Below are 49,188 nucleotides of genomic sequence, written 5' to 3' on the forward strand. Positions count from 1 at the left end.
CATCCATGGATGTGGACTAAGGAGGGCATGACATGACAGCCGCACTGTGGGGAATTGCCGGCGGAGTGGCCTGGATGTTCGCGTTCGCGTTGTATCGGCGCAGTCTTCGGGAACCCCCGCGGTCTCACCCCGACCGGACGCCATGAACGCGTACGCAGCGTACGCAGACATATTCACGAGTCGAGAGACCGCTCTCGCCCTTTTCTCGAACACCCGGTCGCGATCGGCGGGAGGCGTTGGGGCGAGTTGCCCAGGCGGGGACCGATATCACGCTGCAGACGGGCCCGATGACCGGATGGCAATACGCCGGTGGTGGACAGCCAGCGCTGCCTCGCCGCCGCTCGTGGCGTGAAAGAGTCCAAGCTGCTCGAACTCCTCTTCCTGCAGCGGCGTGATGGCGATATCCGTGTAGGCGTAACGTTCCGGTGCCTTCATGACTCCCCTGAGGATAGCCTCCGTCCTGAGGTAGAAGCGCAGATATTTTGTCGCCTTGACAACGGTCTCACTCCAGTAGCGCGGATAGAAGCGAAGCGGCGATTCAACCGGTAGCCCCCAACGGCGGTCACGGCGGTGTTTCATCCGCAGGGCTCCCCCTTCGAGCGGATGCACACCCTCGTGTTCGATCATCAGTCTGAACCAGGCGATTGTGCGCATGATCGTCTTCGGTCGGCCGTTCGGGATCTGCGCTGCCCGCTTGACGATCGTGCGGATGTGCTCGTACGAGTAGAACGCGCTCCAGGCGCTCCGATACGCTTCTTCCCATTCGGCGTCCGACATTTTCGGGTGGTGCGTGACCCGGTGGTTGGTGTCGTATTTGTTGATGTCCGGGTCCATCCATTCAGCGTTCCTTACCATCGTCTGATGATCCTCGGAGCCCGGAAGCGGGGTGAGCATGAAGAATTCGAGGATGTCTATTGGCAATTCACGCTTGATGATCTCGATGTCGCGCAGGATCGATTCTTTCGTGTCCGCCGGGAAACCGATGATATAGCCAGCGTAGGTAATCGCGCCGTGGGTGCGCCACTTCTGCAGCATGGCGCGGTATTCGGTGATCTTGTTCTGCCGCTTCTTGGCCGCGATCAGATTCTCGGGATTGATATTCTCGAGCCCGATGAACACGCGACGCACACCCGCGCGCGTTGCCTTCTCGATGAAGTGTGGAATCTTGTGACAGAGCGTGTCGACCTGGATCGTGAAGCCGCAGTGAATGCCTTCCTTTTCCCGAAGTTCGATGATGCGATCGAGAAGAACCTCCCAGTCGTGATTGCGCGCGAAATTATCATCCGTGACGAAGAACCGGTCGATGCCCTGCTTTGCGTTCTCGCGAATGATTTTCTCGAGATCGTCGGGAGTGCGAAAGCGACTCTTGTGTCCCTGCACGTTGATGATGGTACAAAACGAGCACTGATACGGGCAACCTCGACCGAGGTCAACCGAGGTATAGGTGCCTGCCGTGCGTTCGATATGCTTGCGCGGCAAGAAGGGCTGGGGAGCACCTTCGAGCGAGGGTAACGTGTCCATGAAGTTATACAAGGGCTTCATTGCACCATTCCACGCGTCGAGAAGGACTTCATCAAGACGCCGTTCCTCGGCCTCCCCAGCGAAGAGCGCCACACCCATCGCTTGCGCTTCCTTAAGCTCAGCGGGCATCTCGGGCAGCATGGAGATGCAGCCGGAAACGTGGAAGCCACCGATCGCAACCGGCAAGCCAGCGGCACGGAACTGGCGGGCGAGGTCGAGTGCGCGCGGGTACTGGTTCGACTGGACACCGATTAGACCAATCATCGATCTCCCGCCCTTTGCCTTCAGGTCACGAATGATGCGCTCTGGCCATACCCGCTGGTTGGTTTCGTCGCATGTTTCGATATCGAAATGGACGCCATGGCCCAGCAGCTTTCGCTCTCGCGCGTCATCAGCGAGCGCATACATACAGGCGAGTGTATTGGAAGGCATGACCGAGCGGAGCCACTGGATCGGGTAGCCGTCGTCGTCGTAATGGGTCGGCTTGATGAGGACGAGAGAGAATCGGGAACTGTCAGGAATCGAGTGCATTGTGTCCTTGGTCTGCTCTGTAGCGCTGTCTGGAAGGCACACAGCCGTGAGGGTCGTCCGTCTTCAGAATATGGGAGATGGATCGTGAACTGGCAAGCACTACAGCAACCCGCATCGTACCCGCCTGGACCCCTGCTGTGTTTACAATTCCGCGGGCGTCAAGTTTCGATGATTGGGATCCTGTTGGGCTCAACGCGGTTGAGTTGCCGATTCAAGGTACACCCGCGGCGGGATTGCCTGCGCCATCGTCTTGATGCCTAAGACGTCATGGCGTTGGCCTCACAGGCGGCAAATGCGGCCGACATCTTCGTCCCGTTTCGCAACGCTTCCACAGGCTATGCGGATGTTAGCAGTGGTTGGGCGTCATGCCCGGCCTCGCTTGTTGAGGACCGCCCCGCCAATCCTTCCGATCTTTGGGGTGCCTCCGGCCCCGGCCCCTGCACGTGGTTTACGTTCCGACCAATCGTGCCGCGGCGGCCGCGCTGCAAATCAACAGAACGACGCGTCACCAGAGCGCTCGTCATAAACTGAGCCGTCGGCTCCTCTGCGCGGCGATTAACGAATGAATTGCATATTGGGCGAGTCGGTCCAGATGTCTGCAATCAATGCAACGTAAGCCTATCGCAAACATTTGCTTTCATGCTGAATTCCAGGCGGTGGAGGGCGATGTCACTTCTGAACAATTAGTAGTGCGACGCTATCTATGGAAAAAAATTCGACCGCTCGGGTCAGATACACCTGACTGGCAAGCGATCGCTGTTGCGGCGGAACAACTCATGTTGAAAGTAAATTGGTTTGTCACCCGTTTTGCCACGGGTTGCAAAGCCAAATCGCAGCTTAATTGCTACGAATTTATGAAACGTGTCGTTTGTTTGTAGCAGCAATTTTTTTAGGGCGATCTGGCTTCTGCTCAGGACGCGACTATAGACTGACACCGCTTGTTCCTTTCATGCCAACGGGTGCTATCTCATGAAGAAGATCACCATTGCCGTCGCCGTTTGCGCCGCGTCTGCAGCGCCCGCTGCCAACGCACAGAGCTCGGTCACCCTCTACGGTCTGATCGACGCCGGCATCGCCTACACGAACAACGTTCAGAATGGCGCCCCCGGCCACGGTAGCGCGCGCGTCGCCCTCACAAGCGGGAATATCAGCGGCAGCCGCTTCGGCCTGCGCGGCAGCGAGGACCTGGGCGGCGGTTTGCATGCTGTCTTCGTGCTCGAAAACGGTTTCAACGTCAACAACGGCACGCTCGGTCAGGGTGGCCGCATGTTCGGCCGTCAAGCGTATGTCGGCGTGAGCGGCGATCAATACGGCACCTTGACGATGGGCCGCCAGTATGACGCGATGGTCGACTTCGTCTCGCCGCTGTCAGGTACGGCGGGCACGTTCGGCGACTCGGGATTCGCCCACGTGTATGACAACGACAACCTGCAACACACCGTCCGATTCAGCAACTCGGTGAAGTTCGCGAGTGTCGACTACTCGGGCTTCAAGTTCGGCGGCATGTACGCGTTCAGTAACAGCACCAGTTTCGCCGTCGATCGTGCGTATAGCGCTGGTGCGAGCTACAACAACGGCCCGCTGCAATTCGCGGCAGCCTACCTTCAGATCAACGGTTCGGCGGCGGCGAGCAGCCCTGCAGGAACCGCCAATCAGAACGTTGCGGCGGACCCGAGCGAGTTCAAGGCGACCGCGGGCGGCGGCAACCTGACGGCGGACGTGCAGCGCACGGTCGGTGCGGGCCTCGGTTATACGTTCGGCCCGGCGGTGATCAACTTCGTCTACACGCATAGCCAGTACCAGAACACGTCCGCATTCGGCCTGAACCCGGTGAGCGGCTCAACTCACTTCGACAACTATGAACTCAACGTCAAGTACTCGCTCACGCCTGCGCTGATTCTCGGCCTCATGGATACGTTCACGGACGGTCATCTGAACGGCGTGAGCAAGTCGAACATCAGCTCTGATCCGAAGTGGAACCAGGTCAACGCGATCGCGCGCTACTCGCTGTCGAAGCGCACGGAAGTGTACGGTGAAGCGATGTACCAGCGCGCGATCGGCCACAACAACGTCGCGACGATGTACAACGCCGGCGGCTTCTCGGCGACGAGCAATCAGGTGATGGGCGCCGTCGGCATGTTGACGCGCTTCTAGGCGGCCATCAGAGCCCGCATCCCGCGGTCATCGGAGTGGATTTGTACAACTTGCGAGACGAGGGATATCGCAGTCGGCACCGGCGTTGTCATTGGCGCGCCATCGAGGACCGCTCCGGGCTAGTACTGTCGTATCGTTGATTGATTCGCAAGCTTGGCGCAGCTTTTGCGAAACTCCGTTCATGAGCCTGTTTTTTCGAGTTTTATTATTCTAACGTTGTCGGTATGGTACGCCTGCATCGTAACTGATCCCAAAAGCATGTTCGCGCGAGGTTTTGCGGTGCCCCCCTCTGAGTTCACGATCAGATGCCTACAGCCAGACGAATGGCGTTTGTTGAAGGCTCTTCGTCTGAGGGCGCTTGGTTGCGACCCTCAGTCGTACTGGGAGACTGTGGAAGAAGCCAGCGCACGCGACGACGTGTACTGGAATACCTTCGCCAGCAAAGTCACGTCGCCGGAGGGGGCCAGAATGTTCATCGTTGAGCATTCTGAGAGCGTTGCCGCTTTCGTTTTCGGCGTTAAAAAGGACGCTGGCGAATATAGCGTCGGGGGCCTTTGGGTCGATCCGGTTCACCGACGAAAGGGAGTTGGTAGCTTGCTGGTGCAGCAGGTCGTCACATGGGCGAGAGCAGATTCGCATGCTGCGGTAATCCGCCTCTGGTGCCATACTGGATCGGCACTATCGTTCTATCAGCGCAACGGCTTTCAATCTTTGGATCGATTTCGGACCAACGACCTTGATGGCCGCCGGATAGTTGAGATGGAGTGGCGCAGCACTTGATGGTCGTGCGCGCTATCGCGCGAGTGAGACGGGACTTCCGTGGTACCCGTAGTTCTACGCTGGAACCGCCGAGATACTCGGCCCCGACTCTACGGCTCAATGCGGAGTGCGCAAGTGAGCGATAACGCGCCTTCCTGGGCGCCGCCTGACTATCCCTGGCGTTCTGTTTCCCGCTCCTCGATCCCGTGCTTGCGTGTGAATATCCCGGCCGCAATGAGTCCGACCTCGTAAAGAATGATCAGAGGGAACGCGAGAATCAGCTGAGAGAACACGTCCGGTGGCGTCACCACGGCGGAAATCGCAAACGCACCGACAATCACATAAGGCCGGATCTGGCGCAACTTCCCTACAGTCACGATCCCCATTCCTGCGAGAATCACCACGATGATTGGCACCTCAAATGTCGCGCCAAACGCGAGAAACATGGTGAGGGCGAAACTCACATACTTGTCGATATCCGTCGTCATTTCCACCCCGAGTGGGGCGTTGTAATGCGCCATTACGCGGAAAATGGTCGGAAACACAACGAAATAAGCGAATGCCATGCCGCACAGAAACAGGGTGTAGCTGCTGGCGACCAGCGGCACGACGAGCTTCCTTTCCTGCCGGTAAAGCCCCGGAGCAATAAACGCCCAGATCTGGTATAGCACGACCGGTAGTGCGATGACGAGCGCAACCACCATAGTGACCTTCACTGGGACGAAGAAAGAGCCGGTGACGTCGGTGACAATCAGCTTGCCGTTCGTCGGCAAGTTCTGGATCAGCGGATGGGCTAGCACCCGGAAGATATCGGGCGCCCAGTAAACCAGTCCCATGAACACGAAGAGCACTGAGGCGCCCGCGCGGATGATCCGGTTACGGAGTTCGACCAGGTGTGAAATGAACGTCTCTTCAACTGGTTCGTCTCTAATGTGTTGCAGTTCGCTCATGCCAGGCCTCCGCCAGGAATCGTCGATGGAAGAAAGGTAGTCAATGCCAAATGAACGCGAGGAAGGCTATGAAAAGAACCACGCGCGGCGGCGCATCGTCTCGGGACTGCGCCATGCAGTCCGTGACGCGCGCGATTGCTGGCGCGTTTTGCGCACCGTTGCCTGCTTGTACCAGCTCGGGATAGCAGCTTGCCTGGCGCGCCAGTTTCTGCGCTTCGCTTGCGACGCGTTTCTGATGTCCATTAGGACGCCTGAGGTATCACCGTAGACGGGCGTCATATCTCGACCTTCGGCGCCCGTTACAGGGTCCGACATCGACGTGCCCAGTTTCCACGCGTTGTCGAGTTCGCTTTCTTGCGAGCGCAGTACGTCGTGAACCTTGTTCTCGATATCCGACGCTGCTGATTCAAACCCGCCGCGCATCTTCTTCAAACTGTCGAGATCAAGCTCGCGAGCGACTTCCGCCTTGACGTCGTCGACATACCGTTGCGCGCGGCCGAACAGCGCGCCCGCCGTTCGCGCTACGCCAGGCAAGCGCTTCGGGCCGAGCACGACAAGTGCGACGACACCGATCATCGCCATTTTGGTTAATCCGAGGTCGAACATGGAATCAAGGCTCCTTGAACTATGAGGGGTACAGCCGAGGCCATACTTATTGAAGCGGAAACTACCGGTATTCGCCCCGACGCGTCGTGTCCTTCGTTTCCATCTCAACGACACCGTCATGAGGCAGTGCAGGCTGCTGCTCCGAAATTTGATTCTCGGCCATGCCGTCCTTAAACCCCTTAACCGCGCTACCAAGATCGCCCCCGATGTTTCGCAGCTTCTTCGTACCGAAAACAAGTGCCACGATCAGCAAAACGATCATCCAATGCCAAATGCTCAGCGAACCCATGATTGAAAACCCTCTCTAGTTGCGCGGCGCGTGTCGCCCGCGACGAAGAATGTGGACCTTGCGGCCCGATTTGGAGCATCGACGCTCCGCTGATTAAACCGATGTTTTGCACCCAATGAAGGGCGTCGTTGGCTGCATCGCCTGAAGACGAAACAAGCTCTCCTGAAAGACCGGGCTTTCTCCGCCTCGAGAGCGCACTCAGCGTCAGGTCTCTGGATGTTGCTAAGGGGCGTTGCCCCCGCAACTGCCAGAATGAAACCGCGTTAGCGCAGCGATCTGAATGCTGCCCGGACCTCGCTGCTGAAGAGTTCGGGTTGCTCCCATGCAGCGAAGTGACCGCCGTTGTTGACCTCGTTGAAGTAGATGAGGTTGTGATAGCTGCGCTCCGTCCAGCTTCGCGGCGCGCGATAGATCTCGCCCGGGAAGACCGACACGGCAGCCGGCAGGGAAATGTCCACCGCGTCGAAGTTGTTGGAATGGTCTTCCCAATAGATTTGGGCGGCTGACGTAGCGCTATTCGTTAGCCAGTAGAGCGATATATCGTCGAGCATCTCATCGCGCGTGAGGACGCGTTCCGGTACTCCGCCGCTATAGGTCCATTGTGAGATCTTGTCGTACATCCACGCGGCCTGCCCAACGGGTGAATCCGCGAGCGCGTAGCCAACGGTCTGCGGCCGGGTCACCATCATGGCGGAATAGCCGCAATTGTCGCGATAGAACACCCTGAGAGACTCGTATGCGGCCCTCTCTTGCGGCGACAGGTTGCCCGGTGCAGGCGCTCCGAGGGTGAGCAATGTGGCGATGTCGGGAGGTACCGTTGCTGGCATGTTGACGTGAATGCCGATTAAGCCCTTTACCTTTTGCATGGCCATCCGATGAGAAATCACCGATCCACAGTCACCGCCTTGCGATACGAAGCGGGTATAGCCTAACCGCGCCATCAATTCGCCCCACGCGCGCGCGATGTGGTCCGAACCCCAGCCGGTCTTCTTCGGCTGCTCCGAGAAGCCGAAGCCGGGTATCGATGGCACGACGATGTGGAACGCGTCGTCGGCGCTGCCTCCGTATGCGGTGGGATCGGTAAGCGGAGGAATGACCTTCAGTAGTTCAAAAATCGAACCTGGCCAACCGTGGGTCATGATGACCGGCATCGCATTCTTGTGGCGAGACTTCACGTGAATAAACTGGATATCGAGACCGTCGATTTCGGTCATGAACATCGGTAATGCGTTCAGTTTTGCCTCGCCTTTGCGCCAGTCGTAGTCGGTTCCCCAGTACTGGACCAGTGCCTGCATTCGCGCACGTTGTACACCCTGGGAGTCGTCGTTGACAGTCTCCTTGCCGGGCCAACGCGTGGCGGCGAGCCGTCGGCGCAGATCGACGAGGCTGGCTTCGGGCACACTGGCCCTGAAGGGACGGATCCTGTCGTCACCGGTCGCGGCGAACACGGATCCGGGAATCAGGCCTGCGGCGGCTACCGCGGCCGTAGCCGCGAGAATATGACGTCGACGGTGTGAAAACGGTGTTGAAGACATGGCTGACATCCTGGCGCTAGAAAGTAACCGGCGCGCCCATCACGATGCGCCGGAGTGTTCAAGAGAAGAACGCTTCATTGCCGGACTTCCTGACGGCTCAGCCGGCGCGGAGCGTGGATCACACAATGGATAAGGCAGGTTGCGACTGGCAATTCATGACTAGTGGGGCGAATACGGCGAAATCGACCTTCAACTGCCCCAATTGAGCTTGCTCAGGGCGCTTTCATCGGATTCCGTCGTTAGGTGCATTGAAACCGGACGAGGTATCTGGCTTGTGTCGAGAGACTGGCCAGTTGCATGGCTGTGTATCTGCGCGAGCGGCATACACATTGAGAAACAATTCTGAGAGGTGGGTTGCGGTGGATCGTCGATTGAATCGGTCACCCAAACCGATACCCGACGCGCAGAGCGTGGCATACCGGACACAAACAGGCTGCACGAGCAGATTGCGGCGCCATCGACATAGGCGTGCTCGGAGGTGCGGCCCTTGAAGTCGCCTCAGTGCTCGAGCGGCTCGCGCGAGCGCACACAGATGAAATGAATGTCGACGCCGCCGATCCGGCGAGAACGAGGGCGTGAGCAATCGGCCGCGGCCGCGTTAGTACGGAAAGAATTTTCGACTTTCCATCACACGAAAACGTGTACGCTTAAAAGTGTTGTTCGGAGTGCTTGCTGATTGCTCATAGCCAGGGTGTGATGTTGGCGAGCGCGCGGGCTACATAAGCGTCCTTTTCTCCCACTGGTGCAACGTAGCGAATCGCGCCGCATGCCGCCTCGATCCCATCGAGACGCGCAATCACCCATGCCGCCAGATACTGGGACGACAGGCAGCCGCCTGCCGTCGCCACGTTGCGCAGGGCCACGAATGGCTGTTCGAGCACCGCGACGCCTGCCGCTGCGACCCACGGCTTCGTGGTCGTATCCGTGCACGCCGGAGCCCCGTCGAGCAAGCCCAACCGCGCTAGCACGAGCGCGCCCGAGCATTGCGCGCCAAGCAGTTGGCGCACGGGATCGAACCGGAGTTGTGCCATCAAGCCTTGATCGGCAACGATCTCGCGCGTCCGTATTCCGCTGCCGACGAGAACGGCGTCCGCGCGGCAAGCGTCTTGAAGCGACGCCTGCGCCTCGACCTCCACGCCGTTCATCGAACGCACTCGCGGCGTGGGACTTGCTATGGCCACGCGCCATCCGGGCGTTCTGATCCGGTTCAGAATATTGAACGCGACTAGCGAATCGATTTCGTTGAAGCCGTCGAAGGTCAGGATGGCTATGTTCATGGCGTCCTCATACGATGCTGAGCTTGTGTTGCGCCATGGTAGGACCGAGAATCACTACAATCAAATAATTGTCATGGATACATTGCCATGCCCGAGCTTCGCTACAAGGCACTGGTCGATCGAATCGCCGGCGATATCCGGGCCGGGCGTCTGCGTCCGGGAACGCGTTTGCCGACGCATCGAGAACTGGCTGCGCGCGAAGGTCTCGCGCTGGTCACAGCGACGCGCGTCTACGCGGAGTTGCAGGCCATGGGACTCGTGAGTGGCGAGACGGGGCGCGGCACCTTCGTCAAGGAACCGTTGCCGCCGGCCGAAGGCATCGACCTGCTCGCATCAGGCGCGGACACCGTCGACATGACGTTCAACTATCCATCCGCGCCGGACCAGGCCGACCTGTTTCGTGTGGCACTGCGTCAGCTCGCGGCGTCGGGCGACCTCGAATCGATGCTCCGTTATCAGCCGCATGGAGGACGTGAGCACGAGCGTGCCACAGTCGCGCGACACCTCGCAGTACGCGGCCTGCAAGCCGCTGCGCAGACCGTGCTGCTCGTAAGTGGCGCGCAGCACGGATTGACGACGACTGCCATGACATTGCTGGAGCCCGGCGACGTGGTGGCCGTGGACGCGTTGACCTATCCGGGTTTCAAGCTGACCGCCGAAGCCTGCCGGCTCGAGATCGTGCCGGTTGCGGCCGCGGGTAACGGCCCCGATCTGGACGCGCTGGCCGCGCTCTGCAAGCGGCGCAAGGTGCGCGCGGTGTACACGATGCCGACGCTGCACAATCCGCTTGGCTGGGTAATGGGCGTGGCGCGCCGTCGCGAACTCGTTGCCATCGCGCGTCGCCATGGGCTCCTGATCATCGAGGACGGTGCTTACGCGTTTCTCGCGGAGGGCGCTCCACCTCCGCTTGCCGCGCTTGCGCCCGAGTTGACGGTGTACGTATCGAGCTTTTCGAAGAGCGTGGCGACGGGGCTGCGTGTTGGCTTCATCCACGCGCCGCGCGAATGGATTCCGAAGATCGAGCGCAATATCCGCGCGACTACATGGAATACGCCGGCGACGCTGACGTCGATTGCGTGCAGATGGCTCGAGGACGGCACGGTCGCAAGGCTCGAGGCGCAAAAGCGTCGCGATGCCACACGGCGCCAGGCGATTGCCGCGCGTGTGCTGGCCCAGTTCAAACGTGTTGGGCATCCTGCGTCGTACTTCCTCTGGCTTCCATTGCCGCAAGAGGTTCGTGCCGACGCGATCGCGATGGCGCTCAGGAACGAACGGATTGCAGTATCGACTGCGCACGCGTTCTGCGCGTCGACACAAGTGCCACACGCCATTCGGCTCGCACTCGGTTCGGTCAGCCTGGCGGCGATCGAACACGCCTTGGAGCGAGTAGCGAAGACGATCGCCGATCAGAGCTACTAACTGCGGGTGGCGTTACACGCAACCAGTGCTTACCGCTCAACTTCCGTCAAGCTTTACCTCGAAGCTTCTGGATATCTCCGTTTGCAATACGCACTGGTCCGCCTATAGCTAGGTCTCGCGTGGCACACGGGACCTTCGTCGACTCCGCATGCGTCTCGCCGAGCCCAGGCGCGCACATCTCGGGCATCTTCTCGTAGTGGGTGAAGTTACCGCTCCAGAATTCGCTGGATATGTGATGCAGCAGATGACGGATCGCGGAAGCTTCTTCTTCGGACCCTGTCGCGACACACCCCATTGTCAGACGGGAGCAAGCGACATGAACTTCGTCACGACGAAAGGTTTGAAGACAGGCGGCGCGACGTATGCCCCCATTCGGAAATGGGCCGTTCGTCGCGAGCGATGAGATAAAAAGCCACCGAACCTTGCGGCATGACCGGAAAAGCCTCTCGCGCCGGCTTTCAGGTTCGCCCGGGTCGACGCAGGCTCGCCTGCGCTGCGCGGTCCCGCGCGTGGCCCCCGAGCGTGCGTCGCGCTCGAAAAGGAAGGGGCGCACGGACTGCGTCGACCCTAGACTCGGCCGCGTACGTCTGGATTCGACGTCAACGGAAACGGCCTCACAACGCGGCGCCGATTCAGTGCGCCGCGCAATCAACACGCGCAGTCAGCAGTCGTAGCTCAAGCGCTCCGGACGCCGCCATCACGCGCCAACTGGCGCCCATGATATGCAACAGCGCAAGCCATCAGCGTTTTCCGTTCCTCGCGAATCTGGCGCCATCACCAGGATCCGAAAACGAGGAACGCACCATGGAATATCAGTATTTGCTGCTCGATGTCGCTGACAAGGTCGCGACAGTGACCATCAATCGCCCAGACAAGGGCAATGCGCTGGCGCCCGGCGTGCTCGAGGAGATCATCGACGTTTTCGCGGGACTCGGTGAACGCGAAGATGTCAGCGTAGTCGTTCTCACCGGCGGCGAGCGCTACTTCTCGGCGGGCTTCGACCTCAACGAAATCCGCAAGCTCGAGAAAGTCTCCAACGAAGCGTACACGGCGCTTTTTCACCGTGCGTACCGGGCGATCCTCTTCTGCCCGCAGCCGGTTATCGCAGCAGTCGGCGGGGCCGCCATTGCCGGTGGCTTCGACCTCACCATGATGTGCGACGTCCGCTATGCGTCGAGCCGCGCAAAGTTCGGTCAGCGCGAAGTGGTGCTGGCGTTGACACCCATACTCGACCCGCTGTGGCGCATTATCGGGCTCGGCCGCGCAAAGGAAGTCGCGCTCACGGGCCGGATTTACGATGCGCAGGAAGCCGAACGAATGGGCTACGTGAGCCGCGTCTATCCGGAAGGCGAGCTCCTCGCATCGGTGAAGACCATCGCGACGGAAATGGCCGGTTACGACCGCATGTGCCTGATCGAAACGAAACGCCTCTCGAATCAACTGCTGAACCTCGACCTCGACGGTGCGATGCGCACCCAGGAGTGGCTGTTCCGCACGTATCTCGGCTCGCAAGAGAATCATCAGCGTATCGATGCGCTGCAAGCGCGCCTCGCCGCAGACCGGCGCAAGTAAGCGCAGCGCTTCTCCCCAACACCGACAACACAGGAAATACGACGCGATGAACGTACTGATCGTGTACGCGCATAACGAGTCCCAATCGTTCAATGCATCCATGAAGACCCTCGCGGTTGAAGAGCTGAACGCGCAAGGTCACGAGGTGGTGGTCTCGGATCTCTATGCCATGCGATGGAAAGCCGTCGCGGACAGCGACGATTTCGGCAGCCGCGCCAACGCCGACTATCTCGTCTATGCGCTCGAACAGCGGCATGGCTACGAGAAGAAGACACTGGCGCCCGACATTCAGGCCGAACTGGACAAGCTCGAATGGGCCGATCTCGTGATCTTCAATTTCCCGGTCTACTGGTTCTCGATGCCCGCGATCCTGAAGGGCTGGGTGGACCGGGTGCTCATTTCGGGCCGTTGCTACGGCGGCGTGCGTTTTTATGACCGCGGTGGTCTGAAGGGCAAGAAGGCGATGCTTGCGATGACCATCGGCGGTCAGCGGCACATGTTGTCCGAAGGCGGCATTCACGGCGAACTCGAAGCCATGCTTCGGCCGATCCTGCGCGGTACGCTGGCCTACACAGGCATGAGCGTCTTGCCGCCCTTCGTCGCGTGGCACGTTCCCTATATCAAGCCCGCGGAGCGCGCGGACATGCTCGATCAATATCGCCAACGGTTGCGTCAAATCGACGAACTCGAGCCGCTCCCGTTCCCGTCGCTGGACGATTTCGACGACATGCTGCGCCCCAAGGCGGCACACACCGAAACACATTAAAGGGATGCGACCATGTCACTGATACTTTCGCGTCGCGATCTGGATTTTCTGCTGTACGAATGGCTGCAAGTCGAGAAGCTGACCACGACAGAGCGTTACGCGGATCATTCGCGCGAGACGTTCGACGCCGCGCTCGATACCTGCGAAAAGATAGCCACGGACCTTTTCGCCACGCACAACAAGAAGAACGACGAGCATGAGCCCCACTTCGACGGCGAGACGGTACACGTCATTGCCGAGGTCAAGCGCGCGCTTTCAGCGTTTGGTGAAGCCGGGCTCGTGGCCGCCGGGCAGGACTATGCGCTAGGCGGCATGCAGTTGCCGCTGGTGGTCGAGAAAGCAGGCTTCGCCTGGTTCAACGCGGCGAATATCGGCACGGCGACCTTTCCTTTTCTCACCATCGGCAATGCGAATCTGCTGCTCGCCCACGGCACGCCCGCACAGATCGACACGTTCGTGCGTCCGGAACTGGAAGGCCGCTATTTCGGCACGATGTGTCTGTCCGAGCCGCAGGCTGGCTCGTCGCTCTCGGACATCACGACACGCGCGGAGCACGAGCGCGACTCACCGCTGGGCGAGCAGTACCGGCTGCGTGGCAACAAGATGTGGATCTCGGGCGGCGAGCACGAATTGTCGGAGAACATCGTTCACCTCGTGCTCGCGAAAATTCCCGGACCCGACGGCAAGCTGGTGCCGGGCGTAAAGGGCATTTCGCTTTTCATCGTGCCCAAGTACCTCGTTCACGACGATGGCTCGCGCGGCGAGCGCAACGACGTCGTGCTCGCTGGCCTGAACCACAAGATGGGCTATCGGGGCGTCACGAACTGTCTGCTCAATTTCGGCGAGGGCGTCACGCACCGGCCGCGCGGCAAGGCAGGTGCGATTGGCTATCTGGTCGGCGAGCCCGGCCAGGGGCTCGCCTACATGTTCCACATGATGAACGAGTCGCGTATTGGCGTGGGCCTCGGCGCGGCGGCGCTCGGTTATACCGGCTACCTCCATGCGCTCGACTATGCGCGCAACCGCCCGCAGGGACGCACCACGGGACCGGCAGGCAAGGACCCGGCGAGCCCCCAGGCGAGGCTGGTCGAACATGCGGACATCCGCCGCATGCTGCTCGCACAAAAGAGCTATGCCGAAGGCGCGCTTGCGCTCACGCTCTATTGCGCGAAGCTCGTCGACGAGGAACGCGCCGCCGAGGCAGCGAACGACAGACAGGCGGTACAGCAGTACTCTCTGCTGCTCGACCTGCTCACGCCGATCGCAAAGAGCTGGCCGTCGCAGTGGGGCCTCGCGGCAAACGATCTCGCCATTCAGGTGCACGGCGGCTACGGCTACACTCGCGAGTACAACGTCGAGCAGTTCTATCGCGACAACCGGCTCAATCCGATCCACGAGGGCACGCACGGCATTCAGGCGCTGGACCTGCTGGGTCGCAAGGTGACGATGAAGGAGGGCGCGGCGTTCAAAGCGCTCATCGCCACAATGCACTCGAGCGCCACGCAAGCGCGGGCGACAGGCGACGTGGCGCTGTCGGCGCATGGCACGGCGCTCGACGAGGCCGCGGCGCGTCTTGCCGATGTGACGCGCTTGCTGTGGGCGGGCGGCGATGCCGCGCTGACGTTGGCGAATGCTTCGGTCTATCTGGAGGCGTTCGGTCACGTCGCGGTCGCGTGGATCTGGCTCGAACAGGCGCTCGTGGCGCACGGTGCGCTCGCCCGGGTTGACAGCGAGCTCGCGCGCGCGTTCTATCGCGGCAAGCTTGCTGCCGCTGCGTATTTCCATCGATGGGAATTGCCGCGTGTCGGTCCGCAGCTGGACCTGCTCGCGTCGCTCGACCGGACCACGCTCGACATGCAGGACGCGTGGTTCTAAGCAACGCTGGTTCGCCGCCGCCCCGCAAATAGACAACTGGGCGGCGGCGGAAACGGCCGCCTAACGGCGTGGCGTAGCGGCCCTCACCGGCTGGATGCGCGCTGACGTTCCCAGTCGCTCTCGTCCATCGCGAGCCGGAAGCCGAGATGGGACATGCCGTTCATCGGATCCGTGCCACGCCGCGCGCTGGTACGGTAGCTGATGCAGTATGTTTCGCTGCACAGGAACGAGCCGCCGCGTGTCACGCGTTCCGGCGCGTAGGCGGTGGGGCCGTTCTCGGGATCGAAGCTCGAAGCCGGACCCTGAGGATTGCTGACGACTCGCGCCGATGCCGACTCGATGCGAAACGCGTCTGCGCGATACCAGTCGGCGACCCATTGCCAGACGTTGCCGGCCATGTCATAGAGGCCATAGCCGTTGGGCGCAAAGCGGCCCACCGGCGTCGTGCCCACCTGCACCTTTTCGTGGCTGTTGCGCTCGACGGTGACGGGGAACGGGCGAGCCGTATCGTCCCAGGTATTGGCCATCTTCTTGCCGCGCGGAGAGAACTCGTTGCCCCATGCGAAGTCGGCTTGCTCCAGGCCGCCGCGCGCCGCGTATTCCCATTCCGCCTCGGTCGGCAGCCGTTTGTGGTCCCAGCGCGCATAAGCGAGCGCGTCCTCGTACGATACCTGCACGACCGGATGAGTCTCCTTGCCAACGATATTGCTGCCGGGGCCGGTGGGGTGCCGCCAGTTCGCGCCCGGCACGAACTTCCACCAGCGCGAGTAGTCGGTCAGCGCGACGGGCGCGTCGGTGCCCGTGAAGACGAGCGCGCCGGGAACGAGCGTGTCATCGGTGGGGCGGGGCGTGCCCGGCGGCAGTTGCACCGCGAGGTCTTCCCAGCGCGGCTTACGCTCGGCCGTGGTGACGTAGCCGGTCGCGGCGACGAAACGCGCGAATTCGGCGTTGGTGACGTCGTAGCGGTCGATCCAGTAGCCATGGACCTTGACCTCGTGCGCGGGCCGCTCGTTGGGCAGTGCATGCGGGTGCTCGCTGCCCATCGCGAATTCGCCGCCCGCAATCCACACCATGTCCTTCGGGCCGGTCAGGCCGTCGCCCACGGTGAGCGGGGCAGGGTCTCTGAAATGCTGCCAGGCGCCGATTGCGGCGCCTGTCGTGACCAACGCTAGCGCGGCCGCGCCAGCCTTGTACTGCCAATGCTTGTAAGCGGACTTCATGACTGTTTCCAATGCCAAAGCGCCGACGTCGGGCTGCACGTCGGCGCGTATCAAGCCTACTTGAGCGAGGCCTGCGTTCTGGGCGGGTACTTCTTCAGCACTTGCTGATAGCGCGCGTACTCCATGATGAGCGGCACGCTGGCCGGGATATGCCGTATGGCGATCGACTCTTCTTCCTTCGGGTCCGTGTAGAGGTTGAACACCAGCACGGTCCACGCGTCGCCGACCATCCCCGCGAAGCCGCCGTTGTAGCCCTTCTGGGTCACGGCGTCGGGCAGCTGGAATTTCTTCATCAGCTTGAACTCGTCAACGCGCACCGCGGAAAGCTCGTCGTTCCAGAAGTAGAAGACGCTGCGGCGGTTCGAGACGCCCTTGTCGGCGAGCAGGAACGACGTCTGGTCGATGCCGTCAACATACGTTGTCGACGGTACGAGCTTCGCGAGATCCGCGCCCGGCGAGCCGGCGAGCGCGACCGACGTGTTGAACATGTCCGCGAAATCGAACAGGCCGTCCGAGCGGCGCGGCTCGACCATGCCCTTCCAGTAGACGAAGAACGGCGAGCGCACCGCGCCCTCCCACGTCGAGCCCTTGCCGCCGCGGAACATCGAGCGCGCCGCGGGCTGGACTTCCTGCTCGGGGCCGTTGTCCGACGCGAAGAACACGATCGTGTTGTCGAGCTCACCATTGGCCTGCAGCGTATCGATCAACTTCTTGAACATATCGTTGACCTGCACGATGCAGTCGCTATAGTTCGTGCGCGCCGCCGAGCGTCCGGCGTAGTAGGCGTTCGGATAGTTGTCGAAGTGGCACGCACGCGGCGCGTAGTACAGGAAGAACGGCTTCGTTGCGCTCTTTTCGCGGTTCAGGAAATCGACGGTGTAGTCGAGCCACTTCGTATCGAGGTCCTTGATGGTCTCGGTGTTGATTTCGTACAGGCTCTCGATCTTGCCGCCCTTCACGGCGTGCACGTCGCTCTTGTTGAACGGCAGATTGAGAATGTAGCGATAGCGCTCGGGGCTCAGTGCGATTTCGGGGTTGTACTGTGGGTCGCGCCATTCGGTGTACATATCGGAGACCGAAAGAAAACCGCGGAAGTCGTCGAAGCCGACGTTCTGCGGTTGCGAGCCATTGTTCTCGCCCATGTGCCACTTGCCGACCGCCTGGGTCGTGTAGCCCGCGCGCGAGAGCAGTTCCGGCAGCGTCGTGAGCCCGGCGAGCCCGCCTGGCTGGCCGTACATCGGCGGAATCTGGATGCCGTGATGCGCCATGTTCTGGCCGGTCATGATCGTGGCTCGCGTAGGCGAGCAGCTTGGCTGCGAGTAGGCCGAACTGAGGATCAGACTCTGGTTCGCAATGCGGTCGATGTCGGGCGTGGCGTTGCCCACCGCTTCGCCGCCGCCGTTGAAGCCGAAGTCGCTATAGCCGACGTCGTCGAGCAGGAAGATCACGATGTTCGGCCGCTTGCCGGTTTTCTGCTGCAGCGCCTGCAGCTTGCGCTCGGCCTCCTGTTGCTGGTCGCCGTGCGCGATGACCGGCTCCATGTTGTCGGCGAGCTTGACCGTGCGCGAGGCCAGATACTGATTGGGCTGGTCATAGCCCGCGAAACCCTGCTCTTTGGTGGGTTCGGTGATCGTCGCCGCGCTGCCTGCGTGCGAGATGGCCAGCGTTGCTCCTGCTGCTGCAAGAAGCAAGGCCGGGATGATGCGTTTCATGGCGTCTCCTGTCGACCAGAGTCGGTGCTTCGGCTGTCGACCGGAGTTGGCGCTTCAGCGCCTACTCCGGTCCCATGCAACGCACTTCCTCTGGTCCCATGCAAGTTTGGTGCGGCCGTTGTGATGATGGCCGGTGCTAGCCAGTGCGCGACCAGGCAGCCGGCAGCAGGGATGCCGCTGTCCGATCTGCCGCCGCAGCCGATCGGGTGAGGCACGGATACCGTTGCCGTCTCCCGGACCAAAGCAGTCGCGGGTTACGGCTCCGGCGTGAAAGTAACAGGGAAGGGCCGTCCGATCACCCCTCGTTAGTAGGGGGCGCCGCTTCCCGTCTCGCGTCAGCCGAGCTGGCGCGCGATGATCAGCTTCTGGATGTGGCTCGTGCCTTCGTAGATCTTGCATACGCGCACATCGCGCAGGTAGCGCTCGACCGGGAAGTCGCACAGGTAGCCGTAACCGCCGTGAATCTGGAGCGCGCTCGAGCACACCTTCTCGGCCATTTCGCTCGCGAACAGCTTCGCGATCGACGCCTCCTTCGTGCAGTCCACGCCGGCATCGCACAGCCGCGCCGCATGCAGGCAGTACTGGAACGCCACGTCGACCTGCGCAGCCATATCGGCGAGGTCGAACGCCACGCCTTGCAATCGGGCGATCGGCGCGCCATAGGCTTCGCGCTCGTTTGCATACTTCACGGCGGCGTCGAGCGCACCGCGCGCCGCGCCCGCGGCGATGAACGCAATGCCGATGCGGCCATCCGACAAGCCACTCATCACCGTGCGGTAGCCGTCACCTTCGGCGCCCAGGCGGTTCTCGGCCGGCACGCGATGGTTCTCAAGCGCGATCTGCGCCGTATGCGCGGTGTGCTGGCCCAGCTTTTCCTCGATACGCGTGGTCGCGTAGCCGGGTTGTGCCGGGTCGACGATGAACGTCGTGGCGCCGCGCTTGCCCGCTGCCTTGTCGGTGATCGCGAAGGCCACGCCCACGCCGGCCTCGCTGCCGTTCGAGATGAACTGCTTCGAGCCGTTGAGCACGTAGTGGTCGCCGTCGCGCACGGCGCTCGTGCGCAACGCCGCCGTGTCCGAGCCGGCATGAGACTCGGAGAGCAGGAAGGCGCCGATCGATTCGCCGCTCGCCATCGCAGGCAAAAAGCGCTCCTTTTGCTCCTCGGTGCCGTTCTTTGCGATGCACATCGCCGTGAAGTTGTGAACGTGCAGGATCGTCGCGAGGCCGGCGTCGTGCGCTGCGAACTCGTGCTGCGCGAGACAGAAGTCGAGCACGCCGGCACCGGTGCCGCCGTAGGCCTCGGGCACCAGCATGCCGAGAAAGCCGAGCTGCGCCAGTTCCCTGATTTCGGCGCGCGGCCACGCGGATTCGCGGTCGCGCTGCGCCGCCGTCGGCGCGATGATGTCCGCGGCGACGCGGCGCGCCGAGTCGCGAATCATGATCTGCTGTTCGTCGAGGAACAGGCTGGAGAGGTCTTTGCTCATGGATCGTCCTTGTGTGGGGTCGAGGCGGATCGGGCGGACGCGGCGCTCAGCGCGCGGCCCAGTCGCGCAGAACTTCGTGCGTGTGCTCGCCGCGCCGTGGAATCGCGTGCGGGGCGGGCAGCGGGGTGGCCGAGAAGCGTGGCGCCGGGTTGGCCTGCAAGACACCGTTCTCGCGCGTATAGACCGCACGTGCCTGCATGTGCGGATGCTCTGCGGCTTCTTCGGGGCAGAGCACGGGCGCGAAGCAGGCGTCGGTGCCTTCCAGCAGGGCGCACCATTGGTCGCGCGTGCGAGTCGCGAAGAGCGCGGCAAAGCGCTCGCGCAGTGCGGGCCACGCGCTCGCGTCGTAGGCTTTGTCGAAAGCGGGGTCGTCGCCGAAGCCGAGCTTCTCGCGCAGCAGGCGATAGAACTTCGGCTCGAGCGAGCCGACCGTGATCATGCCGCCATCGGCGCAGCGGTACGTGTTGTACCAGTGCGGACCGTCGAGCAGACTCTGCCCGCGCGCAGCCGTGAACTTGCCGGACGCCTGCAGCGCATGCAGCAGCGTCATCATGTGCGCGCTGCCATCGACGATTGCGGCGTCCACCACTTGTCCCTCTCCGCCCGCGCGTGCGTGCAGGATGCCCGCGAGCATCCCAACGGCGAGATAGAGCGCGCCGCCGCCGATGTCGCCAACGAGGCTCGGTGGTGTGATGGGCGGCTCGCCTGGCTGGCCCGCGTACCAGAGCGCGCCGGACAGTGCGATGTAGTTGAGGTCGTGTCCCGCGGCGTGCGCGAGCGGGCCGGTCTGCCCCCAGCCCGTCATGCGGCCGTAGACGAGCCGCGGGTTGTGCGCGAGGCACACATCGGGACCGAGCCCGAGGCGCTCCATTACGCCGGGCCGCATGCCTTCGATTAGTGCGTCGGATTGCGCGACGAGCTGCAGCACGGTGTGCACGCCTTCGGGCGTTTTCAGGTCGACCGCGATCGAGCGCTTGCCGCGATTCGGGATGTCGTGATTGCCGAGATCGATGCGATCGGCGTCGGGGTCGATGCGATCGACGACGACGACATCCGCGCCCAGATCCGCGAGCAACATGCCACAAAACGGTCCGGGCCCGATGCCCGCGATTTCGAGCACGCGCACGCCCTTCAGGGGGCCTTGCCTGTCTCGCTCCATAGTCTGTCTCGTCATTGGTTGGATGCGGCCAATGATAGAGAGCGGACCGTACGCAGACACCCCCTCGGAAGGAAAGGGGCTGGCAGCCGTGAGGCGCCGTTCGAGCCGCGCCCGCCCCCCATTCAAGGCAGGGGCACGCCCCGCGCGCGAGCGCTCACTGGAGATAGCCCTGCTCGCGCGCCCACGTCATCGCGTCATAGCGCGTCGAAACGCCAAGCTTGGTGAGGATGTTGCGCACGTTCCATTTCGTCGTCCCGACCGAAATATTCAGCGTGAGCGCGATGCGCTTGTTCGACATGGCCTGCGAGATCAACAGGAGGATTTCGAGTTCGCGCGGCGTGAGGTTGACCCCATTGCGCGGGAGCGCCAGCGCGTCTGGTCTGCTCGGGCGGGGCGAAGGCGGGCTGGCGGTATCGCCGGGTTTCGAGAGCATCTCCAGCAGGGCGGCGGCCTGCGGGGAAAGCGCCGGCGCGCCGCGCAACGCAGCGAGGAGCGGCGCGAGCGCCGCGCCTTCTTCGAGGAAGGTGCGCACGAGTCCAAGCGGCGCGCCGCCGTTCAGCGCATCGACGAGACAGTGTTGCGCCGCTACCGTTTGCTCGATGCCCGCGTATGCCGCAGCGGTGAGCAGATTCGCGCAGACGAGCAGTCGCTCGCGGCCGGTCGCCAGCGCGAACACGCGCACCTGCTGGAGGGCGTCGAGCGCTTGCGTGGCGTTGCAGTTCACGAGCGCCACGCGCGAGCGGGCCAGCGCCGCGACCGCGCGCGTTTCCTCGGTTGCGTTTGCCGCGGCGAGCGCGTTGAGCTGCGCGACGACGCCCTGCGCGCGCACATGATCGCCGTCGGCCAGCAGAATGCGCACGGTTTCTCCGAGCATGAACGCCGCGGGCCGAGCGAGGCCCAGGTCCTGGAAGTGGGCCGTCTGGCGCTGGAGAAAGGCGAGAGCCGCCGCCGGACCCTGATCGATGCGGTCGAGCCGCGCGTGAACGAGCGAGGCCTGCACCATGACGTCGGGCCACGAAGCGCGCAGCAAGCTCGCGCGATTGGCGAGCACGTCGCGCGCTTCGGCGATGCGGTCGAGTTCGTAGTACGCGTCGCCTAGCATGGCGGCGCACAGTCCCGCACAGACGGAGTGCCTGCCGTAAGTCGTTTGCGCCTGCTCAAGCAAGGCCGCTGCCACGCGCGCCGTCTCGCGCACGCGCCCTTGCTTGAGGTAAGTGGCGGGCAGCGTGACCTCGAACATCAGCGCGATCTCGCTGCCCTGGTCGTCGCTTTGCACGGCGTTTTCGTCATGCAGGCGCAAGGCTTCGCGCATGCGGCCCGCGTGCGCGAAGGCCGTCACCAGCGCCGCTATGTAGATGTACTTCAGCGTGCGGTTCGATGGCCACGACTCCGGCGCTATGTTCAGCAGCGCGATCACGCGCTCGCTGTCGTCGCGCTGCGTGGCGATCGTCGCCTGCGCGAGCGCGAGCTGGGCTTCCATCCCGGGGCGGCCCGCCGGTTCGCTGCGCCGCAATTGTTCGAGCCAGTGCTGCGCCTGCGCTGGCCGCGCCGTCAATGCGTAGGTAAGGGAGCCGAGAAACGAGAGTCGCGGGTGCTCGACGAGTGCGTCCTCCGGCAGATGGTCGAGCAGGTGGACCATCGCGCCGACAGCGCTGAAGCTCCAGTCGGCGGGCATCGCGTTCTCGATGGTCCGCACGGCGAGCGCGAGATCACCGCCAAGATTCGCGTGGCGCACGGCATCGACGAGCATCTGCTGGCTTGCGAACCACGCGCTCGCGCGCCGGTGCAGCGCTTGCAGTGCCGTGGGCGCATTGCCGTTGCGCTGCACGAACCGGCTGCACAGGAACTCGCCAAGCAGAGGATGCAGGCGGTACCACGGCGTGCGGTCGTCGGTCTCCACACGCTGGATCAGCAGGTATTCCTCCTCCGCGCGCCGCAGCAGGTCGGCGGCATGCGCATGTCCGGTGACGTGAGCGGCGAGCGCCGCATTGAAGCGCCGCAGCGGCGCGAGCGCTTCGATCAGCGCGATCGTTTCCGCATTCGCCTGGGCGATCACGTCTTCGGCGAGGTAGTTCTGCAGATCGCTCGAGCGGCGCAGGAAGGCCGGCAACTGGGCGCGTGTGGCCGGGCGGTTGCGCAGCATGATCGCGACCAGCTGAAGACTGGCGGGCCAACCGTGCGTGACGTCCTGGATGAGCTGCAGTTCGTCGGCGGTCAGCTTCATCGTCGCGAGATTCTGCTCGAAGAACGCCTGGGTCTCGTCAAGGCTGAACGGCAGGTCTTCGAGGCCCGCTTCCGCGAGTTGGCCATAGACGCGCAGGCGGCTTACGGAAAGCGGCGGCGTGGTGCGCGAGGCGATGACGATGTGCAGGTTCGGCGGGCAATGGGTGGCGAGCTTTTGCATCAGCTCGTGTGCCCACGGGTCGTCGATGTGGTGATAGTCATCGACGAACAGGTAGATGTCTTTCGCCACGCGCTGGGCCTGCGCGATGATCGCGGCCGCCATCGACTCGGCCGGCCACGCGGTATCTTCGCGCGCGGGCGGCAACGCGACGGCGGGCACCACGCCAAGGCGCGCCAGCGCGCCGAGCAGGTCGTCGCAAAACACCGCCCTGCGGCGGTCGTCCGCCGCGAGCGCGAGCCATGCGACTTCCGCACCGGCCTTCATCAGTTCCTGGCGCCACTGCACGAGCAGGATGGTCTTGCCAAAGCCCGCGTTGCCCGTAACCAGCGTGAGCGCGCAACGCTGCGCATCGCGCAGCCGTTCGATGAGCCGCCTGCGCACGATATGGCGCGGGCCGATGCGCGGCGGCGCGAATTTCGCCGGCGCGGCCGGCTCGTCGAGTGGCGGTGTTCGATACGTCATGGCGGTGTCCGGGTGAGGGCGCGACAGGCGTTTGAGCCCGCGAAGCCCCTGTTTTGTGGCCGAGCCATTGTGCCTGCCCGTGCCGGTCTGCGGCCCCCCCGCAAATAGAGGGGAATGCGTGCAGGCAAATCCCTATCGTTGCAATGCACGCATGGCGCGTCCGGCGCGCGGAGCAGCGCGCGCCGGACCGGCGGGCGATCCGTCCCCGTCCGTCCGCGCCGCGCGAATACAGGATTTTTCGCCAGGACTGGCATGGATTGGGGAGCAATAGATGAGCGTCACATTTGAACTCAAGGGCCCGGTGGGCTGGATCACCCTCGCGCGTCCGGAAGCCATGAACGCGTTGTCGCGCGACATGGTGGAAGGCATCACCGCGAAGCTCGTGGAATGGCAGGACAACCCGCAGGTGCGCGTCGTCGCCGTGACCGGCACGGGCCGCGCCTTCAGCGCCGGCGCCGACCTGAAAACGGCCGGCGCGCCCGCGCAGCCGGGCGAGAAAGACTTTCTCGACAAGATCGTCGACCTGTTCGACACAATGCGGGCGTTTCCGCGCCCGGTTATCGCGGCTGTCAACGGTCTCGCGCTCGCGGGCGGCCTCGAAGCCGTGATGACGTGCGACTTCGTGATCGCGGCGGAAAGCGCGCGCTTCGGCGACGCGCATTCGAACTTCGGCGTGTTCCCCGGCGGCGGCGGCGCAGCCGTGCTGCCGCGCAAGATCCCCGTGAACATCGCCAAGTACCTGCTGTTCACGGGCGATTCGGTGTCGGCGCAGGAGATGAAGCAGTACGGGCTCGTTGCCGAAGTGGTGGCCGACGCCGAACTCATCGACCGTGTGCAGGCGCTCGGCGAGAAGCTCGCGGCCAAGAGCCCGCTCGTGCTCACGAAGATGAAGCGCGTGGCCGACGAATCGGCGGACAAGCCGGTCGCGGACGCGCTGCGCCACGAAGTGCTCGAGCTGCGCAATCACCAGCGCTCGTATGACATTCAGGAGGGCTTGCGCGCGTTCGTCGAGAAGCGCAAGCCGGAATTCAAGGGCTACTGATCGTTCGGACTATTGGGGAAACCATGGAAAACATTTATATCGTCGGCGTGAGCATGACGCCGTTTGGCCGTCACATGGACAAGAGCGTCAAGCAGCTCACCGCGTGGGCGGTCGAGGACGCGCTCAAGGACGCCGGGTGCGAGCGCAAGTGGATCCGCGCCGCGTTCTTCGGCAACACGGCACAGGGCCACTTCGACGGCCAGCACATGATTCGCGGCCAGGTCGCGCTGCTGCCGATCGGCCTGGGCGGTATTCCGATCTACAACATCGAGGGCGCGTGTGCGTCGTCGAGTGCGGCGTTCAACCTCGCGGTGACGCAGCTGCGCGCGGGCGCGGCCGACGTCGTGCTGGCGGTGGGCGCGGAAAAGATGTACTCGGACGACAAGGCGAAGATGTTCTCGTGCTTCGAATCGGCATGGGACGTCGAAACGCTCGACGAGAACAAGAACTGCCTCGCCGACATGGGCAGGGACATCGTGCCGCCGCCCGGCTCGCAATCGGAGAAGCCGTACAGCCCGTTCATGGACGTCTACGCGGCGCTGGGCCGTGCGTTCATGTCGCGCTTCGGCGTGACGCAGCGCCAGATCGCGGCGGTCGCGGCGAAGAACCACGTGCATTCGGTCCACAACGAGCGCTCGCAGTACCGCAAGCCGATGACGATCGACGAAGTCCTGGCCGCGCCGCCCATCACGTATCCGATGACGCTGCCGATGTGCTCGCCGATCTCGGACGGCGCCGCCGCCGCGATCCTCTGCACGGAGAGCGCGCTGAAGAAGTACGGCTTCGACCGCAGCCGCGCGGTCAAGGTGATGGCGAGCGTGCTGCGCTCGGGCTCCCTGCGCGCCGCCGACGACTACGAGAACGCCTGCACGCCGCAAGCCGCGAAGGAGGCTTTCGAGCAGGCCGGCATCAGCCCGTCCGAGATCAACGTTGCCGAGCTGCACGACGCCACCGCGATTGGCGAGCTGATCACGTTCGAAGGTCTTGGCCTGCGCGAACCGGGCATGAGCGGCATTCTCGCCGAGCGCGGCGAGACTTCGCTTGGCGGCTCGATCGTCGTCAACCCCTCGGGCGGCCTCGAATCGAAGGGCCATCCGATCGGCGCGACCGGCCTTGGCCAGATCTTCGAACTCGTCGAGCAGCTGCGCGGCAACTGCGGCCCGCGCCAGGTCGAAGGCGTGCGCTTTGCGATCCAGGGCAACGGCGGCGGTCTCTGGCGCGTCGAAGAGGCGCTCGAGCACATCGCCATTCTCGGCAAGGCATAACCGCGCAAAGCACGTGGCCGGCCCGCGCGGCCGGCCTGGAGTCAATCTATGGTCGAAATCAGTTGGGAAGATCGAGTCGCAGTCCTGACGATGAAGGGCGCTTCGCCCTGGAACGTCATGGACCGCACCATGCTCGAGCAGCTCGGCGCGGCGCTGCCGGAAGCCGTCGCGCAGGGCGCCCGCGCCATCGTGCTGACGGGCGCCGGGCGCGTGTTCTCGGCGGGCGGCGACGTGCGCCTCTTCAACGCACTCGCCCAGGAAGGCGAGGACGCGCTTTCGCGCACGATCGGCGAGTACATGGAGGACCTCGGTAACCCGATCGCACGCTACATTGCGCAAGCGCCGGTGCCCGTGATCGCGGCCGTCAACGGACCGTGCGCGGGCGGCGCGCTCGGCTACGCGCTCGCCGCCGATATCGTGCTGTGCTCGCGCTCGGCCTACTTTCTCGTCGCGCAGATCACGCAGCTCGGCATCGTGCCCGATCTCGGCATCAACTGGGTGCTCGGGCGCGCGCTCGGTCGCCCGCGCGCACTTGGCATGGCGTTGCTCGGCGACCGCATCGCTGGCGAGCAGGCGGAGCAATGGGGCGTAGTCTGGCGATGTTTCGACGACGCCGAATTGATGACGCAGGCCCTCGCCATGGCGAAGAAGCTCGCGGCGCTGCCTTCGGAGGCCATCGTCGAGTGCCGCCGGCTCGTGGACGACGCGAGCCAGATGTCGATGAAGCAGTCGCTCGCCGCCGAGCGCGAAGTGCAACGCGGTCTCGTGCGTTCGGCGTTCTTCCAGCAAGCGTGCGCGCGCTTCGTGTCGAAGTAGTGGAGATGGGTGTCGTATGACCGGCATGTGCGCCGGTTAAAAAAGAAGCCCCGGTCGCCATGCGCACCGGGGCTTTTTCATGCAGTTGCGAGCGCTCAGAGCGTGCGCGAGATGATCAGCTTCTGGATGTGGCTCGTGCCTTCGTAGATCTTCGTCACGCGCACGTCGCGGTAGTAGCGCTCGACCGGAAAGTCGCTCAGATAGCCGTAGCCGCCGTGGATTTGCAGCGCCTCGGAGCAGACCTTCTCGGCCATTTCGCTCGCGAAGAGCTTGGCCATCGACGCTTCCTTCGTGCAGGGTATGCCCGCCACGAGAAGGCGCGCGGCGTGAAGCACGAATTGATGCGCGATCTCGACCTGCGTGGCCATGTCGGCGAGGTCGAAGGCGACGCCTTGCAGGTTGATGATCGGCGCGCCGTAGGCTTCGCGCTCCTTCGCATAGCGCACGGCGGCGTCGAGCGCCGCGCGGGCGGCTCCGACCGCGATGGAGGCGATCGCGATGCGGCCTTCCGACATGCCGCGCAGCATCTGCCGATAGGCACTGCCTTCCTCGCCGATGCGGTTCGCCACCGGCACGCAGCAGTCGATCAACTGGATTTGCGCGAGGTGTGCGCTGCGCTGGCCGAGCTTGTCCTCGACGCGCGCCACGTGATAGCCGGGCTCGGACGTGTCGATGATGAACATGCTCGCGCCTTTCTTGCCCGAGGCCTGGTCGGTGATCGCGAGCGCGACGCCCACGCCGGCCTTGTTGCCGTTCGAGATGAACTGCTTGTTGCCGTTCAGTACGTAATGGTCGCCGTTGCGTTTTGCCGACGTGCGGAACCCGGCGGTGTCCGAACCGGCCTGCGGCTCGGAAAAGAGGCCCGCGCCGATGTGCTCGCCCGTGATCATGCGCGGCAGGAAGCGGGCCTTTTGGGCGTCGTCGCCAAGCTCCGCGATCAGGCCGGCAATCGTGTTGTGGACGTGCACGACGGTGGCGAACCCCGCGTCGGCAGCGGCGAACTCTTCGAGCGCGAGGCAGTAGTCGACGAAGGTCGCGCCCGAGCCGCCGTGCTCCTCGGGCACGAGCATGCTGAGAAAGCCGAGCTTCGCGATGGCGTCGAGCTCGCTGGCCGGCCATGCGTGGGTGCGGTCGCGCTCGGCGGCCGTCGGGGCGACGATTTCGTTGGCGACGGTGCGCGCCGAGTCGCGGATCATCACTTCCTGTTCGCTCAGGAACGCTGCGGATACGTCGGTCATGGGTTCTCCCTCTCCTCGTTGGACATGCGCCGTGGCCCGCGCGGCAGCGCGCGACCCACGGCATGGCAATGCGGCAGGGGCCGCGCGTGCGCGCGAGCCCCATGCTGGGTCGAACTATGAACGGCGCGCGAGCGCGTCGCGCCCCTACATTGGAGGGGGGCGACGCTCGCGGCGAAGCGCGCCCCCCAATCTGGACGGGGGCGCTCGTGCGAGGCGCGTCATATGCTCGATCCACGACCTGGGGCACCGCGAAAGCGGCGGTACGGGTTCATTCTTTTGATCGAGACATTGGAGAGACTTTCATGAGCATCCGTTTTGACGGCAAGGTTGCGCTGATCACCGGCGCTGGCGCGGGTCTTGGCCGCGCTCACGCGCTGGCATTCGCCGCGCGCGGCGCGAAAGTGGTGATCAACGATTTCGGCGGCAGCCGCGACGGCACGGGCAGTTCGACGAGCGCGGCACAAGCCGTGGTCGACGAGATCCGCAAGGCGGGCGGCAGCGCGATCGCGAACGGCGCGAACGTCGCCGATCCGGCGCAGGTCCAGGCGATGGTCGAGCAGGCGATGGCCGAGTTTGGCCGTATCGACATCCTCGTGAACAACGCGGGCATCCTGCGCGACAAGAGTTTCTCGAAGTCGCAGCCTGAAGACTTCAAGCTCGTGCTCGACGTGCACCTGATGGGTTCCATCAACTGCTCGAAGGCCGTGTGGGACATCATGCGCGCGCAGGAATACGGCCGCATCATGATGACGACGTCGGCAGCGGGCCTCTATGGCAACTTCGGCCAGGCGAACTACGCCGCGGCCAAGATGGCGCTCGTGGGCCTCATGAACGTGCTTGCCGTGGAAGGCCGCAAGAACAACATCAAGGTCAACACGCTCGCGCCGGTCGCGGCGACGCGCATGACCGAAGACGTGCTGCCCGCCGAAGCGCTGCAGCGCATCCAGCCGGAGCGCGTCACGCCGGGCGTGCTGTACCTGTGCAGCGAAGAGGCGCCGACGAAGGTGATCCTCGCGGCGGGCGGCGGCACGTTCTCGACCGCGACGATCATGGAGACCGCGCCGGTCCATATTGCGGACGAAGCGCTCACGCCCGAGGGCATAGCCGCGCGCTTCGGCCAGATCGCCGACTGGAGCACGGCGCGCCAATATGCGGAAGTGACGCAGCAGGTCCAGCAGTTCCTCGCGCCCGCCGTGCAATAACGGCAAGCATCGAGTCGAAACACACACACGGCGTCCCGCACGGACGCCGTGTGCATTTTCAGGGTGGAGCGATACGATGAAGCTGGACTTTGCCAACATCATGTCTCACCTCGCAGTGCGCTTCGCGCAGTGCGAAGCGCTTGTCAACGTCGAGCGCGCACGGCGCTACGATTTCGACGAACTGCACCGTCTCACCAACCGCATCGCCAACATGATGCGCGAGCGGTTGAGCCTGCGTCGCGGCGACGTCTGGCTGTGCCTGCTCGAAAACGACAACCTTTCGCTGCTGCACGCATGGACTGCGCTCAAGGGCGAAGCGGCCGCGGCATGGACCAACATCCGCGATTCGATCGACGAGCATCGTTCGCAGATCGAATTCATCGGGCCGAAAGTCGTGTTCATCGAGAACGCGTTGCTCGATCGCTATTTCGACTGGCTGCACGAACGCGGCATCGAGGTGGTGTGCATGGACCCGCCCGCCGCGCCGCGCGCGGGCCTCGCGTACTTCTGGGATCTCCTCGACGGCGTGCGCGACGACAAGCCCGGTGTCTCGAACGACGCGTTCAACGATCCGCTCGTCTATCGCTTCACGGGAGGCACGACCGGCAAGGGCAAGTGCGCGCAGTACACCATGGACAACTGGCTTGCCAGCCGCGACTCGCTCTATGTCGAGTACGAGCAGGTCTACTCCGAAGCAACACGTTATCTGCACATGGCGCCGATCAGCCACGGCTCGGGCCTCGGCATGCTGCCGACGCTCTTTCGCGGTGGGTGCACGGTCACGCAGAACGTGCCCGATCTCGCGCAGTGGTGCAGCAACATCGAGCGCGAGCGGATTACGACCACGCTGCTGTTGCCAACGCTCGTCTATCGGCTGCTCGAATTACCAGAAGCGGCGCGGCACGATCTGTCGAGCTTGCGCACGCTCATCTACGGCGGCTCGCCGATGAGCCCGGCGAAGCTCTCGCGTGCGCAGGCGCGCTTTGGCAACATATTCATTCAGCAGTACGGATCGACGGAGTGTCTTCAGGCGATTTCGACGCTCACGAAGGCCGATCATGCGCGGCCCGGCGAGCGCCATCTCGCGTCGGCGGGGCGCCCGGCGCCTGGCATGGACCTGAAGATCGTGGGAGAGGACGGCGACGAACTCGCACATCGCGAGACCGGCGAAATCTGGCTGCGCTCGCGGGCGACGATCTCGGGCTACTTCGACAACCCGATCGCGAGCGCTTCGGAGTTCGAGGACGGCTACTGGAAGTCGGGCGATCTCGGCTATGTCGACGAAGAAGGGTATCTGTATATCGTCGATCGCAAGAAAGACGTGATCATCACCGGCGGATTCAACGTCTATGCGGTGGAGGTTGAAGCCGCATTGAGCGCGCATCCGGCCGTGGAGAACGCCGCGGTGGTCGGCGTGCCGCATGACGAATGGGGCGAGGCCGTGCATGCGGAGGTCGTGCTGCGCGCGGGCGCGGGGGTGTCGGCCGAGGCGCTGATCGAGTACGCGAAAGGGCGGCTCGGGCGCTTCAAGGCGCCGAAATCCATTACGTTCGTGCAGACCTTGCCGCTCAGCGCAGTCGGCAAAGTGTTGCGGCGCACGGTGAGGGAGAAATATTGGAGCGGCGTGTCGCGGCGCGTTTCTTAAGCGCCATCAGCGGCACAAGCAGCATAAGCGGGCCAGTGTTGGGCCGCCCCTTTTGGCGAATGCCGCGGGGCGGCCTTTTTTTGTGTTCAGCCTGGCCGCACACGGCGCGGCCACCTGGGCCGCGCCTCGTTTAGCCCTCGTTTAGCCGATACGCCGGGCCTGATCCTTCCAGTACTTCTCGCGCACGTGCCGGCGCAGCACCTTGCCCACCGGGCTCAACGGCAACGCTTCGACGAAGCAGATGGTTTTCGGCGCCTTGAAGCGGCCAAGCAGTCCCTTCACGTGCTCGATCAGTTCCTCGGCGCTCACCTCCATGCCGGCGCGCACGAGCACCTCGGCGTGCACGGTCTCGCCCCATTCGGCGTGCGGCACGCCCACCACGGCGGCATTTTCCACGGCGGGATGCGAGCTCAACGCGGCTTCGACCTCCACGGCGTAGACGTTGAATCCACCCGTGATGATCATGTCTTTCTTGCGATCGACGATGAAGAGGTAGCCGCCGTCGTCGAGATAACCGAGGTCGCCGGATTTCCAGAAGCCGTCGTCGAACTCGCCGGTTGTGCCCTCGGGGTTGTTGAAGTAGCCGGCGATCGTGCCGCGGCAACGCACCCAGATCTCACCCGTCTGCCCTTGCGCCACTTCCTGGCCGTTCTCGTCCACCACCTTGACTTCGATGCCGGTGCCGACCTGGCCCGCCGATGCGAGGCGGCCTGTCTCGACGCCGGTGAGGTGATCCGCCTTCGAGAGCATCGCAACCATCTGCAGAACCTCGGTCGCGCCGTAGATCTGCGTGAACACGTTGCCGAAGCGCTCCTGCGCGAGCTTGAGCTTGGCGGGGCTCATCGGCGAGCCGCCATAGAAGATCGTGGTCAGCGTGGATAGATCGTAGTTGGCGGTCTCCTTCACTTCCAGCAGACGATAGATCAGCGTCGGCACGAGCAGCGCGTTCGTAATCTTCTCGGTCTGCACGTTCACGCACCACTGACGCAGGTCCGCGATGTTCTGCGTGACGTTGCAGCCGCCACGAAAGAACGTGGACAGGATGCTGAAGCCCGAAGCGTGGCTGATCGGCGCCATATGCAGGTTGCGTGTTGCTTCGCCGAAGTACTGCTCGTTTTCGAAGTACGACGCGTCGCGCATGGCCATCCAGTTGTCGATGGTGTACTGCGCGCACTTGCTCTTGCCCGTCGTGCCGCCCGTGAAGCGATAGACGAGCACGTCCGTGAGCGCGTCGCTTTCGACATCGGGATTGGCGTCGCTGCAGCCTTCAACGAGATCCCAGAAGTCAAGGAGTCCTGCGCGCGGCGCGGCAGGCGGGTCCATGCAGACAACCGTGATGCCGCGTTGCGTGAGGAGGTCGAAATAACGCTCGAGCAGCGTGTTCTCGATGAACACCACCTTGGGCTTGATGAAGTCCAGCTGCCAGCAGTGCTCCTCGAGCGAGTCACGGAAGTTCGTGTACACCGCGCCCGCCTCGCCTTTGAGGGCGGTCCACGCGTGCAGCAGCGACATGTTGTCGTTTTCGACCAGGCACATCCAGGTGTCGCCGCGGCGCAGGTTCAGGCGCTCGCGCATCATGTTGGCGATCTGGTTGGTGACCCGATGGAGTTCGCCGAACGTATAGCGCCGCTCGCGCTCGACGTTGACGAGCGCTTCGTTGTCCGCGTACCGCAGCGCGGTGTAGCCGAGAATCCGCGCAAAGTTCATTTTCATCCCATGTCTCCGTTTTTTCCTGGCTGGCCGCCAAGGCGCATGATGCGTGCGCCTGCCAGCGCGTCAGCCGATTTTATGCATTCGCATTCGGCGTCGCTCCTTCCTTTTCGTGGGGCTGGGGCGTCGCGCGTGCGCTGGCATAGGGAGCGGCCGGCGGGCGAGGTGACGGGGCCGCGCGACGGGCAAGTTCGCGCACGACCATTGTCGCACTCCTCGCAAGACGGCCGCGCTTGCTGCGTGCTTCGTCCTGAGGTGTCCTTCAGATAACCCCTCAGATAGCCCCTCAAATCGCTCGATACCAGGCCACGCCGTCGCTGTCTTCCTGGAGCGCCGCGAGCCCGCGGTTCACCAGGTAATTCAGGTGAGCGATGCTTTCTCCCGTCGCGAGTCCGTAAGTCGATGCGTCTTCGGGCGCGATCGCGCGGCCGAAGAGCGCACCGAACGTATCGACGGCGCGTTTCGGCTCGCGCAGCGTGCCGTGCAGCCGCTCGAGCGCGCGCTGCTGCGAAGCGGCAAGCCGCGCGAGCCGCGCATGCAGGCCAGTGAACGGCTCGTTGTGCGCGGGCAGCACCAGCACGTCGTCTGGCACGCGGGCGCGGATCGCATCGAGCGAGGCGAGCCAGTCGGCGAGCGGGTCGGCGTCGGGTTCGCTCGGCAGCACCGATACGTTGGACGAAATGCGCGGCAACACCTGGTCACCCGAGACAAAGAGCTTGAGCGCCGGGCAGTACAGACAGGCATGCTCGGGCGTGTGTCCCGAACCGACGACGACTTCCCAATCGTGGCCTCCGATCGCGACGATCTCGCGGTCGCGCATGCGCCGGTAGCTCGCGGGTAGCGGTGCGATGAGCCGGCCGAAGGTGCCGAAGCGCTTGCGGTAAGTGTCGAGCGCCATGGCGTCCCAGCCCGCGCGGCGATAGAACGCGATCGCCTCGTCGGGGGCCGGGTGGCCCGTGTCGCCCGCGAGCATGCGGCACTGGAGGTATTCGGTGCGCGTCATCCATAGCCGCCGGCCGAAACGCCGCGTGAGCCATCCCGCCATGCCCACATGATCGGGATGCAGGTGGGTGACGATCACGCGCGTGACGCCTTTGGCGAGCGGCCCGTCGAGCAACGCGCGCCATGCTTCGATCGTCGCTTCGTTGCCGAGGCCGGTGTCGATCAGCGTGTGACCGTCCGCTTCCTCCAGTGCCCATACGTTGATGTGCGAAAGCGAGGAGGGCAGCGCGAGGCGCATCCAGCGCACGCCCGGCGCGATCTCGCGCGCTTCGCCGCGTTCCGGCGGCGCGCCGCAGGGATAGGCGAGCCCGTGGCCCGCGTCCCGATGGTTCGCGTCAGTCATTGCTGTCCTTTGTGGAATGGTTCGAATCTGCGCAACTGTGCATGTTCGACTTGTATCGCGATTCGGCTGGTTTTTCCCCCGCCCTTTGGAGGGGGGCGTGGGCCTCCCCGCCTTCAGGACAGGGGCGGTGTAACGCGCGGCCTGCTCAAATCGACATCCAACTGCGTCTGGCCGATGCGCGCGCAAGCCGCACACGTTCGCCGCATCACCCAGGCGGCGCGGGGCCGTGCGGCTCGCCTTCATCGGGCACCCCTCGGCCGCGCCTGTCAAACATCCCACAGGAGAAGGAGACGATGAGCTATAGCGCGCCCATCAAGGACATGCTGTTCGTCATGAAGGAACTGGCGGGCCTCGACGACGTTGCCCGGCTGCCGGGCTTCGAGGAAGCCACGCCCGAAACCGTGCAATCCGTGCTGGACGAGGCCGGCAAGCTGGCAAGCGAGGTCTGGGCGCCGCTGAACGTGACGGGCGACCGCGAACCGCCGCAGTGGCGCGATGGCGCAGTGAGCGCAACGCTGGGATTCAAGGAGGCGTTCCGTCAGTTCGTCGATGGCGGCTGGCAGGGCCTCGCGCATCCTGTCGAATACGGTGGCCAGGGCTTGCCCAGGCTGGTGGGCGCCGCGTGCCTCGAAATGCAGAAGGCCGCGAATCTGTCGCTCGCGACGTGCCCATCGCTCACGGACGGCGCGATCGAGGCGCTGCTCATGGCAGGCAGCGAGGGGCAGAAGGCGCGCTGGCTGCCGCGCCTCGTCTCGGGCGAATGGTCCGGCACGATGAACCTCACGGAGCCGCAGGCCGGCTCCGACCTCGGCATGCTGCGCGCGCGCGCGGAACCTCAGGCCGACGGCACGTACCGCCTGTTCGGCACGAAGATCTTCATCTCGTGGGGCGAGCACGACATGAGCGGCAATATCGTTCATCTCGTGCTCGCGCGCACGCCCGGCGCGCCGGAAGGCGTGAAGGGCATCTCGCTCTTTCTCGTGCCGAAGTTCCTCCTGAACGACGACGGCACGCTGGGCGCACGCAACGACGTGCAGTGCGTGTCGATCGAGCACAAGATGGGCCTCAAGGGCAGCCCGACCGCCGTGCTCCAGTATGGCGACAACGGTGGCGCGATCGGCGAGCGGATCGGCGCGGAGAATCGCGGGCTCGAGTACATGTTCATCATGATGATTTCGGCGCGCTTCGCCGTGGGCATGCAAGGCATCGGGCTTGCCGAGCGCGCGTACCAGAAGGCGCGCGGCTATGCGAAGGAGCGCGTACAGAGCCGTCCGGTGGACGGCTCTTCGTCCTGCCCGGTGACGATCGTCCATCACCCGGACGTGCGCCGCATGCTCGGCACAATGCGCGCGCTGACCGAGGCGGCACGCGCCGTGGCGCTCGTCGCGGCGGCGCATGCCGATCGCGCGCATCGCCATCCCGATGCGACGACGCGCGCCGAACACCACGCGCTTTACGAATTCATGGTGCCGGTCGTGAAGGGCTGGAGCACGGAGATGGCGGTGGAAACCGCGAGCCTCGGCGTGCAGGTTCATGGCGGCATGGGCTTCATCGAAGAAACCGGCGCCGCGCAGTTCTATCGCGACGCGCGCATCCTGCCGATCTACGAAGGCACGACGGCGATCCAGGGCAACGATCTCATCGGCCGCAAGACCGTGCGCGACGGCGGCGCGGTAGCGAAGCGGATCATCGGCGACATCGAGCGGACCGTGCAGGCGCTCGAGGCGAGCCCGGCATACGCGGATGACGCCGCGCTCAAGGCCATGCACAAGCATCTCGCGGCGGCAAACCGCGCGTTCTCGCATGCAGTCGATTTCATGCTCGAGAACGCGAAGGCCGATCCGAACGCCGCGTACATGGGTGGCGTCGCGTATCTGAAACTCGCGGGCGTCATGCTGGGCGGCTGGCAGATGGCCCGTGCGCTGATCGCTTCGCACGCGCTGATGCATGAGGATCCGGCATTCCATGGCGCGAAGATCGCGACCGCGCACCACTACGCTACGCACATCCTGCCGCAGGCCGCGGCGTTCGAAGCGACGATCGTTGCTGCGCGCGGCGGTGAGGGCATGCTCGCGTTGAGCGAAGACCTGTTCTGATCCGCCAACAAAAACGGGGCCGCGAAAGCCCCGTTTATCTCCACTCCCGCCGTTCGCGCGACCCGACCGCCGCCGCGCGAGCGCGCGATCAAAGCACCTCGAAAAGCGCCGCCGCACCCTGGCCGCCGCCGATGCACATCGTCACCACGACATACCTCACGCCTCGGCGCTTGCCTTCGATCAGCGCATGCCCGGCGAGCCGCGCCCCCGAAACGCCGAACGGATGACCGACCGCAATCGCGCCGCCGTTCACGTTCAAGCGATCCATCGGAATGCCGAGCCGGTCCGCGCAGTAAAGCACCTGCACAGCGAACGCCTCGTTCAGCTCCCACAGGCCGATGTCCTCGACCTTGAGCCCCGCTTTGGCAAGCAGCTTCGGAATGGCGAACACGGGGCCGATGCCCATCTCGTCCGGCTCGCAGCCCGTCACGCTAAAACCGGCGAACCTGCCTAGCGGTTCGAGCCCCTTCGCGGCCGCGGCGCGCGCGCTCATTACGACCGCCGCCGACGCGCCGTCTGAGTACTGCGACGCGTTGCCCGCCGTAATCACGCCGCCGGGCAGCGCGGTACGGATCTTCGCGACGCCTTCGAGCGTCGTGTCGGCGCGAATGCCTTCGTCGGCAGCGAGCGTCACGTGCTTCGTCCCGATCTGGCCCGTGGCCGCGTCCGTCACGCCGGCGAGCACGGTGATCGGCACGATTTCCTTGTCGAAGCGCCCGGCCGCCTGCGCCGCCGCCGCGCGTTGCTGGCTGCGCGCACCGTACTCGTCCTGGCGCTCGCGCGAGATGTCATAACGGCGCGCGACGTTCTCGGCGGTCTGCAGCATGCTCCAGTAGATTTCGGGCTTGTGCTCGACGAGCCACGGGTCGCTGGCGAACTGCTGGTTCATCTGGCGCTGCGTCCACGAGATGCTTTCGACGCCGCCCGCCACGAAGATGTCGCCTTCCCCGGCGATCACGCGTTGCGCGGCCATGGCAATCGTCTGGAGTCCAGACGAACAAAAGCGATTGACGGTAGCGCCGGGCACGGTGACCGGGCAACCGGCGCGCAGCGCGATCTGCCGCGCGATATTGCCGCCCGTCGCGCCTTCGGGGTTGGCGCAGCCGATCAATACATCTTCGACTTCGCCGGGCTCGATGCCGGCGCGCGCGATGGCGTGCTCGACCACATGGCCGCCTAGTGTCGCGCCGTGGGTCATGTTGAACGCACCCTTCCAGCTCTTCGCGAGGCCGGTGCGCGCCGTGGAGACGATGACTGCTTCATTCATGATGTCATTCCTTCGATGTTTTGCGCGAATCGCGCGCTCAGTCGTTGAATCCGTTGCCTGCTTCGGCGAGGCGCGCGAGGCGTGGCGCGATTTCCCAGGCGTGCCCCTGGTAGCCCTGCGCGTAGCGGCGCATCGCACGCACGACGTTGTAGGGGCCCACATGGTCCGCATGGAGCATGGGGCCGCCACGAAAGCGCGGAAAGCCATAGCCGCTCAGATAGACCATGTCGATGTCCGAGGCCTTCGACGCAATGCCCTCGTCGAGTATCAACGCACCTTCGTTGACGAGCGCGAACACGAGCCGCTCGACGATCTCCTCGTCGGAGATCTTGCGGCGCGTGATGCCGAGATCTTTCGAGTGCTGCACGATCATTTCGTTGACCCACGGGCTCGGGTACGCCCTGCGGTCGCCCGGCTTGTAGTCGTACCAGCCCGCGCCCGCTTTCTGTCCGAGGCGGCCGTTCTCGCACAGCCGGTCGCCCGTCTTCGAGTAGTTGAATTCCGGCCGCTCGACGGCGCGGCGCTTGCGGATCGCCCAGGCGATGTCGTTGCCCGCCATGTCGATCATGCGAAATGGTCCCATCGCGAAGCCGAACTTCTCGATCGCGCGGTCCACCTGCTCGGGCAGCGCGCCTTCGTCGAGCAGGAAGCCCGCCTGGCGGCTGTACTGTTCGATCATGCGGTTGCCGATGAAGCCGTCACACACGCCTGAGACGACCGCCGTCTTGCCGATTCGCCTCGCGAGCTGCATGACGGTCGCGAGCACGTCCTTGCCGGTCTTCGCGCCACGCACCACTTCGAGCAGCTTCATGACGTTGGCAGGACTAAAAAAGTGCAGGCCGATCACGTCATCGGGGCGGCGTGTGAAGGCGGCGATGCGGTCGACGTCGAGCGTCGAGGTGTTCGAGGCCAGGATTGCGCCCGGCTTCATGACGTCATCAAGCGAGCGGAACACAAGTTCCTTCACGCTGAGATCTTCGAACACGGCTTCGATGACGAGATCGGAGCGCTTGATCTCGTGATACGAGAGCGTCGCCGAGAGCAACCGCATGCGGCGCTCGAACTCGTCGTGCGCAAGCTTGCCTTTCTTCACGCTGCCTTCGTAGTTGCGACGGATCGCGGCGATGCCGCGCGCGAGCGCTTCGCCGTTCGTTTCCAGCAGCGTGACGGGAATGCCCGCGTTGAGAAAATTCATGGCGATGCCGCCGCCCATCGTGCCCGCGCCAATGACCGCGACGCGCTCGATCTTGCGTGTCGGCGTGTCAGCGGGCACGTCGGGAATCCGGCTCGCCGCGCGCTCGCCGAGGAACGCATGGCGCAGCGCGCGCGCCTCGGGCGTGGCGAGCAGATGAACGAAGTGCTCGCGCTCTTCGGCGAGCCCCTGGTCGAACGGCTTGAGCGAAGCGGCAACCGCCTCGACGCAGCGCAACGGCGCGGGGAACGGGCCCGGCTGCGCGGCCACGGTCTGGCGCGCGACGCCGAGATAACCCTCGGCGTTTTCGTGGCGCACTTTCAGGTCGCGCAGGCGCGGGTGCGGGCACGGCGCCGCGGCGACAACCTTGGCGAAGCGGATTGCGGCGGCGAGCACATCTTCCGCGACGATTTCGTCGAAGAGCCGCGTGCCCGCGAACTGTCCGGCACGCTGCGTTGCGCCACTCAGGATCAGGTTGAGCGCCGGTTCGAGACCGATCGCGCGCGGCAGGCGCTGCGTGCCGCCCGCGCCGGGCAGCAGGCCCAGATTGACCTCGGGGAGTGCGATCTGGGCCGTCGAAGCCGCAACCCGATAGTGGCAGCCGAGCGCGAGCTCGAAACCGCCGCCCATGGCACTCGCGTGGATCGCCGCGACCACGGGCTTGACCGACGCCTCGATGGTGGCGATCACCGTTGCGAGGCTCGGTTCCTGCAAGGCCTTGGGCGTACCGAACTCGCGAATGTCCGCGCCGCCCGAAAACGTGTTGCCCGCGCCGGCGATCACGATGGCCTTGACGCCATCGTCGGCAAGGGCGCGCGTCATGCCTTCCACGATGCCGGTACGCGTCGCGAGGCCGAGGCCGTTTACGGGGGGATGGTCGAGCGTGATGACGGCTACGCCGTCATGAGCCTGGTACTGCGCCGTCATGCTGGTTTCCTTTGAGTCTTGAAGCCGCTACCGAAGTCGCTGCCACCGGCGCTTGCGCGAGGAAGCGCACGCGCAAACGGCCGCCTCCGCGAAAGCAGGACGCGCGTGCGGCGCCGGCCCGTTTCGAGGGTGAATGGCGCACATCATCGCCGCTCGCTCGCGCCGCCATCCCCTGTCCTTATAGGGGGCCGCCGGCCCTCGTCTCGCATACCCCAAGCACGTTAACCCGCCCCCTCCTTTTTACAGGGGAGGGAGGGGGTGGGGTGCTGGCAACGTATGCCATGGATCGCACGCACGCGCCGCAGGGGAGGCTTGCGTTCACAGAAGAGCTGGCGACGAAGACCACGACAAAAAAGGAGACGAACAGATGTATCGCAAGAGTCGCAAAGACGGCAGCGCCATGACGCTGCCGCGCCTCACGGTGCTGGCAAGCCTGATCGCGGCCATGACGCCGCTGCACGCCTACGCGTTCAAGATCGACACAGGCTCGTCCGACTGGGACGTGAGTTGGGACAACACGTTCAGCTACAACCTCGGCATGCGTACCCAGGGCGTCGATCCGATGATCGGCAACAACCCGAACTTTGACGAGGGCGACTACAAGTTCAGCCATGCGGGCGACATCGTGACGAACCGCGTGTCGATCCTCTCCGAGTTCACGGCGGCGTACCAGGGCTATGTGGGCCTGCGCCTGTCCGGCTCGGCGTGGAAAGACTTCGCTTATGGCAGCGGCGACGTGGCGAATCCCGGCACCTACGCGCCGGGCATCACCTATCAGTCGATCCGCGCTTATCCCAACGGCGTCTACGGTTCCTTTACGAACCGCTACTACGTGCAGGGCGCGCAGTTGCTCGACGGCTTCGCGTTTTATAACTCGGAGGTCGCCGGCCACTCGATCTACTTCAAGGTCGGGCAGTTCACCGAGTACTGGGGCAACTCGCTGCTTTCGCCGACACAGGGCATTTCATACGCGCAGGGCGCGACGGACGGCATCAAGGCCTACAACACGCCGGGCACGCAGACGAAGGAGCTGCTGCTGCCGAGACCGCAGGTCAGCCTGACGGCGCAGGTCACGCCGGAAGTGTCGTTGTCGGGCCAGTATGCGTTTGGCTGGACGTACAACCGTCTGCCGACCGGCGGCACGTATATCGAGGCCGCCGACTTTATCGCCCAGGGGCCGGGCAATCTGTTCGTCACGTCGCTGCCGGGCGCGGTGCGGCCGCTGTTCGGTCTGCCGCCGAGCAGCGCCCCATTCTCGTATCAGGTGCCGCAAAGCCCCTCGATCACGCCGCCGCAAGTCGATAACAACTTCGGCATCAAGCTCGGCTGGACGCCGCAATTCATGAACGGCGCAATGGGCTTCTACTTCCGGCGTCTCGACGAAACCCAGCCGTGGGTGCTCGCCAACTGGAAGGCCGTGCCCGCGCTGAAGACGTCGCTGCCGACGGACTATCACCTCGCCTATAACCGCGGCGCACAACTGATCGGCTATAGCCTCGACACGACGCTCGGCAGCGTGGCTGTGGGCTTCGAAGCTTCGTACCGTCACAACACGGCGCTCAATACGGCGCTCAGTCCCGCCATTGCCAACCAGACCGAAGGCGCAAAGGGTAACGTCCTCAATCTCGTGACGAACGCCATCGTGCCGCTCTCGCGCTCGCCGCTGTGGGACACGGGCACGCTCACGGCGGAAATCGGCTACACGCACCTGCTGTCCGTCACACAGAACGCCCAGCTCTATAACGGCGTTGGCTACGCGGGCTGCCCGAGCAACAACAAGTGGAACGGCTGTTCGACGAAGGACTATGTGGGCATGGGCCTGGTGTTCCAGCCGCAATGGCTGCAGGTGTTCCCGGGCGTCGACTTGAGCCTGCCGACTTCGTTGACGGGCGGCATCTGGGGCACCAATCCGATCAACCCGGGACCCGCGGCCGGCGCGCAGGGCTTCTTCACGTATTCCATCGGTGTGCAGGCGCTCATTCGCCAGCGCGCGACGCTCACGCTTTCGTACATCGGCTACCACGCTCACGTGAACGCGACGTCGTTGACGCCGAGCGGTCTGTCCTACGACAGCGCCGGCAACGGTCTCTACGACCTCAACGACCGGCCTTGGGTCTCGCTGACCCTCCAGTCGTCGTTCTAAAGCATTCCTAATAGACAGGAGAACAAACGCATGAAAATTCTGCTTCGTCTGGCCGCAGCGAGCCTCGTGACGCTGCACGCCGCCGGCGCGTGGGCCGCGGTTTCCGCGGAAGAGGCCAAACAGCTCGGCACGACGCTCACCGCATTCGGCGCCGAAAAGGCGGCCAGCGCCGACGGCGCCATCCCCGAGTACACCGGCGGCCTCACCACGCCACCCGCCGACTACGTGCCGAACAGCGGCAAGTGGCCTGATCCGTTTAAAGGCGAAAAGCCGCTTTTCAGCGTAACGGCTGCGAACATGGGCCAATACGCGGACCAGCTCACGCCCGGCGTGCAGGCGCTGCTCAAGCGCTTCCCCGACTATCGCGTGGACGTCTATCCGACGCATCGTTCGGTGTTCTATCCGCAGTGGGTGCTCGACAACACGGTGAAGAACGCGACGAGCGCGCATCTCACGGGCAAGGTCGATGGCGACGGCGTGGCGGGGGCGTTCGGCGGTATTCCGTTCCCGATTCCGAAGAACGGCTATGAAGTGATGTGGAATGCGCTGCTCAACTATCAGCGCACGGAGTACTCGGCTTCGAACGTGGGCGCGTATCTCGTCGATACCACCGGCGGCCGCACGGCGCTGCCCGTGCTGAACTTCGTCGAATATCGCCCGTATTACGACCCGAAGAACGCGGGCGGCAAGTCCGACTGGCCGTACGACCGCTTGTGGGCGCAACTATTGACCCCGCCGACCTCGGCTGGCCAGAGCGTGCTCGTCGACTATTCGATCGACTACTCGAAGGAGGACCAGGTGACGTGGGCGTACTTCCCGGCGCAGCGCCGCTCGCGCATGGCGCCCGACTACAAGTACGACACACCCGCGGCGAGCTATGGCGGCGTGACGTTCTGGGACGAGGCTTCGATTTTCCGCGGACGCATGGACCGATTCGACTTCAAGCTGATCGGCAAGAAAGAGATCATCGTGCCGTACAACAACTATCGGCTCTCGCAACTGCCCGTGGACGACGTGTTCGGCCCGAAGCATGTGAAGCCCGAAGCGGTGCGCTGGGAGCGTCATCGCGTGTGGGTGGTCGAGGCGACGTTGAAGGCTGACGCGCGCCACGCGTACTCGAAGCGCACGTTCTACGTCGACGAGGACAGCTGGAACTTCGTGGAGACCGACGGCTACGGCCACGACGGCAAGCTCTGGCGCGTGGGCCTCGATTACCACTTCCCGCTCTATGACGGCGGCGGCGTGTACGCGGTGACGCTCGGTTTCTACGACCTCGAGAAGGGCAACTACTTCCTCTCCTATACGACCGGCGAGAACGGCGCGCCGCTTCTGCGTGTGTCCGACAAACTCGACAAGGGCAACCTGTTCACGCCCGTGGGCATGGCGGGCACGGGCTTGCGCTGAAGGCGCGCTGCCGGTGTGATGCGTGGCCCGAGGCGTCCCGGCATTGCGCGGATTGCGGCGCGGTGCCGGGGCGGGGCGAGCAATGGACGTTCGAGGAAGAAGATGCTTCACATGACTCATTCAGGCGCCGCGCGTGTGGGACTGCTGCTGGCGGCGCTCGTTGCCGCAGGCTTGACGGTGCACACGGCGGCGGGGCAGGAGGCGCCCGCGACTGCGGCGGCCGTGGCGCAGAAGGACGCTTTCGTCGATCCGCTCGACGCGCCCGCCATCATGCACGCGAGCGTTGCCGGGCGTCCCGTGATGGCGCTCTCGCGCGCGGGCACGCGGCTCGTGGCGGTCGGCATGCGGGGGTTGATCGCCGTATCGGATGACGACGGCAAGCACTGGGCGCAGGTGGCGGCGCCGGTGCGCAGTGACCTCGTCGCGCTCAGTTTTCCGACTGCCGCGGATGGTTGGGCCGTTGGGCACGACGGTGTCGTGCTGCATACGGCGGATGGCGGCAAGACGTGGAGCCGCCAGCTCGACGGACGCATGGCGGCGATCTCGCTCACGGACTACTACAAGCAAAAGATCGCTCACGGCGAGACCGCATTGCAGCCGTACCTCGATCAGTTGCTGCTCAACTACAAGGCAGGGCCTTCGCTGCCGCTTCTGAGTGTCTGGTTCGGCGACGCGCAACATGGCATCGCTGTCGGGCCGTTCGGCACCGCGATCGCCACCGACGACGGCGGCAAGACCTGGCGGCCGATGCTCGAACGCATCGACAATCCGCAGTTCCTGCATCTGAACGCGGTGCGCGGTGTGGCGGGCGGCGTGTACATCGCGGGTGAGAAGGGCACGGTCTTTCGCCTGGACGAGGCGAGCGGCAAGTTCGCCCCGGTCCAGACGGGCTATGCAGGCAGCTTCTTCGGCATTGCCGGCAATGCGCGCGCGCTCTATGCCTACGGACTGCGGGGCACGATCTACCGCAGCACGGACCGGGGCCTCACGTGGGCGCCGCTGAAAAGCCCGCTGCACGGTGCGGTGACGAGCGCCGCGTTCATCGCATCGCGAGCGGCCATCGTGTTCGTCACGTCGAGCGGCGAGGCCGCCCGCTACGACGAATCCGCCGGCACGTTCCAATCCTTGAACGCAGGCCGGACAGCCGCGCTCACGGGCGTACTGGCGCTCGACGGCGAGGCGCTTGCGCTCACGTCGCTGGAAGGCGCGAGTGTCGTGTCCGCACGCTAACGAACGCAGACCCCGCAAAGAGAACCTCGCTATGAATCCCCATTCCGAACGTGGCGACGCCACGCCTGTCGTGAGCACGCGCGCCGATTTTCCGGCGAACTCCGGGTCGCGGCTCGAGCGCCTCATCTTCAATAATCGCCTGTGGATCGTGGCCGTCTGTCTCGTGCTGACGGCGCTGCTCGGCTACCAGGCCACGAAGTCCCATGTGAGCGCGAGCTACGAGCGGATGATGCCGCAGTCGAGCCCCTTCATCCGCAACTACCTCGACAACATCGACTCGCTGCGCTCGCTCGGCAACTCGGTGCGCGTGGTCGTCGAGAACCGCAACGGCAGCATCTACGATCCGCAGTATCTGAAGGTGCTTCGCGAGGTCAACGACAGGATCTACCTGCTGCCCGGCGTGGATCGCGCCTTCGTCAAATCGCTGTGGATGCCAGTGGTGCGCTGGACCGAGGTGACGGAGGCGGGCTTTCAGGGCGGTCCGGTCATGCCCGACGACTACGACGGCTCGGCCGCGAGCCTCGCGAAGCTGCGCCAGAACGTGGCGCGCGCGGGCATTACGGGTTCGCTCGTGGGCGACGACCTGCGCTCGAGCACGATCTTCGTGCCGCTGCTCGACCGCTATGCCGATACCGGCCAGCCGTTCGACGCGCGCGCGCTGCATGACTCGCTCGAGCAGATCCGTCACGACTTCGCCCACGACGGCATCGACATTCACGTGATCGGCTTCGCCGAGCTGGTTGGCGACCTGATTCATGGACTCATGGAGGTCGCGGTCTATTTCGCCGCCGCGGCGGCGATCGCGATGGCCGTGATCTACGGCTATACGCGCTGCGCTCGCAGCACGGCGCTCGTGATCGGCTGCTCGCTGGTAGCCGTCGTCTGGCAACTCGGCATCGTGCGGCTTCTCGGCGTCGATCTCGACCCGTATTCGATACTCGTGCCGTTCCTGATCTTCGCGATCGGCGTCTCGCACGGCGCGCAGAAGATGAACGGCATCATGCAGGACATCGGGCGCGGCACGCACCGCTACGTTGCCGCGCGGTACACGTTCCGCCGGCTCTTTCTCGCGGGATTGACGGCGTTGCTCGCGGACGCAGTCGGCTTCGCGGTGCTGATGCTGATCGACATCCCCGTGATTCGCGGGCTGGCGGTCGCGGCGAGCGTCGGCGTGGCTGTGCTGATCTTCACGAACCTCGTGTTCCTGCCGGTCATGCTGTCGTACACGGGAGTGAGCGCGGCGGCGGCCGCGCGCAGCCTGCACGCGGCCGCGGGGCGGCATCTGCTCGCCACGCTGCTCGTGCCGTTCACGCGGCGCGCGCCGGCGTGCGTTGCCGTACTCGTTGCCGGCGCGCTGATGGCGGGCGGCCTGCTGGTGGGCGAGCATCTGAAGATCGGCGATCTCGATCCGGGTGCGCCCGAGTTGCGCGCCAACTCGCGCTATAACCTCGACAACGCTTATGTCACGAGCCACTACCGGCTTTCGACCGACCAGTTCGCCGTGATCGTGAAGACGCCGCCGGGTGGCGTGAACGACTACCGCACGCTGATGGAGATGGACAACCTCGAGCAGATCCTGCGCGACGTGAGCGGCGTGCAGACCACGATGTCGATCAGCGGCGTGAGCCGCCGCAACACGGCGGCCGGTTTCGAAGGCGACCCGCGCTGGATGACGATCAGCCGCGACCCGTTCGTCTCCACCGATGCGGTCAACAACGCCTATGTCGCGAATCCCGAGCTGGTGAACGGCGCGCGCTCGGTCGCGCCCGTGATTGCGTTCCTCGCCGACCACAAGGCCAAGACGCTCGAACAGGTGGTGAACGCCGTGGAAGGCTTCGCCGCGCAGCACGATACCGCGAAGCTGCAGTTCCTGCCCGCGGCGGGCAGTGCGGGCATCGAGGCGGCCACGAATATCGCGGTCGAAAAGGCCAATCGCACGATGCTGCTGCTCGTCTACGCGGCCGTGATCGCCCTCTGTTTCGTGACGTTCAGGAACTGGCGGGCCGTGGTCGTGGCAGTCGTGCCGCTCGCGCTCACGTCGATTCTGTGCGAGGCGCTGATGGTCGCGCTCGGCATTGGCGTAAAGGTCGCGACGCTGCCCGTCACGGCGCTCGGCGTGGGCATCGGCGTGGACTACGCGCTGTACCTCGTAAGCGTGCAACTCGCGCTGCAACGCCGCGGCGCGACGCTCGAAGCCGCGTATCGCGAGGCGCTTGGATTCACCGGCAAGGTGATCGCGCTGATCGGCGTGACGCTCGCCGCGGCCGTCGTCACGTGGGCGTGGTCGCCGATCAAGTTCCAGGCCGACATGGGCATCCTGCTGACGTTCATGTTCGTCTGGAACATGGTGGGCGCGCTGATTCTCATCCCCGCGCTTTCGCACTTCCTTCTCAATCGCGCGAGCGCGAAGCGCACGACCTGCGCCCACGCACTGGCGAAGTGATGCGCGCCGCGCGTGGCGCGGCTACCCCTCCTGCGCGGGCTCCCGCCCCAAAAAGCACGGCCCGCGCGCAGCCCGCAGCCCCCCAAAATGGGCGGGGGGCAATCTCCCTCGATTCCCCTATTCTGGAACCGTGCCGCTCCCGTTGCGGCAAATGAGTTCCGCCGCGCTCGCGCAGCACGTGAGCGGTGATGCGTATCCGAATGCGACGCTGTGCGATATCGGTTGCCGCATTGCGCCAGGCGCTCGACAAGATCAAGCGGTAAAGGAGAAAGAGGTGAAGGTTCTGGTGGCAGTCAAGCGCGTCGTGGACGCGAATGTGAAGGTCGGCGTGAAATCCGATGGCACGGGCGTCGATATCGCCAACGTGAAAATGTCGATGAATCCGTTCGACGAAATCGCTGTTGAGGAAGCGGTGCGGTTGAAGGAGGCCGGCGTGGCCACCGAGGTGATCGCCGTTTCGTGCGGTGTTTCGCAGGCCCAGGAAACGTTACGCACCGCGCTGGCCATCGGCGCGGATCGTGCGGTGCTCGTGGAGTCTGCGATTGAATTGCAGCCGTTGGCTGTCGCGAAGCTCCTGAAGGCGCTGGTCGACAAGGAACAGGCGCAGCTCGTGATCCTCGGCAAGCAGGCCATCGACGACGATTCGAACCAGACCGGCCAGATGCTCGCCGCGCTGGCTGGATTGCCGCAAGCCACGTATGCCTCGAAGGTTGTGGTCGCGGACGGCAGAGCCACCGTATCGCGTGAAGTGGATGGCGGCGCGGAAACGCTGTCTTTGAAGCTCCCCGCCGTGGTGACGACCGATCTGCGCCTGAACGAGCCGCGCTACGTCACGCTGCCGAACATCATGAAGGCGAAGAAGAAGCCGCTCGAAACGCTCAAGCCGGAAGACCTGGGCGTTGACGTCACGCCGCGCCTGAAGACGCTGAAGGTTGTCGAGCCGCCCAAGCGTAGCGCAGGCGTGAAGGTGCCGGACGTGAAGACGCTGGTCGAGAAGCTGAAGACGGAAGCCAAGGTGCTGTAAGGAGAGCAGACGAAAATGACGAATCTGGTCAATCTGGTAATAGCTGAACACGACAATCACTCGATCAAGGCCGCGACGCTGAACACCGTCGCAGCGGCACAGAAAATTGGCGGCGACGTGCACGTGCTGGTCGCGGGCCACAATGCCCAGGCCGCAGCGGACGCAGCAGCGAAGATCGCAGGCGTGGCGAAGGTGCTGCTCGCCGATGCGCCGCAACTCGAGCAAGGTCTTGCAGAGAACGTCGAAGCGACGGTTATTGCGATCGCCAAGAACTACTCGCACATCCTCGCTCCGGCAACGGCTGCGGGCAAGAACGTCACGCCGCGTATCGCCGCGAAGCTCGACGTCGCGCAGATCAGCAACATCACCGCCGTGGACGCGCCGGACACGTTCGAGCGTCCGATCTACGCGGGCAATGCGATCGCGACGGTGCAGTCGGTCGATCCCGTCAAGGTCATCACGGTCCGCACGACCGCGTTTGACCCCGTTGCAGCCGAAGGCGGCAGCGCAGCGATCGAGAAGCTCGAAGCGGCAGCAGACAGTGGCCTGACGCAGTTCGTCGGCCGTGAAGTCACGAAGCTCGACCGTCCGGAACTCACGAGCGCGAAGATCATCGTCTCGGGTGGCCGGGGCCTGGGCAGTGGCGAGAACTACACGAAGGTTCTGGAACCGCTCGCCGACAAGCTCAACGCCGCGCTCGGCGCCTCGCGCGCAGCAGTGGATGCGGGCTACGTGCCGAACGACTACCAGGTCGGTCAGACCGGCAAGATCGTCGCGCCGCAACTGTATGTGGCAGTCGGCATCTCGGGCGCGATCCAGCATCTGGCCGGGATGAAGGACTCGAAGGTGATCGTCGCGATCAACAAGGACGAAGAAGCGCCGATTTTCAGCGTGGCCGATTATGGCCTCGTGGGCGACCTGTTCACGGTCGTGCCGGAACTCGCCGAAGTCGTTTGAGCGTCTGACGCTGCGCAGGCGATGCAAGTGCAAACGGGCAGGAAAACAGGCAGGAGAAGTTGATGGCTGCGCGGGAAAGATCGTTGCGCCACGTTGTGGAGTCGTGGCTCGGCACGCAGGAGGCCGGGCATATCCGCGTGACTCGCTTTAGTCATACGCGCAGGAAACTGTGGCGCTACGTGTGCGTCGAAGCGAGCCGCGAGCGCGGCAAGCTGTCCATCGTGTTCTTCCGTCACGACGACGGCTCATGGTGCGTTTTCCCGCCTGCGCCACGCAGTCCCGTGATGGGCGCGGCGATGGAGACCCATGCCTCGCTGCGACGACCGTTCGCGCTCGCCTGCGAGCCGTAAGCGGAGACCGCGCGCAGTGGATAACAAAATTGGAGACGTACGGCAGTGTGCATTTCGACAGTGACTGAGGACGACTTCGCGCCGCAACGCGAGTCGATGGAATACGACGTGGTGATCGTGGGTGGTGGCCCCGCCGGGCTGTCCGCCGCGATCCGCCTGAAGCAGCTGGCCGCGGAGAAAGGCGCTGAAATCGGCGT

37 protein-coding genes are annotated in these 49,188 nt (G+C 64.3%); 21 read left to right on the forward strand and 16 right to left on the reverse strand.

Going from position 1 to position 49,188, the window contains the following annotated elements; all coding sequences use genetic code 11:
* Window positions 1–267: 267 nt before the first annotated feature.
* The gene (locus JMY28_RS37005; protein ID WP_201700837.1) at window positions 268–2,052 is read right to left on the reverse strand and encodes a B12-binding domain-containing radical SAM protein; all 1,785 of its coding nucleotides are present in this window, start codon (window positions 2,050–2,052) and stop codon (window positions 268–270) included.
* Window positions 2,053–2,657: 605 nt separating this feature from the next.
* Between JMY28_RS37005 and JMY28_RS37010 the strand changes: the two genes are divergently transcribed.
* The 3 genes from JMY28_RS37010 to JMY28_RS37020 all read left to right on the forward strand — a co-directional run bounded on the left by JMY28_RS37010 (window position 2,658) and on the right by JMY28_RS37020 (window position 4,986).
* A complete protein-coding gene (locus JMY28_RS37010; protein ID WP_201700838.1) occupies window positions 2,658–2,930 on the forward strand; it encodes a hypothetical protein in 273 nt (90 codons plus the stop codon).
* A 91-nt stretch (window positions 2,931–3,021) separates the two neighbouring features.
* On the forward strand, window positions 3,022–4,206 hold the full coding sequence (locus tag JMY28_RS37015; RefSeq protein WP_201700839.1) for a porin: 1,185 nt from the start codon (window positions 3,022–3,024) through the stop codon (window positions 4,204–4,206).
* A 390-nt stretch (window positions 4,207–4,596) separates the two neighbouring features.
* Window positions 4,597–4,986 carry a GNAT family N-acetyltransferase gene (locus JMY28_RS37020; RefSeq protein WP_201700840.1) on the forward strand — a complete coding sequence of 130 codons (390 nt, stop codon included), beginning with the start codon at window positions 4,597–4,599 and terminating at the stop codon, window positions 4,984–4,986.
* A gap of 149 nt (window positions 4,987–5,135) precedes the next feature.
* Here the strand turns inward: JMY28_RS37020 and tatC are convergent, their stop codons facing one another.
* The 5 genes from tatC to JMY28_RS37045 all read right to left on the reverse strand — a co-directional run bounded on the left by tatC (window position 5,136) and on the right by JMY28_RS37045 (window position 9,622).
* Window positions 5,136–5,915 (reverse strand): twin-arginine translocase subunit TatC, encoded by a 780-nt coding sequence (gene tatC, locus JMY28_RS37025; RefSeq protein ID WP_201700841.1) that lies wholly within the window; start codon window positions 5,913–5,915, stop codon window positions 5,136–5,138.
* Between the two features lie 66 nt (window positions 5,916–5,981).
* Window positions 5,982–6,521 (reverse strand): Sec-independent protein translocase protein TatB, encoded by a 540-nt coding sequence (gene tatB, locus JMY28_RS37030; protein WP_201700842.1) that lies wholly within the window; start codon window positions 6,519–6,521, stop codon window positions 5,982–5,984.
* Window positions 6,522–6,582: 61 nt separating this feature from the next.
* Window positions 6,583–6,810: a Sec-independent protein translocase subunit TatA gene (tatA, locus tag JMY28_RS37035; RefSeq protein WP_201700843.1), complete on the reverse strand. Its 228-nt coding sequence runs from the start codon at window positions 6,808–6,810 to the stop codon at window positions 6,583–6,585.
* Between the two features lie 263 nt (window positions 6,811–7,073).
* Complete coding sequence (locus tag JMY28_RS37040) at window positions 7,074–8,345, reverse strand: epoxide hydrolase family protein (protein WP_201700844.1); 1,272 nt, start codon at window positions 8,343–8,345, stop codon at window positions 7,074–7,076.
* A gap of 680 nt (window positions 8,346–9,025) precedes the next feature.
* Window positions 9,026–9,622, reverse strand: a complete 597-nt coding sequence (locus tag JMY28_RS37045) for a DJ-1/PfpI family protein (protein WP_201700845.1) — start codon at window positions 9,620–9,622, stop codon at window positions 9,026–9,028.
* Window positions 9,623–9,709: 87 nt separating this feature from the next.
* On the opposite strand from JMY28_RS37045, the gene JMY28_RS37050 reads away from it, so the two are divergent.
* From JMY28_RS37050 to JMY28_RS37065, 4 genes are all read left to right on the forward strand, one after another.
* The gene (locus JMY28_RS37050) at window positions 9,710–11,041 is read left to right on the forward strand and encodes an aminotransferase-like domain-containing protein (protein ID WP_201700846.1); all 1,332 of its coding nucleotides are present in this window, start codon (window positions 9,710–9,712) and stop codon (window positions 11,039–11,041) included.
* 804 nt (window positions 11,042–11,845) lie between these two features.
* Window positions 11,846–12,613: an enoyl-CoA hydratase/isomerase family protein gene (locus tag JMY28_RS37055; protein ID WP_236597213.1), complete on the forward strand. Its 768-nt coding sequence runs from the start codon at window positions 11,846–11,848 to the stop codon at window positions 12,611–12,613.
* Between the two features lie 46 nt (window positions 12,614–12,659).
* Window positions 12,660–13,379, forward strand: a complete 720-nt coding sequence (locus tag JMY28_RS37060) for an NAD(P)H-dependent oxidoreductase (protein ID WP_201700847.1) — start codon at window positions 12,660–12,662, stop codon at window positions 13,377–13,379.
* Window positions 13,380–13,391: 12 nt separating this feature from the next.
* The gene (locus tag JMY28_RS37065; protein ID WP_201700848.1) at window positions 13,392–15,254 is read left to right on the forward strand and encodes an acyl-CoA dehydrogenase; all 1,863 of its coding nucleotides are present in this window, start codon (window positions 13,392–13,394) and stop codon (window positions 15,252–15,254) included.
* Between the two features lie 83 nt (window positions 15,255–15,337).
* On the opposite strand, the gene JMY28_RS37070 is transcribed toward JMY28_RS37065, so the two are convergent.
* The 5 genes from JMY28_RS37070 to JMY28_RS37090 form a co-directional block, all read right to left on the reverse strand.
* The gene (locus tag JMY28_RS37070) at window positions 15,338–16,474 is read right to left on the reverse strand and encodes a formylglycine-generating enzyme family protein (RefSeq protein WP_201700849.1); all 1,137 of its coding nucleotides are present in this window, start codon (window positions 16,472–16,474) and stop codon (window positions 15,338–15,340) included.
* 56 nt (window positions 16,475–16,530) lie between these two features.
* Window positions 16,531–18,186: a sulfatase-like hydrolase/transferase gene (locus JMY28_RS37075; protein WP_201700850.1), complete on the reverse strand. Its 1,656-nt coding sequence runs from the start codon at window positions 18,184–18,186 to the stop codon at window positions 16,531–16,533.
* Between the two features lie 335 nt (window positions 18,187–18,521).
* Complete coding sequence (locus tag JMY28_RS37080) at window positions 18,522–19,670, reverse strand: acyl-CoA dehydrogenase family protein (RefSeq protein ID WP_328809980.1); 1,149 nt, start codon at window positions 19,668–19,670, stop codon at window positions 18,522–18,524.
* Between the two features lie 46 nt (window positions 19,671–19,716).
* Window positions 19,717–20,829, reverse strand: a complete 1,113-nt coding sequence (locus tag JMY28_RS37085; RefSeq protein WP_201700851.1) for a CaiB/BaiF CoA transferase family protein — start codon at window positions 20,827–20,829, stop codon at window positions 19,717–19,719.
* Between the two features lie 154 nt (window positions 20,830–20,983).
* On the reverse strand, window positions 20,984–23,695 hold the full coding sequence (locus tag JMY28_RS37090; protein WP_201700852.1) for a LuxR C-terminal-related transcriptional regulator: 2,712 nt from the start codon (window positions 23,693–23,695) through the stop codon (window positions 20,984–20,986).
* A 271-nt stretch (window positions 23,696–23,966) separates the two neighbouring features.
* Here JMY28_RS37090 and JMY28_RS37095 point away from each other — a divergent pair, with 271 nt between their 5' ends.
* The 3 genes from JMY28_RS37095 to JMY28_RS37105 are packed head-to-tail and all read left to right on the forward strand — an operon-like array spanning window position 23,967 to window position 26,818.
* Window positions 23,967–24,737, forward strand: coding sequence for an enoyl-CoA hydratase/isomerase family protein (locus JMY28_RS37095; protein ID WP_201700853.1), 771 nt, complete (start codon window positions 23,967–23,969; stop codon window positions 24,735–24,737).
* Between the two features lie 23 nt (window positions 24,738–24,760).
* Window positions 24,761–26,002 (forward strand): thiolase family protein, encoded by a 1,242-nt coding sequence (locus tag JMY28_RS37100; protein ID WP_201700854.1) that lies wholly within the window; start codon window positions 24,761–24,763, stop codon window positions 26,000–26,002.
* Window positions 26,003–26,050: 48 nt separating this feature from the next.
* Complete coding sequence (locus JMY28_RS37105; protein ID WP_201700855.1) at window positions 26,051–26,818, forward strand: enoyl-CoA hydratase/isomerase family protein; 768 nt, start codon at window positions 26,051–26,053, stop codon at window positions 26,816–26,818.
* A gap of 95 nt (window positions 26,819–26,913) precedes the next feature.
* Here JMY28_RS37105 and JMY28_RS37110 read toward each other — a convergent pair whose 3' ends face one another.
* A complete protein-coding gene (locus tag JMY28_RS37110; protein WP_201700856.1) occupies window positions 26,914–28,056 on the reverse strand; it encodes an acyl-CoA dehydrogenase family protein in 1,143 nt (380 codons plus the stop codon).
* A 302-nt stretch (window positions 28,057–28,358) separates the two neighbouring features.
* Between JMY28_RS37110 and JMY28_RS37115 the strand changes: the two genes are divergently transcribed.
* Both JMY28_RS37115 and JMY28_RS37120 read left to right on the forward strand, forming a co-directional pair.
* Window positions 28,359–29,258, forward strand: a complete 900-nt coding sequence (locus tag JMY28_RS37115) for an SDR family oxidoreductase (RefSeq protein ID WP_201700857.1) — start codon at window positions 28,359–28,361, stop codon at window positions 29,256–29,258.
* Window positions 29,259–29,334: 76 nt separating this feature from the next.
* Window positions 29,335–30,903: a class I adenylate-forming enzyme family protein gene (locus JMY28_RS37120; protein WP_201700858.1), complete on the forward strand. Its 1,569-nt coding sequence runs from the start codon at window positions 29,335–29,337 to the stop codon at window positions 30,901–30,903.
* A 141-nt stretch (window positions 30,904–31,044) separates the two neighbouring features.
* On the opposite strand, the gene JMY28_RS37125 is transcribed toward JMY28_RS37120, so the two are convergent.
* Both JMY28_RS37125 and JMY28_RS37130 read right to left on the reverse strand, forming a co-directional pair.
* On the reverse strand, window positions 31,045–32,616 hold the full coding sequence (locus tag JMY28_RS37125; RefSeq protein WP_201700859.1) for an AMP-binding protein: 1,572 nt from the start codon (window positions 32,614–32,616) through the stop codon (window positions 31,045–31,047).
* 283 nt (window positions 32,617–32,899) lie between these two features.
* Window positions 32,900–33,958 (reverse strand): MBL fold metallo-hydrolase, encoded by a 1,059-nt coding sequence (locus JMY28_RS37130; RefSeq protein ID WP_201700860.1) that lies wholly within the window; start codon window positions 33,956–33,958, stop codon window positions 32,900–32,902.
* A 293-nt stretch (window positions 33,959–34,251) separates the two neighbouring features.
* On the opposite strand from JMY28_RS37130, the gene JMY28_RS37135 reads away from it, so the two are divergent.
* A complete protein-coding gene (locus JMY28_RS37135) occupies window positions 34,252–36,054 on the forward strand; it encodes an acyl-CoA dehydrogenase (RefSeq protein ID WP_201700861.1) in 1,803 nt (600 codons plus the stop codon).
* Window positions 36,055–36,142: 88 nt separating this feature from the next.
* Here JMY28_RS37135 and JMY28_RS37140 read toward each other — a convergent pair whose 3' ends face one another.
* Both JMY28_RS37140 and JMY28_RS37145 read right to left on the reverse strand, forming a co-directional pair.
* A complete protein-coding gene (locus tag JMY28_RS37140) occupies window positions 36,143–37,321 on the reverse strand; it encodes an acetyl-CoA C-acyltransferase (protein ID WP_201700862.1) in 1,179 nt (392 codons plus the stop codon).
* Window positions 37,322–37,358: 37 nt separating this feature from the next.
* Window positions 37,359–39,440 carry a 3-hydroxyacyl-CoA dehydrogenase NAD-binding domain-containing protein gene (locus JMY28_RS37145; protein ID WP_201700863.1) on the reverse strand — a complete coding sequence of 694 codons (2,082 nt, stop codon included), beginning with the start codon at window positions 39,438–39,440 and terminating at the stop codon, window positions 37,359–37,361.
* 367 nt (window positions 39,441–39,807) lie between these two features.
* On the opposite strand from JMY28_RS37145, the gene JMY28_RS37150 reads away from it, so the two are divergent.
* From JMY28_RS37150 to JMY28_RS37185, 8 genes are all read left to right on the forward strand, one after another.
* A complete protein-coding gene (locus tag JMY28_RS37150; protein WP_201700864.1) occupies window positions 39,808–41,583 on the forward strand; it encodes a DUF1302 domain-containing protein in 1,776 nt (591 codons plus the stop codon).
* 30 nt (window positions 41,584–41,613) lie between these two features.
* On the forward strand, window positions 41,614–42,987 hold the full coding sequence (locus JMY28_RS37155; RefSeq protein WP_201700865.1) for a DUF1329 domain-containing protein: 1,374 nt from the start codon (window positions 41,614–41,616) through the stop codon (window positions 42,985–42,987).
* A gap of 111 nt (window positions 42,988–43,098) precedes the next feature.
* Window positions 43,099–44,217 carry a WD40/YVTN/BNR-like repeat-containing protein gene (locus JMY28_RS37160; protein WP_201700866.1) on the forward strand — a complete coding sequence of 373 codons (1,119 nt, stop codon included), beginning with the start codon at window positions 43,099–43,101 and terminating at the stop codon, window positions 44,215–44,217.
* A gap of 31 nt (window positions 44,218–44,248) precedes the next feature.
* Window positions 44,249–46,660 carry an efflux RND transporter permease subunit gene (locus JMY28_RS37165; protein WP_201700867.1) on the forward strand — a complete coding sequence of 804 codons (2,412 nt, stop codon included), beginning with the start codon at window positions 44,249–44,251 and terminating at the stop codon, window positions 46,658–46,660.
* Between the two features lie 274 nt (window positions 46,661–46,934).
* Complete coding sequence (locus JMY28_RS37170) at window positions 46,935–47,684, forward strand: electron transfer flavoprotein subunit beta/FixA family protein (RefSeq protein WP_201700871.1); 750 nt, start codon at window positions 46,935–46,937, stop codon at window positions 47,682–47,684.
* A gap of 24 nt (window positions 47,685–47,708) precedes the next feature.
* The gene (locus tag JMY28_RS37175) at window positions 47,709–48,641 is read left to right on the forward strand and encodes an electron transfer flavoprotein subunit alpha/FixB family protein (RefSeq protein ID WP_201700872.1); all 933 of its coding nucleotides are present in this window, start codon (window positions 47,709–47,711) and stop codon (window positions 48,639–48,641) included.
* Window positions 48,642–48,703: 62 nt separating this feature from the next.
* Complete coding sequence (locus JMY28_RS37180; RefSeq protein WP_236597214.1) at window positions 48,704–48,991, forward strand: hypothetical protein; 288 nt, start codon at window positions 48,704–48,706, stop codon at window positions 48,989–48,991.
* Between the two features lie 96 nt (window positions 48,992–49,087).
* Window positions 49,088–49,188 (forward strand): FAD-dependent oxidoreductase (locus JMY28_RS37185; protein ID WP_201700868.1); only part of this gene is annotated, 101 nt, incomplete at its 3' end.

The organism is Paraburkholderia hiiakae, assembly GCF_904848665.1.
GTDB lineage: Bacteria > Pseudomonadota > Gammaproteobacteria > Burkholderiales > Burkholderiaceae > Paraburkholderia > Paraburkholderia hiiakae.

Excerpts from the sequence above, each read along its gene's own strand:
- JMY28_RS37005 (WP_201700837.1), bottom strand. The coding sequence starts at position 2,052 with ATGCACTCGATTCCTGACAGTTCCCGATTCTCTCTCGTCCTCATCAAG.
- JMY28_RS37010 (WP_201700838.1), top strand. The coding sequence starts at position 2,658 with ATGCAACGTAAGCCTATCGCAAACATTTGCTTTCATGCTGAATTCCAG.
- JMY28_RS37015 (WP_201700839.1), top strand. The coding sequence starts at position 3,022 with ATGAAGAAGATCACCATTGCCGTCGCCGTTTGCGCCGCGTCTGCAGCG.
- tatC (WP_201700841.1), bottom strand. The coding sequence starts at position 5,915 with ATGAGCGAACTGCAACACATTAGAGACGAACCAGTTGAAGAGACGTTC.
- tatB (WP_201700842.1), bottom strand. The coding sequence starts at position 6,521 with ATGTTCGACCTCGGATTAACCAAAATGGCGATGATCGGTGTCGTCGCA.
- tatA (WP_201700843.1), bottom strand. The coding sequence starts at position 6,810 with ATGGGTTCGCTGAGCATTTGGCATTGGATGATCGTTTTGCTGATCGTG.
- JMY28_RS37040 (WP_201700844.1), bottom strand. The coding sequence starts at position 8,345 with ATGTCTTCAACACCGTTTTCACACCGTCGACGTCATATTCTCGCGGCT.
- JMY28_RS37045 (WP_201700845.1), bottom strand. The coding sequence starts at position 9,622 with ATGAACATAGCCATCCTGACCTTCGACGGCTTCAACGAAATCGATTCG.
- JMY28_RS37050 (WP_201700846.1), top strand. The coding sequence starts at position 9,710 with ATGCCCGAGCTTCGCTACAAGGCACTGGTCGATCGAATCGCCGGCGAT.
- JMY28_RS37055 (WP_236597213.1), top strand. The coding sequence starts at position 11,846 with ATGGAATATCAGTATTTGCTGCTCGATGTCGCTGACAAGGTCGCGACA.
- JMY28_RS37060 (WP_201700847.1), top strand. The coding sequence starts at position 12,660 with ATGAACGTACTGATCGTGTACGCGCATAACGAGTCCCAATCGTTCAAT.
- JMY28_RS37065 (WP_201700848.1), top strand. The coding sequence starts at position 13,392 with ATGTCACTGATACTTTCGCGTCGCGATCTGGATTTTCTGCTGTACGAA.
- JMY28_RS37070 (WP_201700849.1), bottom strand. The coding sequence starts at position 16,474 with ATGAAGTCCGCTTACAAGCATTGGCAGTACAAGGCTGGCGCGGCCGCG.
- JMY28_RS37075 (WP_201700850.1), bottom strand. The coding sequence starts at position 18,186 with ATGAAACGCATCATCCCGGCCTTGCTTCTTGCAGCAGCAGGAGCAACG.
- JMY28_RS37080 (WP_328809980.1), bottom strand. The coding sequence starts at position 19,670 with ATGAGCAAAGACCTCTCCAGCCTGTTCCTCGACGAACAGCAGATCATG.
- JMY28_RS37085 (WP_201700851.1), bottom strand. The coding sequence starts at position 20,829 with ATGGAGCGAGACAGGCAAGGCCCCCTGAAGGGCGTGCGCGTGCTCGAA.
- JMY28_RS37090 (WP_201700852.1), bottom strand. The coding sequence starts at position 23,695 with ATGACGTATCGAACACCGCCACTCGACGAGCCGGCCGCGCCGGCGAAA.
- JMY28_RS37095 (WP_201700853.1), top strand. The coding sequence starts at position 23,967 with ATGAGCGTCACATTTGAACTCAAGGGCCCGGTGGGCTGGATCACCCTC.
- JMY28_RS37100 (WP_201700854.1), top strand. The coding sequence starts at position 24,761 with ATGGAAAACATTTATATCGTCGGCGTGAGCATGACGCCGTTTGGCCGT.
- JMY28_RS37105 (WP_201700855.1), top strand. The coding sequence starts at position 26,051 with ATGGTCGAAATCAGTTGGGAAGATCGAGTCGCAGTCCTGACGATGAAG.
- JMY28_RS37110 (WP_201700856.1), bottom strand. The coding sequence starts at position 28,056 with ATGACCGACGTATCCGCAGCGTTCCTGAGCGAACAGGAAGTGATGATC.
- JMY28_RS37115 (WP_201700857.1), top strand. The coding sequence starts at position 28,359 with ATGAGCATCCGTTTTGACGGCAAGGTTGCGCTGATCACCGGCGCTGGC.
- JMY28_RS37120 (WP_201700858.1), top strand. The coding sequence starts at position 29,335 with ATGAAGCTGGACTTTGCCAACATCATGTCTCACCTCGCAGTGCGCTTC.
- JMY28_RS37125 (WP_201700859.1), bottom strand. The coding sequence starts at position 32,616 with ATGAAAATGAACTTTGCGCGGATTCTCGGCTACACCGCGCTGCGGTAC.
- JMY28_RS37130 (WP_201700860.1), bottom strand. The coding sequence starts at position 33,958 with ATGACTGACGCGAACCATCGGGACGCGGGCCACGGGCTCGCCTATCCC.
- JMY28_RS37135 (WP_201700861.1), top strand. The coding sequence starts at position 34,252 with ATGAGCTATAGCGCGCCCATCAAGGACATGCTGTTCGTCATGAAGGAA.
- JMY28_RS37140 (WP_201700862.1), bottom strand. The coding sequence starts at position 37,321 with ATGAATGAAGCAGTCATCGTCTCCACGGCGCGCACCGGCCTCGCGAAG.
- JMY28_RS37145 (WP_201700863.1), bottom strand. The coding sequence starts at position 39,440 with ATGACGGCGCAGTACCAGGCTCATGACGGCGTAGCCGTCATCACGCTC.
- JMY28_RS37150 (WP_201700864.1), top strand. The coding sequence starts at position 39,808 with ATGTATCGCAAGAGTCGCAAAGACGGCAGCGCCATGACGCTGCCGCGC.
- JMY28_RS37155 (WP_201700865.1), top strand. The coding sequence starts at position 41,614 with ATGAAAATTCTGCTTCGTCTGGCCGCAGCGAGCCTCGTGACGCTGCAC.
- JMY28_RS37160 (WP_201700866.1), top strand. The coding sequence starts at position 43,099 with ATGACTCATTCAGGCGCCGCGCGTGTGGGACTGCTGCTGGCGGCGCTC.
- JMY28_RS37165 (WP_201700867.1), top strand. The coding sequence starts at position 44,249 with ATGAATCCCCATTCCGAACGTGGCGACGCCACGCCTGTCGTGAGCACG.
- JMY28_RS37180 (WP_236597214.1), top strand. The coding sequence starts at position 48,704 with ATGGCTGCGCGGGAAAGATCGTTGCGCCACGTTGTGGAGTCGTGGCTC.